39 protein-coding genes are annotated in these 45988 nt (G+C 46.8%); 19 read left to right on the forward strand and 20 right to left on the reverse strand.

Annotated features, from left to right (window positions below):
- Nucleotides 1-211: 211 nt before the first annotated feature.
- From mnmH to GC102_RS01285, 7 genes are all read right to left on the reverse strand, one after another.
- Nucleotides 212-1243, reverse strand: a complete 1032-nt coding sequence (mnmH, locus tag GC102_RS01255) for a tRNA 2-selenouridine(34) synthase MnmH (protein ID WP_171687875.1) — start codon at nucleotides 1241-1243, stop codon at nucleotides 212-214.
- Between the two features lie 15 nt (nucleotides 1244-1258).
- A complete protein-coding gene (selD, locus tag GC102_RS01260) occupies nucleotides 1259-2308 on the reverse strand; it encodes a selenide, water dikinase SelD (RefSeq protein ID WP_171687876.1) in 1050 nt (349 codons plus the stop codon).
- Nucleotides 2309-2432: 124 nt separating this feature from the next.
- Nucleotides 2433-3401: a ring-cleaving dioxygenase gene (locus GC102_RS01265; protein ID WP_171687877.1), complete on the reverse strand. Its 969-nt coding sequence runs from the start codon at nucleotides 3399-3401 to the stop codon at nucleotides 2433-2435.
- Between the two features lie 79 nt (nucleotides 3402-3480).
- Entirely contained in the window at nucleotides 3481-4203 is a 723-nt protein-coding gene (locus GC102_RS01270) for an anti-sigma factor (protein WP_171687905.1), read from the reverse strand.
- 4 nt (nucleotides 4204-4207) lie between these two features.
- Nucleotides 4208-4774, reverse strand: coding sequence for a sigma-70 family RNA polymerase sigma factor (locus GC102_RS01275; protein ID WP_057304934.1), 567 nt, complete (start codon nucleotides 4772-4774; stop codon nucleotides 4208-4210).
- Nucleotides 4775-4931: 157 nt separating this feature from the next.
- Nucleotides 4932-6614, reverse strand: coding sequence for a hypothetical protein (locus GC102_RS01280; protein WP_171687878.1), 1683 nt, complete (start codon nucleotides 6612-6614; stop codon nucleotides 4932-4934).
- A gap of 693 nt (nucleotides 6615-7307) precedes the next feature.
- The gene (locus tag GC102_RS01285; RefSeq protein WP_171687879.1) at nucleotides 7308-7907 is read right to left on the reverse strand and encodes a nitroreductase family protein; all 600 of its coding nucleotides are present in this window, start codon (nucleotides 7905-7907) and stop codon (nucleotides 7308-7310) included.
- 234 nt (nucleotides 7908-8141) lie between these two features.
- Between GC102_RS01285 and ligD the strand changes: the two genes are divergently transcribed.
- Entirely contained in the window at nucleotides 8142-9026 is an 885-nt protein-coding gene (gene ligD / locus GC102_RS01290; RefSeq protein ID WP_171687880.1) for a non-homologous end-joining DNA ligase, read from the forward strand.
- A gap of 29 nt (nucleotides 9027-9055) precedes the next feature.
- Here the strand turns inward: ligD and cls are convergent, their stop codons facing one another.
- Nucleotides 9056-10483 carry a cardiolipin synthase gene (gene cls, locus GC102_RS01295; RefSeq protein ID WP_171687881.1) on the reverse strand — a complete coding sequence of 476 codons (1428 nt, stop codon included), beginning with the start codon at nucleotides 10481-10483 and terminating at the stop codon, nucleotides 9056-9058.
- Between the two features lie 227 nt (nucleotides 10484-10710).
- Here cls and GC102_RS01300 point away from each other — a divergent pair, with 227 nt between their 5' ends.
- From GC102_RS01300 to GC102_RS01315, 4 genes are all read left to right on the forward strand, one after another.
- Nucleotides 10711-12363: a spore germination protein gene (locus GC102_RS01300; protein WP_171687906.1), complete on the forward strand. Its 1653-nt coding sequence runs from the start codon at nucleotides 10711-10713 to the stop codon at nucleotides 12361-12363.
- Nucleotides 12350-13522, forward strand: coding sequence for a Ger(x)C family spore germination protein (locus tag GC102_RS01305; RefSeq protein ID WP_171687882.1), 1173 nt, complete (start codon nucleotides 12350-12352; stop codon nucleotides 13520-13522). The genes GC102_RS01300 and GC102_RS01305 overlap by 14 nt, the downstream gene beginning before the upstream one ends.
- Nucleotides 13523-13524: 2 nt before the next feature.
- Nucleotides 13525-13755 carry a hypothetical protein gene (locus GC102_RS01310; RefSeq protein WP_171687883.1) on the forward strand — a complete coding sequence of 77 codons (231 nt, stop codon included), beginning with the start codon at nucleotides 13525-13527 and terminating at the stop codon, nucleotides 13753-13755.
- Between the two features lie 65 nt (nucleotides 13756-13820).
- Nucleotides 13821-15200, forward strand: coding sequence for a GerAB/ArcD/ProY family transporter (locus GC102_RS01315; RefSeq protein ID WP_171687884.1), 1380 nt, complete (start codon nucleotides 13821-13823; stop codon nucleotides 15198-15200).
- 107 nt (nucleotides 15201-15307) lie between these two features.
- Here GC102_RS01315 and GC102_RS01320 read toward each other — a convergent pair whose 3' ends face one another.
- A complete protein-coding gene (locus tag GC102_RS01320) occupies nucleotides 15308-16399 on the reverse strand; it encodes a ParM/StbA family protein (protein WP_171687885.1) in 1092 nt (363 codons plus the stop codon).
- A 201-nt stretch (nucleotides 16400-16600) separates the two neighbouring features.
- On the opposite strand from GC102_RS01320, the gene GC102_RS01325 reads away from it, so the two are divergent.
- From GC102_RS01325 to GC102_RS01335, 3 genes are all read left to right on the forward strand, one after another.
- Nucleotides 16601-17632: a M23 family metallopeptidase gene (locus GC102_RS01325; protein WP_171687886.1), complete on the forward strand. Its 1032-nt coding sequence runs from the start codon at nucleotides 16601-16603 to the stop codon at nucleotides 17630-17632.
- A 5-nt stretch (nucleotides 17633-17637) separates the two neighbouring features.
- The gene (locus tag GC102_RS01330) at nucleotides 17638-18090 is read left to right on the forward strand and encodes a bactofilin family protein (RefSeq protein WP_052229292.1); all 453 of its coding nucleotides are present in this window, start codon (nucleotides 17638-17640) and stop codon (nucleotides 18088-18090) included.
- An 80-nt stretch (nucleotides 18091-18170) separates the two neighbouring features.
- On the forward strand, nucleotides 18171-18905 hold the full coding sequence (locus tag GC102_RS01335) for an HAD family hydrolase (RefSeq protein WP_171687887.1): 735 nt from the start codon (nucleotides 18171-18173) through the stop codon (nucleotides 18903-18905).
- 78 nt (nucleotides 18906-18983) lie between these two features.
- On the opposite strand, the gene GC102_RS01340 is transcribed toward GC102_RS01335, so the two are convergent.
- Both GC102_RS01340 and GC102_RS01345 read right to left on the reverse strand, forming a co-directional pair.
- The gene (locus tag GC102_RS01340) at nucleotides 18984-19928 is read right to left on the reverse strand and encodes an ABC transporter permease (protein ID WP_312883138.1); all 945 of its coding nucleotides are present in this window, start codon (nucleotides 19926-19928) and stop codon (nucleotides 18984-18986) included.
- Complete coding sequence (locus GC102_RS01345; RefSeq protein ID WP_171687889.1) at nucleotides 19912-20847, reverse strand: ABC transporter ATP-binding protein; 936 nt, start codon at nucleotides 20845-20847, stop codon at nucleotides 19912-19914. The genes GC102_RS01340 and GC102_RS01345 overlap by 17 nt, the downstream gene beginning before the upstream one ends.
- A gap of 198 nt (nucleotides 20848-21045) precedes the next feature.
- Between GC102_RS01345 and GC102_RS01350 the strand changes: the two genes are divergently transcribed.
- Together GC102_RS01350 and GC102_RS01355 are read left to right on the forward strand one after the other, a co-directional pair.
- The gene (locus tag GC102_RS01350; RefSeq protein WP_171687890.1) at nucleotides 21046-22245 is read left to right on the forward strand and encodes a sensor histidine kinase; all 1200 of its coding nucleotides are present in this window, start codon (nucleotides 21046-21048) and stop codon (nucleotides 22243-22245) included.
- Nucleotides 22246-22427: 182 nt separating this feature from the next.
- Nucleotides 22428-23114, forward strand: coding sequence for a response regulator transcription factor (locus GC102_RS01355; RefSeq protein WP_171687891.1), 687 nt, complete (start codon nucleotides 22428-22430; stop codon nucleotides 23112-23114).
- A gap of 70 nt (nucleotides 23115-23184) precedes the next feature.
- On the opposite strand, the gene GC102_RS01360 is transcribed toward GC102_RS01355, so the two are convergent.
- Nucleotides 23185-23643 (reverse strand): hypothetical protein, encoded by a 459-nt coding sequence (locus GC102_RS01360; RefSeq protein ID WP_171687892.1) that lies wholly within the window; start codon nucleotides 23641-23643, stop codon nucleotides 23185-23187.
- Nucleotides 23644-23768: 125 nt separating this feature from the next.
- Between GC102_RS01360 and GC102_RS01365 the strand changes: the two genes are divergently transcribed.
- Nucleotides 23769-25040 carry an MFS transporter gene (locus GC102_RS01365; protein WP_171687893.1) on the forward strand — a complete coding sequence of 424 codons (1272 nt, stop codon included), beginning with the start codon at nucleotides 23769-23771 and terminating at the stop codon, nucleotides 25038-25040.
- A gap of 404 nt (nucleotides 25041-25444) precedes the next feature.
- On the opposite strand, the gene GC102_RS01370 is transcribed toward GC102_RS01365, so the two are convergent.
- From GC102_RS01370 to GC102_RS01380, 3 genes are all read right to left on the reverse strand, one after another.
- A complete protein-coding gene (locus tag GC102_RS01370; protein WP_171687894.1) occupies nucleotides 25445-26929 on the reverse strand; it encodes a glutamate synthase subunit beta in 1485 nt (494 codons plus the stop codon).
- 144 nt (nucleotides 26930-27073) lie between these two features.
- The gene (gene gltB / locus GC102_RS01375) at nucleotides 27074-31666 is read right to left on the reverse strand and encodes a glutamate synthase large subunit (RefSeq protein WP_171687895.1); all 4593 of its coding nucleotides are present in this window, start codon (nucleotides 31664-31666) and stop codon (nucleotides 27074-27076) included.
- Nucleotides 31667-31883: 217 nt separating this feature from the next.
- The gene (locus GC102_RS01380) at nucleotides 31884-32486 is read right to left on the reverse strand and encodes a YdcF family protein (protein WP_171687896.1); all 603 of its coding nucleotides are present in this window, start codon (nucleotides 32484-32486) and stop codon (nucleotides 31884-31886) included.
- A 99-nt stretch (nucleotides 32487-32585) separates the two neighbouring features.
- Here GC102_RS01380 and GC102_RS01385 point away from each other — a divergent pair, with 99 nt between their 5' ends.
- The 6 genes from GC102_RS01385 to GC102_RS01410 all read left to right on the forward strand — a co-directional run bounded on the left by GC102_RS01385 (nucleotide 32586) and on the right by GC102_RS01410 (nucleotide 37807).
- Nucleotides 32586-33563: an HD domain-containing protein gene (locus GC102_RS01385; protein ID WP_171687897.1), complete on the forward strand. Its 978-nt coding sequence runs from the start codon at nucleotides 32586-32588 to the stop codon at nucleotides 33561-33563.
- A gap of 40 nt (nucleotides 33564-33603) precedes the next feature.
- Nucleotides 33604-34179: a thymidine kinase gene (locus tag GC102_RS01390; RefSeq protein ID WP_056831067.1), complete on the forward strand. Its 576-nt coding sequence runs from the start codon at nucleotides 33604-33606 to the stop codon at nucleotides 34177-34179.
- A gap of 57 nt (nucleotides 34180-34236) precedes the next feature.
- The gene (locus GC102_RS01395; protein ID WP_171648078.1) at nucleotides 34237-35418 is read left to right on the forward strand and encodes an MGDG synthase family glycosyltransferase; all 1182 of its coding nucleotides are present in this window, start codon (nucleotides 34237-34239) and stop codon (nucleotides 35416-35418) included.
- Between the two features lie 25 nt (nucleotides 35419-35443).
- Nucleotides 35444-35941, forward strand: a complete 498-nt coding sequence (locus tag GC102_RS01400; protein ID WP_171687898.1) for a hypothetical protein — start codon at nucleotides 35444-35446, stop codon at nucleotides 35939-35941.
- 164 nt (nucleotides 35942-36105) lie between these two features.
- A complete protein-coding gene (locus GC102_RS01405) occupies nucleotides 36106-36831 on the forward strand; it encodes a polysaccharide deacetylase family protein (RefSeq protein WP_246320683.1) in 726 nt (241 codons plus the stop codon).
- Between the two features lie 49 nt (nucleotides 36832-36880).
- Complete coding sequence (locus GC102_RS01410; RefSeq protein ID WP_246320684.1) at nucleotides 36881-37807, forward strand: polysaccharide deacetylase family protein; 927 nt, start codon at nucleotides 36881-36883, stop codon at nucleotides 37805-37807.
- 19 nt (nucleotides 37808-37826) lie between these two features.
- Here the strand turns inward: GC102_RS01410 and GC102_RS01415 are convergent, their stop codons facing one another.
- Both GC102_RS01415 and GC102_RS01420 read right to left on the reverse strand, forming a co-directional pair.
- Nucleotides 37827-38594, reverse strand: a complete 768-nt coding sequence (locus GC102_RS01415; RefSeq protein WP_171687900.1) for a C40 family peptidase — start codon at nucleotides 38592-38594, stop codon at nucleotides 37827-37829.
- Nucleotides 38595-38743: 149 nt separating this feature from the next.
- Nucleotides 38744-39940 carry a beta propeller repeat protein gene (locus GC102_RS01420; RefSeq protein ID WP_171687901.1) on the reverse strand — a complete coding sequence of 399 codons (1197 nt, stop codon included), beginning with the start codon at nucleotides 39938-39940 and terminating at the stop codon, nucleotides 38744-38746.
- Between the two features lie 255 nt (nucleotides 39941-40195).
- Here GC102_RS01420 and GC102_RS01425 point away from each other — a divergent pair, with 255 nt between their 5' ends.
- Both GC102_RS01425 and GC102_RS01430 read left to right on the forward strand, forming a co-directional pair.
- Nucleotides 40196-41206 carry a M23 family metallopeptidase gene (locus GC102_RS01425; protein WP_246320685.1) on the forward strand — a complete coding sequence of 337 codons (1011 nt, stop codon included), beginning with the start codon at nucleotides 40196-40198 and terminating at the stop codon, nucleotides 41204-41206.
- Nucleotides 41206-41658: a bactofilin family protein gene (locus tag GC102_RS01430; protein ID WP_171687902.1), complete on the forward strand. Its 453-nt coding sequence runs from the start codon at nucleotides 41206-41208 to the stop codon at nucleotides 41656-41658. Before GC102_RS01425 ends, GC102_RS01430 begins: the two co-directional genes overlap by 1 nt.
- Before the next feature lie 1175 nt (nucleotides 41659-42833).
- Here GC102_RS01430 and GC102_RS40255 read toward each other — a convergent pair.
- From GC102_RS40255 to GC102_RS01445, 3 genes are all read right to left on the reverse strand, one after another.
- Complete coding sequence (locus GC102_RS40255; RefSeq protein ID WP_312883139.1) at nucleotides 42834-43193, reverse strand: hypothetical protein; 360 nt, start codon at nucleotides 43191-43193, stop codon at nucleotides 42834-42836.
- A 250-nt stretch (nucleotides 43194-43443) separates the two neighbouring features.
- Nucleotides 43444-44982 (reverse strand): leucyl aminopeptidase family protein, encoded by a 1539-nt coding sequence (locus tag GC102_RS01440; protein WP_171687903.1) that lies wholly within the window; start codon nucleotides 44980-44982, stop codon nucleotides 43444-43446.
- Nucleotides 44979-45878 carry a metallophosphoesterase family protein gene (locus tag GC102_RS01445; protein WP_171687904.1) on the reverse strand — a complete coding sequence of 300 codons (900 nt, stop codon included), beginning with the start codon at nucleotides 45876-45878 and terminating at the stop codon, nucleotides 44979-44981. Before GC102_RS01445 ends, GC102_RS01440 begins: the two co-directional genes overlap by 4 nt.
- Nucleotides 45879-45988: the final 110 nt, after the last annotated feature.

A 45988-nucleotide genomic window follows, 5' to 3' on the forward strand; every position in this document is an offset into this window, starting at 1 on the left:
AAAACGCGCTTATTCTGGAGCACACGAATAAAAAAGGAGTAAGCTTCGCTTACCCCAAACCCTAAACATATAAGTTCTGATATGACCAAAAAGGACCTCCCCCTATAAGCGGAAGTCCTTATGGATACGTGTAACCATCTTTAAGCTAGATACCCCTCAAGGTTTATAACCCTTTTGGGACTGCCCCTCTTTTTCTCGCCACAGCCGTATTCTAAAGCTCCAACAAATAGTTTTTCACAGCCTCTACAGCTTCTTTCCTATTTCCAGCCTTGATAACGACTCGGTCTTGTTCATATTGCTTCATCGCATGCTCATAGCGTGGATCATAGTAATGCATCAGAAGCAGCTTGACGGCTTTCTCATAGTGCTGTTCCTGAAGATTTGTCTCAATTTCTTTGGCTATTGGGGTATGGATGCGGTCTTTAATATGCTTAAACGCGTGTAAAATATCCGGTTGATGTTCGAAAGGTTTATAATCCTCAATAATATGCTGAACACGTTCTTCGATGGGCATTTCGATAAAAATCTGCGCGGCGGCTTCTTTTTTTTGAACGATAAACTCGGGAAGAACAACTTTACCAATTCGCTTACTTTCTCCCTCAATTAATACATAAGGCGCTGATTCAAGCTTCAATAGTTGTCCGACAAGTAAGGATTCAAACGTCTTTTGGTTATGTGATTTCAAGCCAATTTCTCCAAAAATGGAGCCTCTATGACCCGCCATCCCTTCAAAATCCAAGACAGGATAGCCTTCTTCCAAAAGACTGCGCAAAATAGCTGTTTTCCCGGTTCCCGTGTTTCCCAGAATAACGTGGGCAGGGGGCTTAAAATCTCCAAGCTGCTCTAGTCTACTTACAACCCACTTCCGATAAGCCCGAATACCTCCGGTCAAGCGGTAAACCCGAATACCCATCAGCGATAAAACAGTTGCCGTTGTTTTACTTCTCATCCCGCCGCGCCAGCAGAAAACGACCTTCGGTTCCTTGATTTGCTCGAAAGTCTTCACAAAAGCGGGCAGCTTCGCTGAAACGATCTCAAGCCCTCTATCCTTAGCTGCTTGCACGCTCACTTGCTTATAGAGGGTACCTATCTCGGCACGCTCTGCATCCTCAAATATGGGAATATTCAAGCTGCCGGGGAATGTGCCATCTTCAAATTCGGAAGAGGAACGAACGTCGATCGGAATGATCTCTTTTTTATTTTGCAGGGTTAGTAGTTCTTCGATGGTGATATCTTGAAACAATGGATTTTCGCTCCTTTAAAGTACAACAATACGTCCAGGATGTTCTGCGGTGATTTCACCAATCAAGCTCGCTTCTACACCTGCATCCTTCAGTTTGCGAAGCAATTCATCAGCCTGCTCTCCATCGACAGAGATGAGGAGGCCGCCTGAGGTGACCGCGTCGCATAAAATCCATTGGCCAATTTGATCCAACGATTCAGCAAATGTGATCGATTCCTGTACATGAGCGAAGTTGTTCTTTGTGCCCCCAGGAACGAATCCCTCTTCGGCAAGCTCTCGGACCCGCGGCAAAACAGGTACATCTTGCGCAGTTATGCGAATACCCACGCCGCTGCCTTTGGCCATTTCCAGAGAATGTCCCATTAAACCAAAGCCTGTCACATCTGTGCAGGCATGAACGTTATAAGGCTCCATCGTTTCCGCCGCCGTCTTATTCAGCGTTGCCATCACCTGCGTGACTCGCTGAATTTCTTCTTCACTTAGTCGATCCTTTTTGATCGAGGTTGTCAGAATACCCACACCAATCGGCTTCGTTAAAATCAATTTATCTCCGGGCTTAGCTCCTGCATTGGTACGAATTTTCCCTGGGTGAACTAATCCCGTGACGGCGAGTCCAAACTTCGGCTCGTTATCATCAATGGAATGACCACCTACAAGTGTAATTCCTGCTTCCTGCATTTTATCCCCAGCGCCACGCAAAATATCGGCAAGCACTTGCTTGGGAAGCGTTTTAATCGGAAAAGCAACAATGTTTAATGCCGTTAATGGCTTACCGCCCATCGCATAAATATCACTGATGGCATTCGCCGCAGCTACTTGTCCGAATGAATAGGGATCGTCAACGATCGGAGTGAAGAAATCTACGGTTTGAACGAGCGCAAGCTCTTCACTTAATTTATAAACACCAGCATCATCGCTAGTATCTATCCCAACCAGAAGATTGGGGTTGGCAACTGTAGGCGGCAAAGATTTTATCACTTGAGAAAGATCTCCCGGACCGATTTTGCATCCGCATCCACCTTTCGTGGAGTAAGAGGTTAGTTTGATTTTATCCCCTGTCGTCATCTGGCATCATCCCTTCATTTTCACACTATGTATGTATCAATGATAACCGATTGAACACAAAAATAAAAACGAACATCTCTTATCCGTGATCTGAATCACAGAGCAGAATGTTCGTATTCGGTCATCAACGTTTCGTATGCAGCGACTTCAAGTTTGCTTCAATGGACACACGCTGGTTCTCTAAGAATGGCGGGAGAGAAAGCGATTCACCTAGCGTCTCAAGGGGTTCATCCGTAGCAAAGCCAGGACCATCGGTGGCTAGTTCAAAGAGAATGCCATTCGGCTCGCGGAAGTACAAAGAACGGAAATAAAATCGTTCTACAAAGCCTGAGTTAGGTAATCCAGCTTGGTTAAGGATCTCAGCCCAAGCCAGCAGTTCTTCCTTGTCTTCAATACGGAAAGCAACGTGATGAACGCCGCCGCTGCCTTGACTTGTAACCGGCAGATCGCTGCGCGGCTCGATTTGCACTTCGGCCCCTGACCCACCTTCGCCTACTTGCATGACAATGATATCTTCTTGTCCTTTAGTAAGTGCGGGAATGCGTTCTTTCTCAGTGAAGCCTAGTATGCGAAGTGCTGCCAATGTGAATTCAGGCTTTCGTACGGTCAGCAGCACTGGGCCTAGTCCGGTAATACCGTATGAGACAGGAACCGGGCTTTTTTCCCACGGCTTTCCTGCCTTAACACCTGTATTATTTTCATCGGAAACGATGGTTAGCTGCTGACCTTCCGGGTCCTCGAAAAAAATGACTTTGCGTCCCGCAAAATCCTCCACTGGGGAGTACTTTACACCATGTTCCTTGAATCGCTCTACCCAATATGAAAGCGCATCGTCATTCGCTACACGAAGGGATGTACCTGAAATACTGCCTACTCCTAAGACATTAGGCCCAACTCCTGGAAAATCAAAGAAAGTGAGTTCTGTTCCCGGATTCCCCTTTTCATCCCCATAAAATAAATGATATGCCGTTGTATCATCTTGATTGACTGTTTTCTTGACAAGCCGCATGCCAAGCACCTCGGTGTAGAACTGGAAATTCGCCGCTGCATCCCCTGTCATCGCAGTTATATGATGAATACCTTTTACGTTCAAATCTATCCGTCCTCTCTACAAATGCTCAGACCTCTGATTAAACACAAGTAGTTTAACCTTAACCTATTCGTATTATGAACTACGAAGTGCCCAGTATCTTCTTACCGCGCGGCTGCGAACCATTCGGATCCGGTTCTAACGTTACGCCAAAGGAGTCAATTTGAAAATCCTTCACCTTCACAGGGATGCTGTATGTCAGCACGCCAGTACCCTTCTCATCTACACGGAGCGTCCCGCAATTGTATCGCTTCCCGCTTCGGTTATACCACACCTGGTAGGCCCAATCCCCTTGGGTTTCCTTGAGACCTTGCAAATTAATGACCACATTGTGGATATCGCCATTTTGCAGCACATACGCAGTGCCAGAGGCTGTTGGCATTGTACTTTCAACGGATTTCAATTGAAACGTATGCACGATTTCCGCTGGTTGACTTAAAGAAGGGTTGGCTGAAAAGTTTTTTGGTTGTTGATTGTTCCACCATACACCTACAACGAGGCCTAAGATAATGGCAGCAGCTCCGCCATATACCCATTTATACGAATGTTTCTTCTTTTTCTTGATTGCCTTCAGTTGGGTCGGGATAATAGACTGCATAACCTGTTGTTTCAAATCCGAAGGGACTTCTACTTCCTCCATCTCAAAAGGAAGTGCCTGCCAGACCTCCTGCAGCTCGCTTAATTCTTCCCGGCATGTGACACAAGTTCGCAGATGCCGTTCGAAAGCAGCGCGTTCCAACTCCGTGCAGTCGCCTGTCAAATAATTGACAAGATAACTGCATTCCACAGTCTCCTGTTCTTTCATTACGTCATCCCTCCCTCAGTGATGTCAGATGCTTCCGAAGTATTTTCAAACCTTGATGCAAACGGCTTTTTATCGTACCAAGCGGCTCATTCGTTTGAGTCGCAATTTCGCTTAGAGAATAGCCCTGCCAGTACATCATGTCGATCAATTGAATTTGGCTATCCGACAAATGCACATAAGCCTCTTGAATTTGCTCTCCAATCCACTTACGTGACATAACCGATTCTGGATCAGGATCGCTTGAAATGAGCGTATGTTCCCACTCTCTGGGCTCAAATTGGATCACTTGATCGAGTCTGCGCTTCTTGCGCAAGCAATCGATGGTGATATTACGGGTAACCGTGATCACCCAGTTGACGAATGCACCTTTGCTTGCGTCAAAGCCCTTTTCTGTGGTCCAAAGACGTGTGAAAACAAGCTGGACAATTTCTCTGGCCGCTTGCTCTTCCTTCATGGATTTCAGCGCAAATGAATACACCAGCTTCGCATAGCGATCGTAAAGCTCTTCTAAGGCAGGATGGTGCTTAGCCATCACCAGCTTCATGAGCTCACCATCTGTTCGATTTCGCATAATTCGGTACACCCCGAGTCGAAATGAAGTTTATTATCTTTCTACCTTATCGCCAGCTAGACTTCTTGGCAATAGCTTTATAGAAAAATAGCGCCCCAACGTCGCTGAATCTGCCAGCATGTTGGAGCGCAATAAACCTACAGGGTCGACTAGGAAGTTATCTTGCTGTGGTTTGAGCTGGATCGAGGACGAACCAGACCTTTCCTACATTTTGCCCAGTCGTATCGCCAGGGTTATGATCTTTGATCCAATAGTAAAGCGGCCAGCCTTTATACGTGCTTTGTTTCGTGCCATCGTTTCGAGTAAGAGTACCGAAATCGCTGCTAGTTAGATCCGTGGAAACCGTAAGGTTCGCATCATAGAAGATCGGCCAGTTAACCAAACATTGGCCTACACAAGAATTAGGGTCCGCTTTATCTTTTGTGAACAAGTACAAAGCCATACCATTTGAATCCACCAAATACGTGCCAAGAGCGTCGGATTTACTTGTTTTTACAGATGCATTCGCCGCATTAGTGCCACTGAATTTCGCAGGGTCAATCACGTACCAGACTTTACCAACATCCTGGCCTAACGTGTCGCCCATTTTCTTATCATCTACCCAATAGTACAGAGGGAAACCTTTGTACGTTGTTTGCATTTTGCCATCTGCACGAATGAGAGTGCCGAAATCTGCTGAACTAAATCCTGTTGGAGGTGCAATATTCGGTGTGTAGAATAATGGCCATTTCTCCAAGCATTTGCCTGAGCAATTGCTGACGCCCTTCGTATCTTTATCATAGTAGTAAAGTGCCATGCCGTTTGCATCTGTCAAATAATTGCCTAGATCGGTTTTGGTGCCTAGCGCCACCCCGCCGTTCGAGGGTTTAATAACGAACCAGACCTTACCAACGTTATCTCCTGTGGTATCTCCGGCTTTTTGATCTTTAACGAAGTAGTATAAAGGCCAGCCCTTATAGGTGAGTTGTTCTTTGCCGTCAGCACGCACGAACACTTTGAAATCCGCTGCGCTAAACTCTGCAGGAACCGTGAAATTATTGCCGTTAAAGATCGGCCAGTTGGTCAAACATTGCCCCACACAAGAATTAACATCTGCTGCATCCTTGGTAAAATAGTAAAGTGTCATGCCTTTGGAGTCCGTCAGATAACTACCCAACGTATCGCTTTGCTTCAAGCTGAGTTCTGCGTTCCCCAGCACTTCTAGCTTAGTCGCACTGATTTTACCTTTATCCGTCAAATCGGCGCCTAGCGTTTTCGCAGTTCCTTTGATAGGAACCTTCAGAGCTTCGATGGTTGCTGTTGCGATATGTAAGTTTTTGAACTGCTTCACATTAGCAATCTTCGATAAGCCATTTTTCCCGGCAAAAGTAAATACGTTCGCGTACTCGAAATCCGTGCCTTGTGTGTAGCCTAGCGATTCCAACAGAACCTTATAATACTGCTGCGCTGTAATCCCTGCGAGCGGTTCGAATTTATCATCGCCGGTTCCCTGCCAGCCTAAATCAGGATGCACTTTCAAATAACCTAGGATCGCTTGGTTCTCTTTGGAAACGCCGCTAGCATCCTTAAAGCTAGTGGTTCCGGTGAAAGCTAACGCTTCGGCTTCCAATCCTTTTAATCTTAGGGACATCACCGCGGCTTGCAGCCTTGTAGTTGGCTTGTTTAAGTATTCAACCGTCAGCCCATTGCCCTCTCCTTGGAGGATACCAATATCCCCTGCTATATCCGTTTCGGATTTGACCTTCAGAGGCTCAGCCGCGACAGCTGATAGAGCCGTCACTCCCGCCATAAGACCTAGTAACACTAGGGAAGATACCAATACTTTTTTAAAATTACCCATGCTCGATTACTCCTCCTTAAATTTTCTATCTAAGGTAACGATGTGGAGCTGCAAGCGGTTTTACCATTTGTGATAAAGTGGACAATTATTTTAAGCAAGAACGTTAACTTGAAATGTGCTGCTTGTGAAAGCTCGGTTTCCGAGCTTATCTTAGAAACTCCTCAGTGAAAGCTCGGTTTCCGCGCTTATTTACATTCGCAATAGTTCCACCTCAGCTGAAAGCTCGAAAATCGACTTCTCAACCTATCAAATACCTACCTCGTCACGGTTCTCGCTGCATTTAAGCGCGGTTTCGGAGCCTATTCAAGTCACTCCTCTGCGAAAGCTCCATTTCCGCGCTTATCCACTACGCCACACTTCCCACCTTTTTCTGAGAAGTCCGATAAGGACTTCTCGAAGCAAGAATGATGCTTGTTAAACACAAATGTATGCTGAGAGAGCCAAAATCGACTTCTCAACCTTCAAACCCAAACCTCGCAACGGTTCTCGCTGCGTTTAGGCTCTATTTCCGAGCCTATCTCAGTCACTCCTCGCGGAAAGCACGATTTCCGCGCTTTCGCACCTACACCTCACGAGTGCTTGGTTTCCAAGCTGCTAGGTTTTTCTTTATACGTACAAAAAGCCACCCCAACGTCAAAGGACGAATGGGATGACTTTTTTATAAGGACGAATTGACGGCTACCCTTACATTTCTTATTGGAAAAACTTCACGCGTTCTTCAAGCGGTTGAAACTCTTTATCGCCCGGTGTAAAGGTTGGTTTACCGAATGGCATTTGGGCAAGCAGCTTCCACTCGCTTGGAAGGTTCCACGTTTGTGTAACTTCCTCGTTGATCAAAGGATTGTAGTGCTGCAGCGATGCGCCAAGACCTTCTTGTTCCAGTGCCGTCCATACTACAAATTGCAGCATGCCTGAAGATTGGTTGGACCAGATCGGGAAATTGTCAGCATAAGCAGCAAATTGCTTTTGCAGATTCTCTACTGTCGTCTCATCTTCAAAGAACAATACAGTTCCATACCCGCTTTTGAAACTATCGATACGTTCCTCTGTTGGCGCGAAGCTGTCAGCAGGTACGATCTTTCTCAGGGTTTCCTTCGTAATGTTCCACAATTTATCGGATTGCTCGCCGAATAATACAACAACTCTTGCGCTTTGTGAGTTAAAAGAGGACGGTGTATGTTTCACAGCCTCGTTCACAATTTCTTGGATGCGTTCATTCGAGACGACCACTTCTTTACTCAGTCCATAGTACGTACGTCTTTCTTTTACTGCTGCTAAAAATGAGTTACTCATATTTATCTTTCCTCCGCTTCTATCCTCTGATAGAATTAAGTTTTATATACAAATAAGAATTACCTTCTACTTCATATGTTACTTACTAAATGTTATTTACTTTTATTATTATCATGCGAATTCACCTTTTTGTCAAGCATAATTTCATTGCCTTTCAACAAGCCTTAGAAGTTTGAGATCCCTCCCCACGGGGAATAATCGGATATAAATCCATATCAGGAGGGACGAATTTACATGGCGGTCACAACCAAAGGAACGCTGCTCGTCGAAGGGCATGAGATTACAATTACGAACCCTAACAAGCTTTTATGGCCTGAAGCGGGCATTACCAAGGCCGATTATCTCGCTAAATTAACCGAGTTGTCTCCTTTCCTGCTGCGCTATTGCCGTAATCGCCACTTAACAACCATTCGTTTCCCAAACGGGTATAATGAAAAGTCCTTTTATCAAAAAAATGCCCCCGATCCGGTACCTAGCTTCGTGAAGCTGGCGCCGCTGGATGGCATTAATTACATCAATCTAGACTCGTTACCCACCCTGATTTGGCTGGGAAATTTGGCTTGCTTGGAGTTTCATCCTTCCTTCCACCGCATTGGCGAGACGCTGCCAGCAGAATGGGTGATCGATATCGATCCTTCGCTTGAGGAAGAGCCGCGTATTATGGAGGCTGCCCACATCATTGGAGAAGTGTTGGATTCCCTGCATATTCAGTCGGTTCCCAAAACCTCAGGCGCAACAGGTGTTCAGATCTACATCCCTATTCAGCATGGCTACACATTTGAAGAGCTTCGCCGTGTCGGTCATTTTATTGGCGCCTTTGTCGTGAAAAAATATCCTAATCTTTTTACCATCGAAAGGTTCAAGAAAAATCGCGGCGATAAAATCTACGTAGACTACCTACAGCATTGGTATGGAAAAACATTATCTGCTCCTTATACACCACGCGCCAAAAAGGACGCCTCCGTGTCCACCCCCCTGTTATGGAAAGAGGTTGAGATGCGTCCTAATATTCGTGATTTCAACTTACATACGGTGATGAGCCGTTTGAGAACGTATGGCGACCTCATTGAGAAGGTTCCTCTACAAAATTTGAACGCCATCTTAGAGCGTCTTCAATAATTGTAGCAACCTCTCACAGATCTACTCTCTTAGAACAAAGGGGATAACAATCGGGCAATGACTTCCTTCCCCTTCTCCATCCGGGATCTCATCTCAAATTGGGCTAATTTCAATTCATCACTGTCCTTCAAATCCATTAAAAAGTCAGTCTCTAGACGCTCAATGACATTCTTATTAAACATCACGGCATTCAATTCAAAGTTGCTGAAAAAGCTGCGCATATCCACGTTCGCCGTACCTACTGTAGCCATTAAGTGGTCAATAATCATAACCTTGGCGTGCATGAAGCCTTTGCGATATAAATAGAACTGAACCCCCGCCTGCATCAGCTCCAGCAGATAGGACCGTGATGCATACTGAACGATTCGGGAATCTGATTTGTAAGGGAGAATAATACGGACATCGACACCGCTGATAACCGCTGTTTTGAGTGCCATTGTGATACTGGGATCCGGAATAAAGTATGGCGTTGTCATGTAAATTCGTTTCTTAGCTGCTATAATACCTGCGAAAAACATCTCCTGTATAGCATCCCAGTGGGCATCTGGACCGCTTGAAATAACCTGGACCAACGAAGCTTCTGGTTCGTTATGCTCAGGAAATAACGATTCTTCAGACAATCGCTCCCCGCTAACGAACATCCAGTCTGTCATAAAGGTCATCTGCAAATAATACACCGAATCCCCGTGCAGCATGAGATGGGTGTCTCGCCAGAAACCAAGTTTTCGATCTTTCCCTAAGTACTCATCGGCAATATTAATACCGCCAACGAACCCCACCAAGCCGTCAACGACAATAATTTTCCGATGATTGCGATAGTTCATTCGTTTATCGAAGAAGGCAATGAGCGGCCGCAAAAAAGGATGCACGTCAACCCCAGCTTGCTTAAACTTATTTATGTAAGCCGTAGAAAGCGTATAGCTACCCACCCCGTCATAAATAACTCTGACCTTGACACCCTCCTTCGCCTTACGGATCAAAATTTCTTGAAATTTCACACCGGTTTCATCATGTCTGATGGTATAAAACTCAAAATGTATATGACTTTTCGCCTGTTCAATCGCCTTTATCATGGCCTCGTAAGTGACTTCCCCATTGGTCAACACTTCAACTCGATTCTTTGGAGTAATGGGTGAGCCCGGAATGTTATGAAGCAGTCCACCAAGACGCGGCTCATCGAACAGCTGATAATTCCCCGCATTGCTTGCAATCGCAGCCGATTCCTTATACATCCATTGATGTTTAATTTCATCCATTTTACGGCGTCCTTTGCGCCGAACCATTTTCCTTTGGGTATATTCCTTAGCTATGAAATAGTACATGATAAATCCGATAATTGGAAAAATAAACAAAACGAGCAGCCAGGCTACCGTTTTAGCTGGTCGTTTATATTCGCCGATCAGAATCGTTGCGGTCTGAAAGATGAATAGCAGCAGAAGTATCACAACCCACAACAAAAAGCTCCGCCTCCTCTACCAATTTCCCCGCAATTTCTTGTCCTGATAGCTTTTGCCAAGGACTTCTCATCTATACCCATCCTACAGTCTGGACTCGACTGAATAAAATTTTCCAACTTTCGTAATAAAATCCTTTCATTTCGAGAAAAATATGAAACGCATTCCTTTAATCTTCATCCAGATCGCGGCAGGAGGGCCATCGCATGGTTAAAGCATCCAAACAATTGATGAAAAGTATCCTGCGTAAACGCCCATCAGATAGGCCGGGTGAGAATGATGAACAATCTGAGCTTAGTGATTCGTTAGACTATCACTTCATCGAAGAGCTTAAGCAAACTAAAATATCACTTCTTCTACATGAAAATCATGAATTTATTAAAGCCATGTTTCAGGACTGCTCTGATGTTGTCGTCCGTGAATTCGAGATCGAGCCGAACATTCCAGCAATGCTTCTCTTCGTTGATGGACTCACCAACACCCAACTGCTCAACGAAACCATGAAATCATTAATGATTCTGGGTGGCGGCCAAACAGCGATCGACCGCATCGCAGGTACGATACTGCCGGTGTCTCAGACACAAATCTCCGATAATTACGGAGACCTGCTCGTTTCTGTTTTGGGCGGAGACACCGCCCTGCTCGTGGAAGGCAACGCGAAAGCCATCCTGCTCGGCATCCGCGGAACAGATAAGCGCTCCGTCGGCGAGCCGGAGACGGAAACTGTCGTGCGCGGACCGAAAGAAGGGTTCGTGGAGAGCATTCGCACGAACACCTCTATGATCCGCCGCAAATTAAAGACGCCTAGATTGAAGATGAAATCCATGAGCGTCGGTAAAGAGAGCAATACCGCTCTCGTCGTCTGCTATCTCGACGACTTGGCAATGCCCTCTCTTGTTGAGGAAGTGGTCAAGCGGATTGAGCAAATCAAGATCGATGCCATTTTGGAATCAGGCATGCTCGAAGAACTCATCCAAGATGAATGGTATTCGCCATTTCCACAGATCCAATACACAGAACGGCCAGACGTTGTTGCCAGTGCTCTCCTGCAAGGACGAGTGGCCATCCTCGTTGATGGCACACCCTTTGCGCTAGTTGTTCCTTTCGTATTCATACAGGTTATGCAAGCGAGCGAGGATTATTATGAACGATACCAAATCGGTACACTATTACGCTTGCTGCGTTACATCTTCTTGTTTCTGTCGCTCACGGCACCTGCTCTGTATGTAGCTATAACGACGTACCACCATGAACTACTACCGACAACACTGATGTTAAGTGTCGCTGCCGCCCGCGAAGCGATTCCGTTCCCTGCCGTTGTTGAGGCGTTAATCATGGAAATTACATTCGAAGCCTTACGAGAAGCAGGTATTCGATTGCCCAAGGCGGTCGGCTCCGCTGTCTCCATCTTGGGTGCGCTCGTTGTTGGACAAGCCGCTGTCCAAGCTGGCATCGTATCCGCACCGATTGTCATCGTCGTATCCATTACTGGGATTGCTTCATTCACCATCCCGCGTTATAACGGCGCTATCGCCATTCGGATGCTGCGTTTTCCTTTTCTAATCGTTGCCTCCGTATTCGGTTTCTACGGAATTATCTTTTGCTTGATGATTTTATTTGGACATATGGCGAATTTACGTTCCTTCGGAGTACCTTATTTATCCCCATTAGGACCGTTATCCGCTGGAGACTTACAGGATTCGCTGATTCGCTCTCCTTTGTGGGCGATGGAGAAACGTCCTGCATTTATGGCGATTCAAGACACACAGCGCATGGATCACAAGCTGCCTCAGCAAATCAAGGAGGACGGAGGCGTAGACGGAAGCAGAATTCAGCATGAGCATAAAGCGAGTGAGGAGGGCAAATCAAATGACTCATCGTAGGCGTCTTTTTGTGTTTGGGATGATGAGCACCCTCGTGCTGACATTCCTGACAGGCTGTTGGGATCGTACCGAAACCAACGATATCGCCTTTGTGCTCACCTCCTCCATTGATCTGGAGGACGACGGCAAGTATCGCGTTACCTATATGTTACCCCTCCCCGGTTCCATGGGCGGCGCCAGCGGGGGTGGAGGCGGTACGAGCGGAGGCAAAAGTTACTATATAGATTCAGAAGTCGGAACAACGATACGCGAAGCAACAAGCAAGCTGCAAATGCGAATGTCGCGCAGACTGTTTCTATCACATCGGCGAACGATTGTCCTAGGCGAAAAGCTTGCCAAGGCAGGAATCGGCATCATGTTTGACGATGCGGCACGGACACCGGAGAGTCGGCTGACCTGCTTTCTCGTCGTGACGAAGGGCAAAGGCTACGACCTGCTGAATGCGGAGCCCAAGTTTGAACGTTTTCCCTCCGAAGTCATTCGCGAAATAACTAAATCGCGCCGCGCGATGGCGACATCCACGAAGGATATTGGCATTTCGCTTAGCTTTAACAGTGATCCTATTTTGAGTTACCTCGAAGCCAAGGAAACCCAAGGAGCTAAGAAGCCCTCTCAAGAAATTCAGCTAGTTGGCTATGGTCAGTTCAAAGGAGACAGAATGGTTGGTATTTACAAGAATCAGGAGGCGAATGGACTCATGTGGATGAGAAACCGTGTTAGAGAACATCTTCTCACCTTTCCGCTCGAATCAGGCAAAGATATCTCCATTCTCGTTAAGGAAGGACATACCGAAATCAAACCTATACTGCAAGGGGACAAGGTCATCTTTCAACTTACTCTAGAGGCTAAAGGGGTCATTGGTGAAGATTTATCCGAACAAGATCTCAACAAGCCGGAGGCCATACACAAGGTGGAGCGTAAATTCGCAGAGCAAGTGAAGAAATGCGTCCAAGCCGCCATTAAGCAAATGCAAAAGGAAGGGACCGATTCAGCTCAACTGGGTTTACTCGTTTGGCGGAGTCATCCAAATGTGTGGAACAACGATTTAAAGCCTCAATGGCGAGACGTGTTTAAAGAAGCTGAATTCCGCATCAAGGTTGAAGCCTCCATCACCGAAACCGGTCTTATCAATCAGAATGTGATCAAGGATGGGAGCTAGCGATGAACAGCATATTTATACTGAGCTTTCTATTCATTATGATTGCCAGTCTTTTGATAGACCGCAAGGCACTTAAGCATCAGAAAGGCAGCGTAAAGGCGACTTATGGGTTAATTACCTTTGTCACACTTGTACTATTCATTAGCAAATATTTACACGTACCCATTCCGATGCCTTCGCGTTTCTTTATCCACACGGTTTCCCCTTGGTTTAGTCATTTAATGGGCATTTGATTGCAAGTTAGCCTATCAAAAAATCAATAATTCAGTAATCAGCCCTTGAAGCAATTGAAACGGCGGTGGCTTTCATCGATAAAAAACAAGTAATCAACCAGAGACAGCTGGCGTGGCTGGCCTCATCCATCATCACAAGCGGAGGCATCTTTACGTTGCAAAATGTATTGATTCGAGTAAGTGAGATGGATGCGTGGTTCAGCTATATCCTATCTGTTTTCTATATATTTGTGATTGCAGCCTTTTTTGGATATTTAGTGAAGATGTTTCCAAAGATGAATATTTTCGAAATATCCATACATTTGCTAGGGCGCTGGGGCGGTACTGTCGTCAATCTGTTGATTTTGTTCCACTTCTGGCAAATTCTCGTGCAGGATTTGTCTTCCGCATCGAAATATAATTCCACGTTGTTGCTGCACAACACACCCGTGGAAATCTTAGTTCTGGTGCCCTGTTTGTATCTGATTTATTTTGGGAGAAGCAGCGTGGAAATCGTCGCTCGCGTCAACGATATGTTTTATCCTCTCTTCGTCATCGTAACTTTGTTGATGCCACTCTTGCTTTCGAACGAATTCAATCTCCGGCTCGCTATGCCTGTTTTCACAATGCCGTTCCAACAATTGGCCTTCAGCAACCTGCTTGCCATCGGAAGTGCGGGTGATATTTTCATTCTCGGCGCATTTCTGCACACGATGTACAACGCAAATCAAATCCGTTCCGCTATCCGACACGGATCCTTGCTCGGTATTTGCCTGTTCACGCTGATCATTTTTTTGGTACTTACCGTTTTGGGACCGAAAATGCCTGCGAATTTCATATATCCTGCTTACAATTTGGTGCAAGTGATTCATGTGACGGATTTCCTCGATCGGCTTGATATCGTTCTCCTGACCATCTGGTTACCCGTTCTAGCTTGCAAAATGATCGCAATATATTTAGCGATTCTCTTAGGCATTAGCTCGATCATCAAGGAGCGCAACTATCCCGTCATTAACAAGCAGGTCGCCCTCTTGGTGGCATTTACGACCATTCTATCGTTCAAGAGTATCACGGAGCTGCTCGCCTTCGCGAATTTCAGCATGCCGCTCATCGTACTAGGATATCAGCCTTTCGTCATGGGTATTCTATTCGCTGCCGCGAAGATCAAGCAGCGGAAGCAATCTCATCCAATGGCTTCACCCAGCGACAGTGGGAATTCTATTAAAACTCCTCCCGAGCAGATGACCAAGACCAGCGTACGATTCTCCTACAAGCAATGGTTATGGCTGGGCAATATCCTGATCGTCTTCTCCACTGTCTGCATCGTCATCGGACTTGCCTTCGGCAAGTATAAGCCCATCATGAGCACGGCCTGCGCAATGTGTTTTGCTTGTTGTTTATTCCTTACGGTCCTGACAACTTATATGGAGGTGAACCTTTCGAAGCAATCAGGAGCCGGTAAATGATTTAGGAACAACCGAATAATTAATTGCGAGTTATTAGTCGGTTGTTCCTTTGTGGCAAAAAAATGCATAAAAAAAAACGCACCCTCATAAACAGGTGCGTTACATGGCTAGACAGGAACTGATTGGCTTAACCGACTTTTGGCCACTTTCAAGTAGCCATACATATTTAGATATTCGCTTTCATTCGCGAATCGCAGTTTTAATGACCCTGCAGCTTCTTGGATGTAAGGTTTCAGCGCTGATGCGCCTCCACCAATCACATAGAAGCATTGAATATCGGGATATTTGCGCCAGCGCTTTTTGATCATCTCGATCATCCGTAAAGCCGCGCGACGGAAATGCTGGTCCACGATCGGCCGAATATCGACCTGTCCTTCGCCAAGGAGTTGAATCGTAAATTCACGATTCTTCACTCGCTGCACGAGCTTCGCACGGCTTGGAAACACATAGCCGTAAGCATCTTCGACATCGCGAATGACAGCATCGAGATAAGTAGCGATGCCAATTTGCTCACCATGACTGAAGTGATTATCAATAGCCATCCGTTTGATAACAGGGAAGTCCGTCGTCAGTGCGCCGATCTCGCAAACGCCGATGCAGCCGTTGTAAATCTCTTCATCCTTGACTTGCAAGCTGTCGTGCGTAGCCAAATGGAACATGGCTGCCGCCCCTTCAATGGAGACTGCAACCTTGCGAACCGATACTTTAATCTTGCGGTTTTGGAATTGTGGAGTGGATAGAAAAGTCACTTCATGCTCACCAAGCAGCCTCTGCTCGAATTGCTGATTGAACTTCGCAAACGCACGAACAGGCAAACCGGTTCCAAGCGTATATTCGACTTCGTCTACATTTCCGTACCCAGCATTAAAGGCTTGGTTGGTGAGACCTTGATAAGCTAATGCAGTAAGCGCAACAATAAGGGATTGATCCGATATCGCCTTATTATCCGTGTCTTCAAGCTCCAGATTATCTTCATGTTCCAAAGCAAGTTGTCCGACGAAATAACGTTGATTTCTTTGAGAAAGGGATGGACTGTAAATCATTACATCCAGCGCTTTCAATGGTGTGTCTTCTTCCTGCAAAATATGCCTTTCGTATCCCGGCGCAATGATATTCGGGATCACTAACGGTTCTCTAGAACCATCCAGCACCAGTTTAATACTATCGTTCCCTATATCGATACCTGCTAGCTTTATCATTAGTGGCTACACTCCATATCTACAACTTCCTGTATTTGTTAAGTACATTCGATTATATCCGACAAGATTCCTTCCTACTTTCGACTCATTTTATCTAGGACTAGTAGGTATTAGGAAGGTTTTTATCAGAATATGACGAATGAAGTACAGGAATATTGAACTTTACCAAATTCAACCACGACAGGAGACAATTAAGCCTTTATGAAGCTCAACTGGAAACCCAAAAAACTGACGCTAGTCATCATTCCAGATGCCAATCAATCGGTCGTCAGGTTTCGTATTCCCCATCTATTCGCTTATATCGCTGCAGCATGCTTATCCGTGCTGCTGCTAATTTCTATAATCACTTATGTGATGCATGCAAGCACCTTGAAAGAGGCTAGCGCTCTGCAGTCAAAGCTAACTGGAGCTAACCAACAGTGGAGTGCTGCATTAAATTCCAAAGACAAGGCCATCGAACAATTACAGAATGAAGTTATTCAACTATCTCAGCAAGCCGAACAAATGAAAACAAAAGTCGAAGAAATGAAGAAATTCGAAAGTGATCTCAAATCGATTGCCGGGATCGACGCAAACACAACCGGGACAGCTGTTGCCAGCACGTCACCCAGCAAACTGGATAAACCTGCGGATGCAGATGGAAAGCTCCCTACCCTAGACAGCGGCATTGGCGGAAGTCCTAATCCAGCTTCTCAGGAAGACATCATAAAGCTTGGTGAGCAGACGTTAGCTTCCTTCACGGCACTTAACAGCGAAGTGAAAGAGCTGCAAACCAACTTAACCGCAACGAAGCAAAAGGTTGCCGATAAGCAGCAATTGCTTCGCATTACCCCTACCTTGTGGCCGACTACCACCAAGGTCGTCACATCGACGTTTGGTTACCGTACAGACCCTTTTACGCATCGTCCAAGCTTTCATTCCGGCATTGATTTCGGTGCTCGTGAGAATGATCCTGTCTATGCAACCGCAGACGGCAAAGTCGTCAGCACCGGGAGTGATATGTTCCACGGCAACAATATCGTCATCGAGCATTCAAAGGGATTGCGCACTTGGTACATGCATTTAAATAAAATTTTAGTGAATAAGGGAGATTCCGTGGAAAAAGGTAGTTCTATAGGCCTAGTCGGATCCACGGGACGCAGTACTGGACCTCATCTGCACTATGAAGTACTCAAAAATGGGGAAAGCATCGATCCCAAACCTTATCTCAAAGCGAATCGAAAGGATGAATAACCACCATGTTTAAGAAAAAGAAAGACTTCATGAATCCAAATACAACAGATACTTTGATTGGAGAAGGTACAACCTTTGAAGGCCGCATCAAATCAGAAGCGAGCATTCGCATTGAAGGCGGCATTACAGGTGATATCGAATGCGCTGGGGATGTTATTATAGGGGAAAATGGCGTAGTAAAATCCAATATTTCTGCAAGGGACGTTGTACTGGCAGGAAGCGTACAGGGTAACATCATCACCAAGGGCAAGCTGACGATTACTTCTACAGGTTCCCTTCAAGGCAATATCAGCGCGGCTTCCTTTATCATTGAAGAAGGTGGACTATTCCAAGGAAACAGTAAAATGGACTCGAAAACATCAACAACTGCTCCTATCCAAAACGGGGAGCAAGACAATGGGAATAAACCTGCCTCATCCGCTAATGGGGCATTTAAGGGGAATACGGTGGCTATGTAAGGGTCTCGCCTAGGACTTAGGCTAGGCGCATGATATAATAGTTGGAAATTCATTTCTAACTGATGCAGGAGACAGGGCCTATGAGAGAACAGACGATACTTTTTGATCTTGATGATACGTTGGTGCATTGTAATAAATATTTTGACTTCGTGATTGACCAGTTTATCGATCTTATGCTTACTTGGTATTCTGGGCACGGACTTAACGCGCAGGACATCAAGCAGAAGCAGCTCCAAATCGATCTCGCTGGCATCCACATTCATGGCTTTATGCCGGATCGTTTTCCCAAATCATTTGTTGAGACGTACCAATGGTTCGCCACACAGTATAACCGTCCAACTAATGTAAAAGAAGAATCATGGTTGTTGCAATTAGGCCACACGGTTTATGAATATACAGCAGAGCCTTATCCGCTTATGAACGAAACACTTGATCATCTCCAGCAAGCTGGACACCGACTGTTTCTATACACAGGTGGCGATGCAACTATCCAAATGAAAAAAGTGAAGGATTTGAGCTTAGACACCTATTTTGATGATCGCATCTTTGTTACGGTGCATAAGACGAGAGAATACATGGAAACGATCATGAACGAACAGCGTTTTGATCGCAACCACACATGGATGATCGGCAACTCGATCAAGACGGATGTACTGCCTGCGCTGCATGCAGGTATTCACTCGATTCATATTCCTGTACAGCAGGACTGGGAGTACAACACAGGGACCATCGACATCACTCCTAAAGGGGCGTTCTACCAGTTGAACTCCTTGCAGGAAGTTCCTGATACCATCCACGCGTATATTCAAAAATGAGAAAGGACGATTCCAAAGGTTTCATAACCTAGGAGTCGTCCTTTTTTTGTATCTGTTAGCCTCTGGACCACACGATTATCAGGCGGCTACATCGCGTCTGCGGAATATTTCCCAAGAGAGCACAATAAACAATAAGAAGTAGAAAAGCAGCACGGTTATAGAGAAACCAAGCGTCATCCCTTCTGCCAGCGGCTGCCCCTCTAAGTACGGAGTGAGATCCGTGTTGGCGAATAAAAAATATTTGCCCCAGCTGTATCTCATCAGCAATAGCGTAATAATTTGCCCTGCAAACATGATGAAAATGCTAAGGCCAATAGCCAATGAGGAGCTGCGAAATACGGTTGAGATCATAAAGGCCATCGTCACGATCATAACGAGTTCGATCAACTTTAGTCCATAGGTTGCAAACACGTACACCAGCATACTCCCTTCCTGAACTTGTCCTGCTGCATTTACAGTCAAGTGTGGAAGATTTAGACTCTGAAATCCGTAGAGGAACCCATTCACAATCAGTGAAGTAATAAACATCACAATCAGCAAAGTAGCTGCAAACAGCAGCGTTGTTAGATACTTAGACAATAGAATTTTCGCTCGGCTGGCAGGACGAATGAGCAGCAGCTTAATGGTCCCCCATGTAAACTCACCAGCGACCATATCTCCGGCAATGATTACGGTAAATAACGTAACCATGATGATTAATCCCGCTGCGCTTAGGGTGCCACCCCATAAGGTGTTATCTGTCGGAGGGTAATTATGATCCAACATGTACTGCTGGAGTGCTATGCCCTCCTTCATCTGCTGTTTGAATTTGGCCGGCACATCCGGATTTTCCAGCTCTTTCTGATTGTGCTCAATCGATTCCGCTGCTCTGGTCTTCCAGTCTTCATTTGACTGATAGCCCGAATGTGAGAACAGTCCAGCTAATACGACAATGGCAATCAATAATCCACCTAGAATCCAAGTTCGCAGCCTACGATAAATTTTCATATGTTCATTTCGAATGAGATTAAGCAATCGGATCACTTCCCGTCATCTCTAAAAATTGATCTTCCAGGGATTTGGTTGCCGCTCGGATGCCGTAGACCGCAATCCCTGCCTCTACGAACCTTTTGTTCCACGCTGCTGTCTCTTGCTTATCGAGATTCATGATGATCTCATCCCCTGATACATTCACTTGTGCTCCGTGTTCTGCTGCTAATGTCAAGACTCGATCCATCGACGTCACCTCAAAAGCCACCTGCTGTTTGCCATCCGCCTGACCAAATTCTTTAATCAGTCTGACGTCTACCAGCTTCCCGTTCTGAATAATGGCGACACGGTCGCACATCAACTCCATCTCCGCAAGCAAATGACTGGACACGATAACTGAGATTCCATCCTCCCGGGTGAGCTTTCGTAAATGATCACGCAGCTCCCGAATACCTGCTGGATCCAGCCCATTAGTAGGCTCGTCCAAGATTAGCACAGACGGCTTATGCAGCAGAGCTTGAGCGATCCCAAGCCTTTGGCGCATACCGAGGGAGTACGTTTTGACCTTGTCATGGATTCTATTTTCCATACCAACAAGATCAATGACCTCTTGAATTCGGTCTTCCTCAACGCCCGGGAACATTCTCGCGTAATGAACCAAATTATGATAACCACTCAGAAACTTGTACATTTCCGGATTTTCCACAATTGCGCCAACATGACGAATCGCTTGCTCAAAATGGGTACGAATGGAATACCCGCCAATCCGTATATCCCCTTCCGTGATCGACATGAGTCCGACCATCATCCGGATGGTTGTCGTTTTGCCCGCTCCGTTCGGACCGAGAAATCCAAACACCTCGCCCCGCGGCACCTCAAAGCTTAATTTATCGATAATCGTTTTAGAACCGATGCGTTTTGTAATTTGATCGATTTTTACTATCGGTGTAATGGCATCTATTGTTGCTGTCATCTTTAACACTCCCCCTAACTTTTAACCAATATAACCCAATGCTACCCTACCTGAGCTGCTTTGCCTAGTTAACTTTCTAAGAATAGTCATAGAGAAAGGTCACAAATCATCACAAAACCATATGACTGCGCTCACTATAGCTTTTTCCTTATTTTATGTACAATGATCTTATAAGATCTTGTGTAAAGGAGTCCTTTTATGATTCAAAGAAGACCTTGGCACGGTGTAGAGTGGTCCCTTTTTATCGTTTTGACCGGTTCTACACTGCTTGGCTTGCTTTACGCGCTTTTGCACATGCATGAGCATGAACTAACGACCAACATACAAGCAATATTGGCCATCCTCTTGTCCTATGGCGTTCCATTTCTATTCTGGAGACCGGACTACATCAACTCAACTTTCTATCCGATTGCCGTTCTGCTGACAGGTATTCCTCTACAACTCTATCTTTCATGGATGCAGCAGGATGCGTACCTTACTATTAATTGCCCATTAATGGTCATTGGATTCCTCACCGACCGAAAAAATGCTTGGTGGACCGCTCCCATATTTATGGTGGCGATGCCTGTTGAGTATTTTTTCATCCTTCATAGTGAGATGGGGGTTGGCCAATTATTTAGCATTATCTTAAATGCTGTGCTATTCTTTGCCATTGGCCTTAGCTTACAACGGGTTGTGACTTCGAATGAGAAGACCGAAAAGCTTTTAGCCGAGAACCAACGTCAGTATCATTTAATCCATGAGCAAAATAACGCATTAGAGCAGTATGCCAACCAAATCGAACAGCTTACGCTGCTTGAGGAGCGCAATCGGATGGCACGTGAATTGCACGATACAGTGGGGCATACGTTTACTTCCGTCATCATGGGGATGGACGCTGTGTCCTACCTGATCGAAACAGTGCCAGAAAAAGCCAAAGAAAAGTTGGACGTCCTGCGTAGTGTAACCCGCAATGGACTTGAAGAAGTACGCCGCAGCATTCATCAGATGGTTCCCGAAGGCGATATGCTGCTCTCCCAACAATTGACGAGACTGGCTAACGAATTTGCCCTTCATACCGGGACCCAAATCCGATTCACCACCGTAGGTGACGAATTCGACATTCCGAAACAAACCAAACTTTCGCTCATTCGCTGTCTGCAGGAATCGCTAACCAATGCCAAACGGCATGGCCGGGCTTCCACCGTAGAAGTTACACTCACTTACTCCGATGATTTAGTCGACATTCGCATTGAGGACGATGGCGTCGGTACCGAGCAGCTGAAAGTTGGCTTTGGTATCAACGCCATGCAGGAACGCATATTTGCGCTGCAGGGTACACTTCAGGTGAGTTCCACAATAGGTCAAGGTACTGTCGTTCATTGTTCCATTCCCGCCAAACGTTTGCCGTCATTCTAAATCTTTCCCGTTGGAAGCACTGGGTGGTACAATGTGGATACAAACTTAAGCTGCGCTTACGATGCCAGTTTTTCTGGCGAAAAACTCAAGTAACGCTTTCGAAGCCAGTTTTTCTGGCGAAAAACTCAAGTAGCGCTTTCGAAGCCAGTTTTTCTGGCGAAAAACTCTAAGGAGGATCAAGCATGAACACAACCCCGCTTAAACTTCTCCTGGTCGATGATCAGGATTTAATAAGAGAAAGCCTGCACATCGTACTTGATATGGATCCGGATATTCATGTTGTCGGTTTGGCTGAGAATGGTCACATAGCTCTAAAGCAGTGCGAAGAACAGCAGCCTGACGTTGTACTCATGGACATTCATATGCCAGTCATGGACGGCGTCGAAGCGACTCGCCAAATCAAAGCCACATGGCCTCAGATTCGCGTTATCATCCTGACTACCTTCCAGGAAATCAGCTATGTCGTTGATGCCCTAGGAGCGGGTGCCGAAGGCTATTTGCTCAAAGCCATTCATCCGAAGGATCTGGCGGCCGGTATCAAATGGGTGCACCAAGGCGGTACACTCATCCCGCAAGATATCGCCAGAATGCTCGTCCAGCAAGCGAGAGGCGCTGCAGATAACACATCGCAAGGTGCCGGAGTCAAAGCTCTGGAAGAGCAGGTTCGGGCCGATACTTATGGACTCAGTGAGCGCGAAGTGCAAGTACTGCACTGTATCGCCGATGGCCTCAATAACCGAGAAATTGCCGAAAAACTGTTCTTGTCCGAAGGCACCGTGAAGAACTATATTTCCAGCATTTACTCGAAAATGGACGTCCGAGACCGCGTGCAAGCATCCAAGAAGGCTCATGAGGAAGGGATGCTATAGATTTCCAGCTGCACTAAGACACAGAAAGACCGCTCTTCGACTAGGAAGATGCGGTCTTTTGTCCTTTCAACTATCCGAAAAGCCTCTCCAGTAACGACTTTTTTCGTTTCCGAATCTTTTTGTAGCTTTTCACCCTGGAATAGGTCGGCTCCTCATCAACCGGTTCAGGCAGTTCAGCTGAATAGAGCGTCAATTGTTGGGATTCCTTATGCAAAACTTCGGCATCCATGTCTGTTGGCTGCTGCAGTACCACGATCCCATTTGCCAACTGCTCATGGAGCTTATGTTCAATTTGATATTTAAATTGCCGCAGCAATTGTTCTTGCTGTTTGTTTTGGAGTTCAAAATGCACATGAAGCTGCGTTTGAAGATCCGCTACCTGCTGGGAGAGGAGCACAACTGCTTTTTGCAGAGAATGAAGATGCTGTGTACCGATGGGTTCGTCCATTTCAAACTCCTGAAAGTCCTCTCCATTCTCAGCTAACAGTGCATGCAGTTCCGCAGCCGTAATAAGATCATCTTTCTTCATGTGCTCCCCTCCAATCCGTACATACTAGGCTCCCGCATCATCGCAAGCTTACCTGCTCCTTCTATTGTACATGATGTGTATGAATTGTTCACCTTTTGATTCTGAGAGTTAGGAGTAAATCAAACATGCAAATAGAATCCCATCTTAAAAAGAAACAGCGAGTACTAGATAATTTCCTGATACCTTTCGTCAAATCACGTTCCTTTCCTTATTTGTGGCTTAGCCAACTCATATCCATGCTCGGCGGTTCTGTTACTACCGTTATTTTACCCATGGTTGTTTATTCCCTAACAGGTTCAACCACGATGATGGGCATCGTTATGGCAGCTTATATGCTCCCTTACGTAATCATGCTCCCCTTTTCCGGCTGGATCGTAGATCGCTATGATCGCGTTAAAATTATGATGCTCTCTGATATCGTTCGATTCATCACCATGTTAGCCATTGCGGTGCTTATTTTCACTGACACCTTATCCATCCATGTCTTATTCGGACTTGTAGGCATCTATGGCCTCATGGAAGGCCTTTTTCATCCTGCCTATTCAGCTGTACGTGCCACCGTATTCACACCCGAAATTCGTAATGCCGCTAACGCTCTAACACAAATGAGCAATCAAGCCGTCCGACTTATCGGACCTGTCCTAGGTGGACTGCTGATTTCTTCCTTATCCGCGAGTTACGGCTTCGGATTAGATGCGCTGACCTATCTCCTCTCCTTTCTATGCCTGCTCTTTATGGTGAAAAAATCGCTTTATACACCGACCATCAAACAAATTGCCGATCAACCCTCGACTTCGTGGAAGAGCGAATTTCTAGAAGGTATTACGGTCCTAAGAAGTCATCCCTGGCTTTGGATAACAATCCTTGCCTTTTCGTTCATTAATATTAGTTACAGTGGAATTAGTGTCATTCTGGTTCCTTGGTTATTCAAAGTACATCTACAACTGGATCCATTGATGTATGGTATCGGGATTACTTGCTCTGGACTTGGGGCCATCGTTGCGGCACTCATTTTTGGCTCTAAAACAAAATGGCCTCATCGAGGTCTACTCGCTTACGGCTCTGTACTCCTCAGCGGTGTGGCATTGCTGCTCCTCCCCTTCACCTCTTCAGCGGTCATTCTAGCTGTCCTAATGGCAGTAGAAGGCTTTGGACTTATGATCTTCGGTCTTATCTGGGAAACTAGCTTACAGGAGCTTGTACCAGCAGAAGCCTTCGGCCGTGTGGTCAGTCTGGATCTATTAGGTTCTTTCGCCCTGCTGCCTGTGAGTTATTTCCTTATCGGCTTAATTGCTGATGGAATTGGCGGGATTACGACCATTACGTTATTCGCTTCGATTGGCATCGCTATTGTTGCTAGTGTGCTGTGCGTGCCGGCTATTCGTCGTTTCCAGTGATGGGTTAGGGCATTGAGAGCATATGTTGAATAGATGAGATACTCCCATTGATACTGTTCGACGACAACTACATCAGGGTCAAAAAAAGGGGATGTCCCATAAGGCGTTCATCTTTAGGCTGCCTCTATTTTCACTGTTGCACTACACGGAAAACCTACCGTTAATTTGCGTATTTTTTCATAAAAATCTAGTTTACATGGAAAATCTCCCGTTATTTCTGATGTTTTCTCGCGGAATAGCGATTCCCCCAAAAATTAGAGGGAGGTTTTCCAGTTAGATGAACGTTTGGATCAATTAACGCCAAATAACTGGAGGAATTCCTGTTAGATTTCGCTCCGTATCGAAACAAATAGAGGCTGCTCGCTAGGTTTTTAACCTTTTGAGTCAGCCTCTTTTCCACATCTTTATGGTAAATTCGATGATCCCATCAAATACCGATCAACTTCACGAGCCGCTGCGCGACCTTCGTTGATCGCCCAAACCACAAGGCTTTGCCCACGACGCATGTCACCGGCAGCGAAGACACCGTCCACGCTCGTCGCAAACTTACCGTAGTCCGCTTTCGCGTTGGAGCGCTCGTCTTTGACGACGCCAAGTTGATCCAGCACCGTGTTCTCCGGTCCTGTGAAGCCCATCGCGATCAGTACCAGCTGAGCTGGGTAAACTTTCTCGCTGCCCGGAACTTCCACAGGGACGAATTGGCCTTTATCGTTCTTCTGCCACTCGATGAGCACCGTGTGCAGTTCCTTCAAGTTGCCATTCTCATCCCCCACGAATTTCTTCGTGTTGATTAAGTATTGGCGCGGATCGTCACCCTGCAGAGCAGCCGCTTCTTGTTGACCGTAGTCCACTTTGTGGACTTTTGGCCATTCCGGCCAAGGATTGTTCGCAGGACGTGTGTCCGGTGACTTCGGCATAATCTCAAATTGCGTAACACTCTTCGCTTTGTGACGCAAAGATGTGCCCACGCAGTCCGTACCCGTGTCGCCGCCGCCGATGACGATAACATCCTTACCTTCGGCGGAAATGAACGCGCCGTCAGCGTGCTCGGAATCTAGCAAACTCTTCGTGTTCTTGCTCAGGAATTCCATGGCTAAGTGCACGCCACCTAGCTCACGACCCTCGATCGGAAGATCGCGGCCTTTCGTTGCCCCGCCGCACAGAACGATGGCATCGAACTCCTCTTGAAGCTTCTCGATCGGATAGTTCACACCGACATGAGCACCGGTAACGAACGTGATGCCCTCGGCTTCGAGCAGGTCCACACGACGCTGGACATACTTCTTATCCAGTTTCATGTTCGGAATACCGTACATGAGTAGTCCGCCCACGCGGTCTGCACGCTCGAACACGGTTACCCAGTGTCCAGCTTTGTTCAACTGCGCTGCTGCAGCGAGTCCGGATGGACCCGAGCCTACGACCGCCACCTTCTTACCTGTGCGCACTTCCGGAGGCTCAGGTGTAATCCAGCCCTCATCGAAACCTTTATCAATAATGGCTTTTTCGATGCTTTTGATCGTAACTGGCGTATCCTTCAGACCTACCGTACACGAACCTTCACATGGTGCCGGGCAAACGCGTCCCGTGAATTCAGGGAAGTTGTTCGTTTTATGCAGACGGTCCAGAGCCTCTCTCCATTGACCGCGATACACCAGATCATTCCATTCCGGAATGAGGTTATTAACCGGGCAACCAGCGGCCATGCCGCTGATCAACGCCCCTGTGTGACAGAAAGGAATCCCACAATCCATGCATCTTGAACCTTGTGTTTGCAATTTATCTTCAGTCAGCGGCGTCGCAAACTCTTTCCAATGTCCAATTCGGACTAGGGGAGCAGCTTCAGATGCCACTTCTCGACGATGTTCTATAAAACCAGTTGGTTTACCCATTTACGTTTAATCCCTCCCAAGAGTTTTCACTAGAAAACTTACTTCGTAAGCATGTGCTGAGTTTTTCGCCAATAAAACTGGCATCGAAAGCATCACATGTTTTGCTTAAGCAAAACTTACTTCGTCAGCATCTGATCTGATTCGTTAGTTTCCACCGACACGTGAAACGTCCCTCATATTCGCCTCGAAAGCAACCATGACGGCTTCTTGTTGGCTTAGTCCGGAGCGTTTCACCTTTTCGATAGCATCAAACATCCGTTTGTAGTCCTTCGGTATAACCTTCACGAACTTCCAAACGTACTCATCCCAGTGCTGAATAACTTGGTGGGCAACGCTGCTATCCGTAAATGTGGCATGATGCTGAATCATCGTTTTCAGTTCGTTCATTTCATACGTTTCTTCCAGCTGCTCTAGGTAAACCATTTCTTTGTTCACCTTACTTGAGAAGTCCCCCTTCTCATCCAGCACATAGGCGATACCGCCTGACATACCTGCTGCGAAGTTGCGTCCCGTAGAACCGAGAACAACAACACGGCCGCCAGTCATGTATTCACAACCATGGTCGCCTACACCTTCGACAACCGCTCGCACGCCGCTGTTTCTTACGCAGAAACGCTCGCCTGCAATTCCACGGATGTAAGCATCCCCGTCGGTTGCGCCATAGAACGCGGTATTTCCAATAATCACGTTATCTTCGGGAACAAAGTGCGATTGACTGGAAGGGAAAATAGCCAGTTTACCACCGGATAATCCTTTACCAACGTAGTCATTCGCATCGCCTTCCAACGAAAGCGTGATCCCTTTCGGTACGAAAGCACCGAAGCTTTGCCCAGCAGAACCATTAAAGTGGAGGCGGATGGTATCGTGAGGTAAGCCGTCCACGCCGTGACGACGTGTCACTTCACTACCTACTATCGTTCCGACAACACGGTTGACGTTCGCAATTGGCAGGATGGCGTGCACATGCTCTTTGCGCTCAATCGCAGGCTCACAAATAGCGAGCAGCTTCGTTACGTCCAATGAGCGATCCAAACCATGATCCTGCGCCATTTGGCAGAAACGGCCTACATCCTCGCCCATCTCTGGTTGGTGCAGAAGCGGCGATAAGTCGACGCCCTTAGCTTTCCAATGCTCGACAGCTTGCTTAGACTCAAGCACATCTGTGCGACCGACCATCTCTTCAATGGTGCGGAAGCCAAGTTCAGCCATCATCTCACGCACATCCTGCGCGATGAAGGTCATGAAATTGACCACATGCTGGGGGTCCCCGGCAAATTTCTTGCGAAGCTCCGGATTTTGCGTAGCAACCCCAACCGGACAGGTATCCAGATGGCACACGCGCATCATCACGCAGCCAATTGTAATGAGCGGAGTTGTAGCGAAGCCGAACTCCTCAGCCCCGAGCAGGGCAGCTACGACAACGTCGCGCCCCGTCATCAGCTTGCCGTCTGTCTCGACGACGATACGGCTGCGCAGGTTGTTGAGCACGAGCGTCTGATGCGTCTCCGCCAGACCAAGCTCCCACGGCAGTCCCGCATGACGAATACTCGTCTGCGGCGACGCGCCTGTTCCTCCGTCGTAGCCGGAGATCAGGACAACGTCCGCTTTTCCTTTGGCTACGCCGGCAGCGATGGTGCCAACACCGACTTCGGATACCAGCTTCACACTGATCCGTGCCCGAGGGTTGGCATTCTTGAGATCGTGGATCAGCTCAGCTAGATCCTCGATCGAATAAATATCGTGATGCGGCGGCGGCGAGATTAAGCCTACGCCTGGCGTAACGCCGCGAACCTCGGCAACCCAAGGGTACACCTTGGTTCCCGGGAGCTGACCGCCCTCGCCGGGCTTCGCGCCCTGCGCCATCTTGATCTGAATCTCGTCAGCATTGACGAGATAGTGGCTTGTGACGCCGAAGCGGCCGGACGCCACCTGCTTGATTGCGCTTCGGCGAAGGTCGCCGTTCGCATCCGGCGTGAAACGCTCAGGGTGCTCGCCGCCCTCGCCGGTGTTGCTCTTGCCGCCGATGCGGTTCATCGCAATCGCAATCGTCTCGTGCGCTTCTTTACTGATGGAGCCATAGGACATGGCTCCCGTCTTGAAGCGCTTAAAGATCGACTCGATCGGCTCCACTTCTTCGATCGGAATCGGTTGTCGGCCTTCCTTGAAGCTCAGAAGCCCGCGTAAAGCCATATATTTCTCATCCTCACGTTTGATGAGCTTCGAGAAATTCTTATACATCGCGTAGTTGTTCGTACGAACGGCTGATTGTAAGGCATGCACCGTTTCCGGTGTATAGAGATGATCTTCTCCATCTCTGCGCCATTGCAAATCACCCCCGGTATCCAGCACCTTATCGCGTCCCTCTTGCTCGGAGAAAGCACGGTTGTGACGGATCAAAGCTTCCTTAGCCACAATATCGATACCAATCCCGCCAACAGGCGTGTGGGTCCATGTGAAATACGAATCGATGAGCTCTTGGCTAAGTCCAATCGCTTCGAAAATTTGTGCTCCACGATAACTCTGGATCGTGGAGATACCCATTTTCGCCAGGACTTTAACAACGCCCTTCGTTACGGCTTTAATGTAGTTATACGTCGCTTTCTCAATATCAACGCCAACTAGCTGCTTGCGCGCTATCATGTCATCTAACGTTTCCAACGCAAGATACGGGTTAATTGCCCCTGCGCCATAACCGAGCAGCAAAGCAAAATGGTGCACTTCACGCGGTTCGCCCGACTCTACAAGCAAGCTGACTTTGGTCCGTGTGCCTTGACGAATCAAATGGTGATGGAGACCCGAAGTCGCAAGCAGCGCCGGAATCGGGGCCTTACGGCTATCCACACCACGATCTGAAAGAATGAATAGCGAAGCGCCTTCCGCAATGGCTTGATCAGCCGCAGCATAAAGGGCTTGCATCGCATTTTCTAGACCTACTGTGCCTTCGGAAGCTTCGAACAGCGTAGGCAAGGTAACCGTTTTGAAGCCATCGCGTTTAATATGACGCAGCTTCGCCAACTCTTTATTAGAAAGAAATGGCGATTGCAAACGAATTTGTCGACAGCTCTCCGGTTCAGGGTTAATCAGGTTGCGCTCAGGACCGATTGTAGTGCCTTGAGCTGTAATAATTTCTTCGAAATTCGCATCAATCGGCGGGTTGGTAACCTGCGCAAACAGTTGCTTAAAATAGTTATATAGGAGCTGCGGTCGATCGGAAAGCACGGCAAGCGGTGCATCCGTACCCATTGAACCAATGGGGTCTACACCCGTTTTGGCCATTGGCTCTAGAGTCTTACGCAGTTGTTCGAAGGTATAGCCAAATGCATGCTGACGCTGAAGTACCGTGTCATGGTCGGAACCGAGCACGATTGGCGCATCTTCCAAATCTTCAAGGGAAACAAGGTGCTCGTTCAGCCAATCACGGTAAGGCTGTTCGCCAGCGATGCGGCTTTTGATTTCCTCATCGGTCACGATGCGGCCTTCTATCGTATCAACAAGCAGCATACGACCCGGTCTGAGACGATCTTTGTACAAAATACGCTCTGGCTCAATATCCAAGACACCTACTTCAGAAGCCAAAACAATGAAATCATCGGTAGTCACATAGTAACGCGATGGACGCAAGCCATTACGGTCAAGAATTGCTCCAATTTGACTGCCATCTGTGAAAGCAATGGCTGCTGGACCATCCCACGGCTCCATCAGTGTACTGTGGTACTCGTAGAAAGCCTTCTTCTCATCATCCATCGTTTCGTGTTTGGACCAAGGTTCTGGCACCATCATCATCGCTGCATGCGGCAGCGAACGTCCAGAAAGCATGAGGAATTCTAATGTATTATCAAACATTTGTGAATCGGAGCCATCGGTATCAATAACAGGAAGAATGCGTTTGAAGTCTTCGCCGAATAATTCGGTTTCGCACATAGCCTGACGGGCATGCATCCAATTCACATTGCCGCGCAGGGTATTAATTTCACCATTATGAATCAAATATCGGTACGGATGCGCACGTTCCCAGCTCGGGAATGTGTTCGTACTAAAGCGGGAGTGAACGAGTGCGAGTGCGGAGTCTACTTTCTCATCTTGCAATTCAATGTAATAAGCGTCTACTTGCTCAGGCGTTAACATTCCTTTATATACAATCGTTCTGCTAGACAAACTAGAATAGTAAAATTGCGATTCACGATGAGATAATTTGATAGCGTTTTCAGATAGCTTACGTATCATATATAGCTTGCGCTCAAAATCCAAGTTGCTCGTAATATCTTCACTTTGACCGATAAAGACTTGACGTACAAACGGCTCCGCTGACTTCGCGGAATCTCCCAAAGAACTGTTATCCGTTGGAACGGTTCTCCATCCGAGGAATTGCTGCCCTTCTTGTTTGACAATTCGCTCAATTATACTCTCACATGCTTGGCGTGCCTCCAAATCCTGAGGTAAATAAACCATACCTACACCATAGCTGCCAGCAGCAGGGAGCTTTATATTTTCCTTCTCACAAGCGGACTGAAGATACGTATCCGGGATTTGCATCAATAAGCCTGCCCCGTCTCCCGTATTCGGGTCACTGCCTTGACCACCGCGATGATCTAAATTACAAAGGACACGAAGCGCCTGTTTGACGATTTCATGTGATTTGACACCTTTGATATTGGCAACAAAGCCAATACCGCACGCATCATGCTCAAACCCCGGATCGTACAATCCCTGTTTGGGAGGTAATCCAATTTTAGTCATGTTGTGCAACCTTTCTTCCCTCGTTTTTGGTTGTACTCTTCGTCCTTGCCCGGACGATGGAGTCGTTTACCCTTGGACGCACGCGTTAAAGCGCTAAAAAGTGATGACACGCGAATGCCTATTCCACCTAAACCAAGCTAATTAATTAGATGAAATATTCTCAATATTTTTTATATTATATTAACACTTGATATCTTATAGTTCAATTTAAAAATAATTAATATGAAAAGGTTTTCATTTTAATAGATTCCAGCGTGAAAATCGCAATGCCTGCACACTCCCTTAGCGTATAGTACGTCAATGAAAGCGGACGAATCTGAACAGGCTCGACCGTCGATGTAATTCCCAGGCTTCTCGCCATCAGAGATGCCCGATAAGCATGGAAACCATGCGTTACAATCACCGCTGTCTTATATCCCTTTTCCATCATAATCGCCTGACTGTTCTGTAAATTCTCCATGGTGCTTCGTGACCTCTCCTCTAAAAGGATGGCCCGCTCCGGTACCCCTTTCTCCATTAAATAACGTTTCATCGTTTCAGCTTCAGAGGGTTCACTGCCGCCTATCCCCCCACTGGCAATAATATTCGGTGCTAATCCGCTGCTGTAAGCCTCCACCGCAATATCCAATCGTTCACGTAAAGCCGGACTCGGCTTGCCATCCCATACCGCAGCGCCTAGAATAATGATACAATCACTAGGAGTTCCATGGGAATGTTTCCAAGTATAGTTAACTTTCCAACTCATGAAAGAAAAGTAAAACAGGATGATTAGGAACAAAGCGACGAGTATCCAAAGCCAAGTTTTGAGTTTCTTTTTCATAGGCCCATGATAGCAAACTTTCTATGTTTCATGCTATGATAGCTTATACCGCTGCAATGAACATACATCCAGATTCCACAGCCTAGGAGGAACTCTGTTTTGAGTATACAGCATACTTTTTCAACCGGAACGATCTGGGAGCCTCTTTATCAATGGCAAATGAAGGCCCATCCGATTGAAGTTGAGCTTTTCCGGTCGCAGCCGGTTCGCCGTCTGAAGTTTCTGCATCACTTCGGGGCATCTGCGCTTTTTTCACCGATGACACATTCCCGCTTTGAACATACCGTAGGCGTCTGGTCATTGATGGCTCACTTTTGCCCAGATGATCCTCATCTGCGTATTGCTGCGCTTTTACATGATATTGGACACTTGCCTTTCTCCCATGCGGTTGAGAGAACACTTGGGTACGATCATCATCAGCAGACTGAGCAATTAATTAGGCGCGGCGTCGTTGCTGATATTCTCATCAAGCACGGCATTTCGCCACCGTCGATTGTGGATATTTTGAATCAAGACAGCCCTCTTACGAATAAAACAACGCTGCTCGGGCTCGATCATCTTGATAGCTTTCTAAGAGATACTTATTATGCCGGACAACAAGTACGACCACCCTCTGAGATTGTCAAAGGGCTTCGCTTACGCGGTCATTATGTGGAAGCTGACGAAGATACGGCTGCTGCGCTCGTTCATGCGGTTGTCGAGGACCACCGACTCTTTCTGAACCCACAGTTCCTTGCGATGGATGCTCTGCTGGCTAAGGCCGCTGCTCATCACTGCGAGTCGAATCCCGGCATGAAGGAACGTATTCCTTCCCTTATGGATCACGAATTGATCCAGGAGCTTTTGCAGAGCAATAATGCGACTTCCAGGGAAATCATCCATGTGCTGATGTACGAGCCCCAACGAATTCAAATCACTGGGGAGCCTGTTCCAGGCAGTATAGAAGTCAAAATTCGAAAACTATACAAGAAACAACCACTGATCGGCGATAAGCTCGCCTCAGAAGCAAGCTTTCAATCCGCCGTCAAACTGGCAGAGCTCGATAGTATGACAGCCACTTACTTTTTCACCATATAATACTTACATTTATTACATCCGCAGAGGGGAATGGCCCAGCTTGGCAAAATTGTATTTCCGTTATGGCACAATGAACAGTGGTAAATCAATCGAAGTTTTACGAGTCGCTCACAATTATGAAGAACAAGGAAAAAAAGTACTGCTCCTCACGTCCGTCGTAGATGATCGTTTTGGGGTTGGCAAAGTTGTCTCCAGAATCGGCATGCAAAAGGTCGCTACCGTGGTAGACAAGGACTTGGATATGATTGCACTCGCGAGCACAGAACGCCCAAACTGCATTTTGGTTGACGAAGCGCAGTTTTTGAATAAAGAGCAGGTTGCTCAATTAATTGAAATTGTAGACGAATTGGATATTCCCGTTATTGCTTATGGGCTCAGGGCTGATTTCATGGGGCAATTATTCGAAGGAAGCGATGCCTTATTAGCTGTAGCTGACACGATTGAGGAGATCAAAACCGTCTGCTGGTATTGCGACAAAAAAGCGATTATGAATATGCGCTGCAAAGACGGGGAGCCGATCTTCCACGGCGAACAGATTCAAATTGGCGGTAATGAAAGCTATGTACCTGTGTGTCGTAAATGTTATGCATCTAAGCGGAAATCTTCACAAATTTAAAGGCTATACCTATCTATAGGTCACAAAGATATGGTTTTATTAAGAAAGGTGAGTTCCTTGCGAAAAAAACGGATTTTGCTCTTATCCGAGGGCTTCGGGAAAGGTCATACGCAAGCGGCTCATGCGCTTTCAGTGGAGCTAAGACAAAGTTCATCTGAAATTATCACACGTGTGATCGAGCTTGGCGCTTTTTTGCATCCTACCTTAGCACCTTGGATCTTTTCGGCATACCGCCGCACGGTTACATCACAACCCAAACTCTATGGTATGCTTTACCGTAATCAATATGAAAAGTCGCCTAACCGCGTTGCAGCGCTTTTTCTGCATCGTATTTTCTACTCCCAAACGAAAGCAATCATCAAGCAGCTAAAGCCAGATATCATCGTTTGCACGCATCCTTTTCCGAGCATCATTGTCTCTCGTCTGAAAAGAGCTGGACTTGCTGTTCCACTCTTCACCGTCATCACCGATTATGATATTCATGGCACGTGGATTGATCCCGCAGTGGACAAATATTTGGTTTCAACACCATTGGTGAGAGAACGCTTGATAGGCCGCGGCGTGCCGGAAACGCATGTTGAAGTCACGGGGATTCCTGTGCATCCTAATTTCCGGTTGGAACATAGCAAAGAGCAGATTCGCCAAGAATTTGGTCTAAAAGCAATGCCCACTGTTATGGTCATGGGCGGCGGTTGGGGAGTATTTAAAAAGGAAGAAAAGGAAGAACTGCTGACGTACTTGGCAAGTTGGAGCAAGGATATCCAGCTTCTAATCTGCCTGGGGACGAATGAAAAGGCACGTCAACAACTACTCGAGGAAGACGTGTTCCGGCAGCCTAACGTACATTTAATCGGTTATACAAGCGAGATTAACAAGCTGATGGACATCTCCGATCTGCTCATTACGAAGCCGGGCGGAATGACTTGTACAGAAGCGATGGCCAAAGGCATTCCAATGCTGTTCTACAGCCCAATTCCAGGTCAAGAAGAGAAGAACTGCGACTATTTTCAAGAACAGGGTTATGGCCAGAAAATTATTTCGCTAGAAATGATAGACCACTGGTTCAAATTACTGCTTGAACAGTATCCCGAGCTTGTGAAACGTAGAACAGATATCCGCAACCATCAGAAATATACGGCGCAAGACTGCTCCACAGCCATCATGCAATACTTAAAGTTATCGGAGAAGCGCCCCTATATGCAGGCATCAACAACAACACCGCTCATACAATGGTATTAACCATGTATAGGGCGGTGTTTTATTTATGGATCCCCTTCATCGATTCGGCAAGCAGTTCATCTTCACTTATTTGCTTATCTGGTTCGTCGGCAGCCTCTGGATGATGGCTGTGCTGGGCAGCGGCTCAGTTCAGGGGAAACTACTCGGTATCGACCTGTATCTGTATCACGAGTATGTATGCTTTGGATTTGCGGGAGCTTTAGGCGGAGCGCTGTATGGACTGCGCATGTTTCATGAGCATTATCACGACCTCACCACACAGTGGGTGTACTGGTATTTGATGCGCCCGATACTTTGCTTCGGATCAGCGATTATTACCATCGTCTTATTCGAGAGCGGCATTCTGCTGCTGCAAGTCGGGGACTCGATGGCCGCTCGTATCAGTGTGGCATTTCTTACCGGTTATGGATACGGGAAATTCATGGAGAAGATTCGTGCATTGACGAATACGTTTTTTAATGGAAACGGGAATGGGAGCAGTAACGGAAGCGGTAGTAATGGCGGTGATCAGCCTAAGTCTTAATAAAATAGTAAAAAAGGTGATGTCCCAAAAGATGAACTTTTGGGACATCACCTTTTTTTGCTCAAAATCACCATAAGAGCTGAATCGATCCAAATTTATATTGAATTGGATTGGGTTAATTGGAGATTATAATCTTGTCACCTACTTGTATAAAGGAGAACACCATGAGAATATTCTTGATTTTGTGTATTTGTCTATTTTTGATGCAACCTACTGCTAGTGCAACCCCTAAGAAAGATCGAGCTTATTATGAGACACGCGGAGAAATCGTTTGGGAAGTAAATACCGATGAAAAAGTCATTGCACTAACGTTCGACGATGGTCCTCATCCTGAGTACACTGCTCAGATTCTGGAACTGCTAAGACAGTACGAAGCTAAAGCCACTTTTTTCGTTGTAGGTAATAAAGTAAAGCTTTATCCTGACGTTCTAAATCAAACCATACGCGAGGGCCATGAGATAGCTAATCATACATATAGCCACGCCTATTTAAGCAAAAAAAACAACATCAAAAAAGAAATTAATCAAACAGAGGAACTTATTTACGACACAACAGGAAAGCGGTGCCTATTGTTTCGCCCACCTGGAGGGTTTTATAACGAAAGGCTTGTAGCTACTGTCCGAGCAGAAGGGTATAAGATGATTATGTGGAGTTGGCAATTGGATACAAAGGATTGGAGTACACCAGGGGTCAACAAAATTGTAAAGAGCGTATTAAAGAATGCGAAAAACGGAAATATTGTGTTATTCCATGACTATATTGAAGGTCCTACACAGACCATAGCAGCCTTGAAAATCATTTTGCCGGAATTAAAAAGCAGGGGATATCAGCTAGTTACCGTTTCTCAACTTCTAAACTATAACAAGGCTCTCCCTGCAAAAATTCATTAGATATTGAAAGGTCCTAACTAAATAGAGATTTGAAATGGAGTGCTTTTCGATGGCAATTTTTAAGCTGCGTTATAGTTTGATACTTTGTGCGCTGCCTGTTTTGTTCGGATTCACAGCATCCGCTGGCGACTCCGTCATGACCGAGATTATGAACGAAGCTCCAAAAAAGCGAATCTTACCTATTTCCGCCAGGATAGATCGTGTTGAGGGTGCTATCCCTGGTTACAACGGTCTGGAAGTCGATATTCAAAAGACATACGAAATGAACAAGAACAACCTTGGCAGCAGATCTATTCATTATGTTTATAAGGAAATACCAGCGGAGATTAATCTTAACCAGTTGGGAGCAGCCCCCATTTATCGCGGCAATCCTCAAAAACCGATGGTTTCTTTCATGATCAATGTTGCATGGGGAAATGAATATCTCCCTGTTATTCTCGATACACTGGACAAGCATCATGTGAAAACAACTTTCTTTCTTGACGGTTCTTGGCTTAAAAAAAATGTGACCACGGCCAAACAAATCCTGAACCGCGGTCATGAATTATCCAATCATGCTTATTCTCATAAAAACATGAGCCAATTAAGCAATAGCCAAGCTTACCAAGAAATCTCGAAAACCGAGAAACTCCTCACTCGAGAACTACAAGTAAAAAACCGATGGTTTGCTCCCCCGTCGGGTGATTTCGATAAAGAGACTGTAGAAGTTGCTCAAAGTATGAAGCTGAATACGGTGTTGTGGACATTAGATACAGTTGATTGGAGAAATCCAAGCCCGCAATCCATTATTCATAAAATAAGTACAAAAGTGGACAAAGGTTTCTTAATACTCATGCATCCCACTCGATCAGCAAGTAAAGCCTTGGATGGCATGATTACTGCTGTAAAGAATAAAGGATTGCATGTAGGGACTGTAAGCGACGTATTGTCTACAAATCGGGTTCCAGTTGATGAACAATACTTTGGGACCGAATGACGTGGAAGGTTTTGGGGAGTTAAAGAACGCGCTTAGCTTGGACAAAGCGCTCTTTCCAAGAGCCATTCAATTCAGATATCGTGACTCCAATGCCCGGGCGGAAGGTATGCAGCATAAGGCCGTTACCTAAGTACACCGCAACATGTCCGATACGGTCGATGCCGCTTTTATTTTTTCTTTTGGGCGTGGTGAAAAACACGAGATCACCTTCACGTAGTTGATCGATAGACACCTCTGTACCAAGCCGACTCTGCTGCCTTGAATCTCGCGGCAGCGAAACCCCTTGACTGATAAAGATGTATCTCAAGAAGGAAGAACAGTCGAAAGAGTCGGTTTGGTCCGACTTCGCCCCGAATACGTAGGGGGTTCCAAGGAAGCCAAATCCTTTCACAATGAGATGGTCGGCTTTGCGTTTCCAACTTGGCTCCTTTTGATTCGAATGGGCAAGCTGTTCAAAATGCGCGACGACTTTAGCTGTTTCGGCAGCGGATATCTTTACATTCTTCGAATTTGGGACTGGATCATCTCCATCATGAGTATGATCCTGTGTGAGAGCGCTCTCATTCTCATTCACGGAAGGCGTGCTGCTATCAGGAGTTGTCAGTTGCTTATCGGTAGTGGTATCCTGTCCTGACAACTGTACAGGAGCATCTGCTACCCATTTATTAGAGTGAGTATTCGAGAATGCAGCCGATAATTCCATGTTTTCAGGATTTTTCATGGTAAAACCGATTAATACCAGAAAAGCAATGACTAGAGCGGCTATCGCATATTTTTTGGCAAGCATGTGTGGCCTCCTCTAGATAAGCAAGTTTACCTATACCATTCTACGGCAGATGACAAGGTCAGGGGGTATAGAGGATGGGATTTCATGGGTGATTAACAGCAAAGAAGCCTTTCCGTCAGCAGTGCTCTGCTTCCAGAAAGGCTTCTTCGTCATTTCAGTGCATCAAACGTATGCACCTTGTTCCAACTGACACCACCGCTAGCAGTGGTGTACATCACGCTAGGCTGCTCATTGTCATTCGTGATGAGCCAGCCTTGATTTATGTCTGCCATAGCCAACAGCAGCTCACCATAGCCTGTGAACGACTCCTTGCCGTTCACCCATGTCTTGCCGCCGTCCTTGGTCCATCCGACTGAGTTCGGCTTGTCGCAGCTCGGGCATTGCCCGCCCATATAAGCTACGTCTGGGCTCACGACGTAGAGAGGTCCGGGCTTGCTGCCCGTGTTCTTCGGCCCCGTGTTCTCACCCGCAGGGAAACCAGGGGCTGGTCCACCTCCCGCGGTGCTGTTTACCAGAACCGTCAGCCAGTTTTTCCCGCCGTCTTTGGTGTGAAACAACGAATACGAGGTTTGAGTCATCCCTGATTCCCCAATTAGCTCAACCCACGCATCGTTTACACCCGCCGAACGAATAACGACACCGGTTAGTGAGGCTGCTGTTTTACGCGACATAACTTTATTCCATGTTTTGCCACCATCCTGTGTTCTCTGGACTTCAATCGCATCCTTGACTTGTCTAACAGCCCATCCATTATTTTTATCATGGAAATAAGCGTCCCCCTTCGTGCCTTCAGGTACTGGCAAGGAAGTCCACTTCACGCCTCCATCCACAGTGTGTGCATTTCCGCTAAATGCTTCCGTCTTCGTTACAAAATGAAGGAACGCTTGATTCGGTATTTTACCAATGGATATCCAGTGTTCGCCTCCATCCTTCGTACTTAACAGTTTACCTTCATCCGAGGCAACGGCCCAAGCATCTTGATTATTCAGTGCAAACAGCTGCTGAATGTCCCCTGTCCCCTCGTATTGAACCTTCCATTTTACACCGCCATCATCTGTCCGTGCGATCCAACCTTTGCCGCCGATCCAGCCGGATTTGGCATCAGCCAGCCTTACCGCTGTTACTCCGTTCATCGATACCTTCGATGGTGTTTCATTACCTTTATTGGGAACAGCTGTCGAACCAGGGGCTGGCGTTTCAGCCACAGCTGTCGGTTGTGGCGTGATCGTTGCACTAGGTGTCGGTGAATTTGAAGCATTCACTGTCCCGCTTGTTGTGCCGGATGATTCACACCCTGTAAGTGCGAATAGCGTTATTGCCAAAAGCGTAATTGTTTTTCTCAACATGATGATAACTCCCTTCACTTCTAATCGTTCATCGATCTACCTTATAGACGTAACTTTCCTCAGAAAAGTTGAGCCCGTAGACACATAGCTTTTTGGCAGATTTAGTATGTCCCATAGCGTATTGTGCTTATGATCGGAGCAAGAATTACCGAAATCACCTTTTTAGCAAAATAATAAATTAGGCATGACTCATCCCATTGACGAATACAATCGAATCAAGGAGGGGGACATTGTTACGGAAAGGAAGAGGATCGGTTGAAATTCATCTGGGGTAAAAAAGAACTCACCTTAATGATCATTCCGGGCGCCAACCACCGAACCGTAAGATTCAAGCTTCCGCACAGCAGTCTGTATATAGTGCCGAGCTTGATCCTGCTCGTGTTGATTGGATTTTTTGTCACGATTTACTTAATGAATATCTACTCCCATCAAACGAGAACCAGCATGCAGCAAACGTTCGATGGACAAGAGCGCCAACTGGTTAATCAAATTACACTTAAAAATAGCGAACTGGAACAGCTTCAAACCAATTTGATTGACTTATCCCAGCAAGCGAATGAATTTAAGGTGAAGTTAGAAGAAATTAAGAAACTTGATCATGTCATTCAGTTAATGAGCCAGACAGAAGGAACAAACCGGACAAGCAAAAAGATTTCTATGGAGAGTACAGAGACTCCGAGTGGAGTACGCTCTGACATCGGTGGCAGCGAGGTCCCTGTTACTTCGCAAGAAGTATCTTCTTTGGTCAGCAGCACCAAACAAGGACTTTTTTCGCTAGTTGGGGATATTAATGCTCTTCTCGTGAATTTGAGCGAATCCGAAGCCAGGCTGGAAGAAGCCGAGCGTCTTCGCAGCATTACGCCGACACTGTGGCCAACGATGACCCACCTTATTACATCAGGTTTCGGCATACGAAGAGATCCTTTTACACTTAAACCAACCATGCATGCCGGACTTGACCTTGATGGTGAGATCAATGACCCCGTATATGCCACTGCAGCAGGTAAAGTAGTAGAAGCCAGCTTTGACAACGAACATGGGAATCATATTATTATCGATCATTCCCGAGGGATACAAACGGAGTACATGCATCTGAATAAAATCCTCGTTAAACGCGGAGAATCAGTAACGAAAGGTCAAAAGATCGGCCTACTCGGCTCCACAGGACGAAGTACGGGCTCCCATCTGCATTATGAAGTTCATAAGAACGGCGTCCAGATTGACCCCTCCCCTTATCTCATTACCAATAGAAAGGATGAACCCTAATGCTTGGAAGCTCTAAGTCGAAGCGAATTGATGCTAAAACAACCGATACATTGATCGGGGGCAGTACCATTTGTGAGGGTAAAATCATGTCCGAAGCCAGCCTTCGCATCGAAGGCCAGATCAACGGCGACATTGAGTGCGCAGGCGACATCACCATTGGTGAGAACGCTGTTGTGCAGTCCAACATCCAGGCACGCGATGTCATCGTTGCCGGCAAAGTGAAAGGCAATATTCACACCAAAGGCAAGCTCATCGTGACCAGCTCCGGCGTGCTGGTTGGCAATATCGATGTCCGTTCTTTCATTATTCAGGAGGGCGGCATTTTTCAAGGAAGCAGTGCGATGAATCTCGCAGCTGTGAATGAAAAAGGCAGCGGAAACGGCAAAGTCATCGATGCTAAAGCACATAAACAGCAGAAGAGTGAGCAGCAGGCTGCTTCTGGCGGGAATTAAGCATTGGAAGTAAGCAAAAATAGAGATTGCCTATCAGCTGGCCTTTTTGGCCAGGTTGTGGGCAGTCTCTATTTTGTTCTGTGCAATGCAATGGCACCAGACCTTCTCTCGCTCGTGAAAACGGTAAAAGTGGAGTCTGTGGAGCTCTTTGACTCCGCGAAGCCTCGAACCTCCCTAATTGAATTCCTAGTTAGAGCGAATTCAAGGCAGCTAACAAAGCCTGCGTAAGTGCAGTCTTTTCAATCGAGTCAGACTGTTTGGAAGAAATTCCTGCAAATATACAGTATTATTGCAGAATTTCTGCCTGAACTTGAGAAGAAGCCGCGGAAAAGTGTATTTTTGCAGGGATTATATTTATCGAGCTAAATATGAGGTAAATGGATGTATAATTGCATTTATTATACAAAAGCTGAACTGCGCTTCGTTGAAGTTCGTATCGCACGATATTTTTGCCTGCTGCCCCTGTGACAGCGGAAAACCATCTTTTCGTACAGAGCGACTGCAGCTTTCTAACGGCAGTTCGGTGATTGATGCCTAAATGAGTCAATGCATCAATAGGCCGTAGTGGACGAGCGAGTCTGCAGGCGAGACGAACGATTTCCCTCTCCTACACGCAGCTCGAGGCAGTCTTTTTTTGTCCTCTAAGTAATTATCTTCGTCAGGGAAATTGACGCAGCTAACAAAGCCTGCATAAGTGCAGTCTTTTCAATCGAGTTCGACTATTGGGAAGGAATTCCTGCAAATATATACAGTATTATTGCAGAATTTCTGCCTGAACTTGAGAAGAAGCCGCGAAAAAGTGTATTTTTGCAGGGATTATATTTACCAAGCTAAATATGAGTAAAAAGGATGTATAATTGCATTTATTCTACAAAAGCTGAACTGCGCTTCGTTGAAGTTCGTATCGCACGATGTTTTTGCCTGCTGCCCCTGTAACAGCGGAAAACCATCCTTTCGTACAGAGCGACTGCAGCGTTCGAACGGCAGTTCGGTGATTGATGCCTAAATGAGTCACTACATCAATAGGCCGTAGCGGACGAGCGAGTCTGCAGGCGAGACGAACGATTTCCCTCTCCGACACGCTGCTCGAGCTTGCGGGAGATGATTGCGACTGATAGCGACTAAGCAGCATCCGCAATAACGTTATGCATAGCTCTGGACGATGAGCGACGTCATCATATGCAAAAGATATGATCTGGTCCCATAGCAGATAGAAATGTTTCCCGGTTCAGTTCGTTGCAGTATTTTTGTCTGTCCATATCCCGAACATGCGAACCGAAACCTTTGATTTCGATGATCAGTTTTACAGCTTGCGTCAGCCAGGCGAAATCGCAGAAATAGGATAGACCGCGCCAATCGAGTACTTCGAATTCCGGATGTAAATCGTCGAAATTTCCTAGGAGAGGCCACCATATGTTCCTGCAAAATAATCTCTCGGCTTCCCGGTGTCCCCGCTCCAAGCGGCCTCTTCTTTCTCCCGTTCGCCTCTGTAAATGGTTCTGAATAAAATAAGAATGTGACTTCTCAAACGTCATCTTCAACCTCCCCTCACAAATGAAAAAAAGAACGGCCCAGCTCCATCTGTTGAGGAATGGAGCGGGACGTTCTTCGTCTCGTTGAGATTATTATAATGCGAATTCGTTCGGTTAACCAGTCCGAATATTGGGTAATTATTCCTAATTTATGAGCGGAGCAGGCTGCCAAGGAAGGAGAGCTTTCTGATGCTGGGAATTTCCTTGTTGCTTACCTGCGAATATTAATCACAAACGTGAGGATATAACGGCACTAAAGCAAACGGCTATCCCCTTGGGAAATCACGTTTTCATTGGACACCCGATTGCGCACAAACTGCGCGAGCAAACGTGCCCCGTAACCGGTCGCGCCTGCCGAATGCCAGCCTTGAGCAGATGATACATCTTTTAAAGACGCCATATCGATATGAGCCCAACGCAGCGATGGCTGGACGAACTTACGCAAAAATAAAGCTGCCGTCGTAGCCCCTGCTTCTCCTACCCTGCTGATGTTGCATATGTCCGCATAATCACTGTGCAGGTAAGCTTCATATTCATCGACAAGCGGGAGCTGCCACACTTTTTCGCTCACTTGCTTCCCCGCTTGCACGATCTCCGCTACCATCGTGTCCTCTCCCCAGATTCCAGCATACTTGGAACCTAGAGCGGCTCCGCAAGAATAGGTCAAGGTCGCAATATCAACGGCTTCCACAGCCCCAAGTCGCTGGGCATGAATCAAGGCGTCGGCTAGCACCAAGCGGCCTTCCGAATCCGTATTGCCCACCTGAACCGATACGCCGTTCGGGTATTGCAGCAGCTCGCCAGGCAGCAATGCCTCCCCGTCTGGCATATTTTCGGCGGCAGCAATCAGCACAACGACGTTCGCCTGCACGTCCCCAGCAGCAAGAATATCAAGAGCGCCTATCACGGCTGCCGCCCCTGCCATATCCATTCGCATATCGCTGATATCGAAGTCCTTCTTCAGACTGATACCGCCTGTATCAAAAGTAATGCCTTTGCCAATTAGGGCCGTAAGCGGCAATGCCTCATCCGTACAATAGCGCAGCTCCAGAAGCGCTGGAGGATACTTGCTGCCTTTGCCCACGGCGATCAAGCCGACCATACCTTGCTGCTCCAGACGCTCCCCTTCATAAACGACAGCCTCAACCTTCGTATGGGCAAAATGTCCCACCGTCTTCTCGATAAGAGTCTTCGGACGCAGCATATTGGGGGGCTCATTCGCGAGATTGCGGGCTAGAATCGCTCCCTCTGCATAAATGCGTCCCCATCGTACCGCTTCGTTCAACACTTCGAATCTTGCTTCCTCTTCCTTTACTACATCTGCTTCTGTTTCAGTGAGAAACTGCAAGCTTACTTCCGCTTGTTGGGTCTGTTTCGTTCGATACACTTCAAACGCATAAGTGCCGAGCTTCCAGCCCTCCACCCAAGCGGTTACTGCTTCCGCTTCGCTAACGGCAACCGAGTGCTCACAGCGCTCCAGCAGCTCGCCCAAGTTAATGCCTACTCGCTCTTTCTTGTGCTTGTTAATCGCACGCCCAGCATTGCCCGCGGCCTCGCGGATTCGTTCCGTATTCAGGCACGAGGCTTCTCCACAACCGACCAGCAGCGCGTCACGCTCTCCAATACGGCCATGCAGCCAAGTCAGCGCCCCTCGTTCTCCCATATGCGGCAGAAGTGAATAGGCTTGCAGCCATGAAGGAAGGCGTGTCGCGCCCATCTCTTCGATGTCGTCCGAGCAGATGGGAACAATGAGAGTCTGGGCATCATTTTCTCCACCAACCGTAAACGTCATCTTAAGATACCTCCATCTTCTAGCCGCTGCCATGTTTCAAAGGAATGCCTTCCTTCTTGAAGACGAATGACGCGGGCGCCCCGAGGTAAATCTCCATAGGTGCTGCAGCCTGTCACTCTGCCAAAACATAACCGAATATCATGCAGCGTACCACAGTAATCATTGTCATGATCATGACCGACAAAGGTTCCCATCACATCGCCCATTTCCACCATGGCAGCAAACAACCCGCTGTTGAGTTTGGGACAACATACCTCTTCGTGTTTGGTACCGCTCACTTTCCCCAGATTCCATACATCGTTGTATTCAGGAAGCGGGATATGGAAAAACGCGAGCCCAGGCAATATAGCCCCGCTCCGTTCGCGGAGAGCCAGCGACTGCTGCTTATACCAATGCACCTGATCCGAGGCAATCCAAGCGTAACCGCCTACTGATTCTGGTGCCATCACGCCGGAATCGAGAAAATAAAGAACAGCAGCCGGATTACCGGATTGCATGCTTTGAATCGTATGCATGTAATTGCCAACGCCGCTGAGATCTACTGGTCCTGCTTGCGAGTAGCAAGTCTTATGCTCCAGCGCGATCGCCATCAGTTCCTCACGTGTCACATCCGCCTCCGCATCGTGATTACCGAATACGTGCGTCCAGGGTAAGCCAGACTCAACAGCTGGAGCAATAGCTCTTCGAAAGGATGCTGAAGAGTCAGATACGCCATAGCTTGAAATCAGATCGCCCGTGTATACGATGAGATCCGGCTTCTCCGCCGCTAACAACGCTCTGACTAAAGCGAGCGTCCTCAAATCCTCTTCATTGTCCTTGTCGCCTCCTATATGCAAGTCCGTGAGCTGTACAATAGTAAATGTCCCGTCCTCCCGGAACCTCAGATCGTCCGCCATTCATCCATGCCACCTTTCTAATCGCAGTTAAAAATATTGAGTAAGTTACTAAGATTGAATTTATAACTCGTGAGGGCTGAAGGGCTACAGTGGTTACCAATGTTGTATTT

Origin of the sequence: Paenibacillus germinis (assembly GCF_013141785.1) — a bacterium.
Taxonomy (GTDB): Bacteria; Bacillota; Bacilli; order Paenibacillales; family NBRC-103111; genus Paenibacillus_E; species Paenibacillus_E phytorum.

Excerpts from the sequence above, each read along its gene's own strand:
- GC102_RS01320 (WP_171687885.1), bottom strand. The coding sequence starts at position 16,399 with ATGATAAAGCTAGCAGGTATCGATATAGGGAACGATAGTATTAAACTG.
- GC102_RS40255 (WP_312883139.1), bottom strand. The coding sequence starts at position 43,193 with ATGACGTTTGAGAAGTCACATTCTTATTTTATTCAGAACCATTTACAG.
- GC102_RS01360 (WP_171687892.1), bottom strand. The coding sequence starts at position 23,643 with ATGAAGAAAGATGATCTTATTACGGCTGCGGAACTGCATGCACTGTTA.
- GC102_RS01370 (WP_171687894.1), bottom strand. The coding sequence starts at position 26,929 with ATGGGTAAACCAACTGGTTTTATAGAACATCGTCGAGAAGTGGCATCT.
- GC102_RS01420 (WP_171687901.1), bottom strand. The coding sequence starts at position 39,940 with ATGTTGAGAAAAACAATTACGCTTTTGGCAATAACGCTATTCGCACTT.
- ligD (WP_171687880.1), top strand. The coding sequence starts at position 8,142 with ATGGCGGTCACAACCAAAGGAACGCTGCTCGTCGAAGGGCATGAGATT.
- GC102_RS01365 (WP_171687893.1), top strand. The coding sequence starts at position 23,769 with ATGCAAATAGAATCCCATCTTAAAAAGAAACAGCGAGTACTAGATAAT.
- GC102_RS01345 (WP_171687889.1), bottom strand. The coding sequence starts at position 20,847 with ATGACAGCAACAATAGATGCCATTACACCGATAGTAAAAATCGATCAA.
- GC102_RS01275 (WP_057304934.1), bottom strand. The coding sequence starts at position 4,774 with ATGCGAAATCGAACAGATGGTGAGCTCATGAAGCTGGTGATGGCTAAG.
- GC102_RS01330 (WP_052229292.1), top strand. The coding sequence starts at position 17,638 with ATGTTTAAGAAAAAGAAAGACTTCATGAATCCAAATACAACAGATACT.
- GC102_RS01415 (WP_171687900.1), bottom strand. The coding sequence starts at position 38,594 with ATGCTTGCCAAAAAATATGCGATAGCCGCTCTAGTCATTGCTTTTCTG.
- GC102_RS01310 (WP_171687883.1), top strand. The coding sequence starts at position 13,525 with ATGAACAGCATATTTATACTGAGCTTTCTATTCATTATGATTGCCAGT.
- gltB (WP_171687895.1), bottom strand. The coding sequence starts at position 31,666 with ATGACTAAAATTGGATTACCTCCCAAACAGGGATTGTACGATCCGGGG.
- GC102_RS01300 (WP_171687906.1), top strand. The coding sequence starts at position 10,711 with ATGAAAAGTATCCTGCGTAAACGCCCATCAGATAGGCCGGGTGAGAAT.
- GC102_RS01350 (WP_171687890.1), top strand. The coding sequence starts at position 21,046 with ATGATTCAAAGAAGACCTTGGCACGGTGTAGAGTGGTCCCTTTTTATC.
- GC102_RS01410 (WP_246320684.1), top strand. The coding sequence starts at position 36,881 with ATGGCAATTTTTAAGCTGCGTTATAGTTTGATACTTTGTGCGCTGCCT.
- GC102_RS01355 (WP_171687891.1), top strand. The coding sequence starts at position 22,428 with ATGAACACAACCCCGCTTAAACTTCTCCTGGTCGATGATCAGGATTTA.
- GC102_RS01380 (WP_171687896.1), bottom strand. The coding sequence starts at position 32,486 with ATGAAAAAGAAACTCAAAACTTGGCTTTGGATACTCGTCGCTTTGTTC.
- GC102_RS01325 (WP_171687886.1), top strand. The coding sequence starts at position 16,601 with ATGAAGCTCAACTGGAAACCCAAAAAACTGACGCTAGTCATCATTCCA.
- GC102_RS01400 (WP_171687898.1), top strand. The coding sequence starts at position 35,444 with ATGGATCCCCTTCATCGATTCGGCAAGCAGTTCATCTTCACTTATTTG.
- GC102_RS01270 (WP_171687905.1), bottom strand. The coding sequence starts at position 4,203 with ATGAAAGAACAGGAGACTGTGGAATGCAGTTATCTTGTCAATTATTTG.
- GC102_RS01305 (WP_171687882.1), top strand. The coding sequence starts at position 12,350 with ATGACTCATCGTAGGCGTCTTTTTGTGTTTGGGATGATGAGCACCCTC.
- GC102_RS01335 (WP_171687887.1), top strand. The coding sequence starts at position 18,171 with ATGAGAGAACAGACGATACTTTTTGATCTTGATGATACGTTGGTGCAT.
- GC102_RS01280 (WP_171687878.1), bottom strand. The coding sequence starts at position 6,614 with ATGGGTAATTTTAAAAAAGTATTGGTATCTTCCCTAGTGTTACTAGGT.
- selD (WP_171687876.1), bottom strand. The coding sequence starts at position 2,308 with ATGACGACAGGGGATAAAATCAAACTAACCTCTTACTCCACGAAAGGT.
- GC102_RS01445 (WP_171687904.1), bottom strand. The coding sequence starts at position 45,878 with ATGGCGGACGATCTGAGGTTCCGGGAGGACGGGACATTTACTATTGTA.
- GC102_RS01430 (WP_171687902.1), top strand. The coding sequence starts at position 41,206 with ATGCTTGGAAGCTCTAAGTCGAAGCGAATTGATGCTAAAACAACCGAT.
- GC102_RS01405 (WP_246320683.1), top strand. The coding sequence starts at position 36,106 with ATGAGAATATTCTTGATTTTGTGTATTTGTCTATTTTTGATGCAACCT.
- GC102_RS01285 (WP_171687879.1), bottom strand. The coding sequence starts at position 7,907 with ATGAGTAACTCATTTTTAGCAGCAGTAAAAGAAAGACGTACGTACTAT.
- GC102_RS01440 (WP_171687903.1), bottom strand. The coding sequence starts at position 44,982 with ATGACGTTTACGGTTGGTGGAGAAAATGATGCCCAGACTCTCATTGTT.